Raw genomic sequence first — 57,671 nt, 5'->3', positions numbered from 1 at the left:
CGCCCGACATTTCCAGGGTTGCTACGTTGATCGGGATGAGTTGCTGTCTCGGATCTTGGTGCTACAGCGTTAGACCGTGTCATCGTTCATCGCGAGCAGGCTCGCTCCCACAGTGGTTTTGCGTCGTGCACACATCAACTGTAGGAGCGAGCCTGCTCGCGATGGCACCCGCCCGGACAACACAAAAACCAGGATTTACCGGCAAAAAAAAACCTCGATGCAAGCCGTGACAAGATCGAGGCAGAAGGTACTGTTGAGGAGCCGTCGCGCGAGGGTGACCAAACCTTCGTGAACCAGCTGAACCCAGTGTGCCCACTCCCCCGCTACGCAAGTTAGCCGAAAACGACCTGTTCATAGGTATTGCGGCCATTGCGACAAATCGTCCTTGCCGCCACTCCGCACCCCTACGAGAATCGAGCCACACGACACCGTTCCCTGAAGAAGGATTGCGTCATGATGCACGCCGATTTGATTGACCAGGAAGACCTGTTGGGCCAACTGAAGTCGTTGGGTTTCCAAGTGCCGAACGGCTCCACCGCCGAGCAGGCGTGCGAGTGCGCAGTGCGGGGCTTGAACGATGAACGGGCGATAGTGCTACGGACCATGGTCAAGCAGATGTACACCAGCAGCGCGACCATCCTGCCGGCCGTGCGCCAGGCCATTGACCGGCAATTGCTGCCGGCGTTGGCGGAGTATCAACAAAGCCGTAGCGCCTGACAGGACGCCATCGCGGGCAAGCCCGCTCCCACAGGGAGCCAGGGTGGATCACAATTTTGCAATCCAACCCAAAACCTGTGGGAGCGGGCTTGCCCGCGATAAAAGCGCCTCGGTCTAGAGCCGGACGCTGGCGAAAGTCGACTCGTTCCGCGCCTGACTCAACGCCGACAGCGGCCCGGACAACGGCGACAGCACCAGCGCTTGCGGCAGCGGCATCATTGCCACTTGCTGCGCGGTATTGGAGCCGACGCGTTCGTCGCGCGGCGGGATGCCGAAGTATTCGCGGTAGCACTTGGAGAAGTGTGGTGTGGACACGAACCCGCACACCGACGCCACTTCGATGATCGACATCGGCGTTTGCTTGAGCAGCTGTCGGGCGCGAATCAGGCGCAGCTTCAGGTAGTAACGCGACGGCGAGCAGTGCAGGTATTTCTGGAACAACCGCTCGAGCTGGCGACGGGACACGGCGACGTACACCGCCAGTTCATCGAGGTCGATCGGTTCTTCAAGGTTGGCTTCCATCAGCGCGACAATTTCCTGCAGCTTCGGCTGGTTGGTGCCGAGCATGTGCTTGAGCGGCACGCGCTGGTGATCCTGTTCGTTGCGGATGCGCTCGTAGACGAACATCTCGGAAATCGCGGCCGACAGTTCACGACCGTGATCACGGCTGATCAGGTGCAGCATCATGTCCAGCGGCGCGGTGCCGCCAGAGCTGGTGAAACGGTTACGGTCGAGGGTGAACAGGCGGGTGCTCATGGCGACGCGCGGAAACGCCTCTTGCATCGCCGCCAGGCATTCCCAGTGCACGCTGCAATCGAAGCCGTCCAGCAGGCCGGCGCAGGCCAGGGCCCAGCTGCCGGTGCACACCGCACCGAGACGCTTGGATTGCCGCGCCTGGCTTTGCAGCCACGAGACGTGTTCGCGGGTCACGGTGCGTTGAATGCCGATACCGCCGCAGACAATGATGGTGTCCATGGCCGGTGCTTTGTGCATGGAGGCGTCGGGAGTGATCTGCAAGCCGTCACTGGCCCAGACCTGACCGCCGTCGACGGTGAGCGTGGTCCAGCGATACAGCTCGCGACCGGACAACTGGTTGGCCATGCGCAGCGGTTCCACGGCGGAGGCCAGAGAAATGAGCGTGAAATTGTCCAGCAGCAGAAAGCCGATGGATTGAGGCGCACGGTTCTGGGGTTGAGCCCCGGAGTTGAACGTCGTCATCGCGGTATCTCCTCACACAAAGCGGGTGATGGCCTCAGGCGGAGGCTCTTGTTATTGCCATCGTTCTCGCGTGGGAGACGGGCTTTGTAATGACAGAGCAATTGCCATGCCTAAAATTGAATACGCGTTCAATAACTCCTGAAAACGACGTCGCGGCGCGTCTATATAAGCCGCGCACCGAGTGGGGGTTATAAGTGCCATTACCGGCGAAAACGCTCTGCCCCGTTGGGCTTGAGCAAATCGGTAGCACTTGTGGGAACAGGGCTACGGCGACTTGAGGGAGAGTGTCACCGCAAGCACAGGTGACAGGCGGTAATGGCCAGATTGAATGACTGGCCGGGAGCAGGCGCTTATCTGTAAGCGACGCGCCAAAAGGTGGCGCGTTTTAAATCGGATGTTCACTTAGCGCGCAGTTTTGACTGATCTGGCCCTATCGCCAGCAGGCTGGCTCCCACCTGTTTTGTGATCAATACGAATCTGCTGTGGGAGCCAGCCTGCTGGCGATAAGGGCGTCTCGGTCTCAGCACTCCACCGCGCTAACCGCCAACCCACCCCGCGATGTCTCCTTATATTTGTCATGCATGTCCGCCCCGGTATCGCGCATGGTGCGGATCACCCGATCCAGCGAGATGAAATGCTGGCCGTCGCCGCGCAATGCCATTTGCGCCGCGTTGATCGCTTTCACCGCAGCGATCGCGTTGCGCTCGATGCACGGCACCTGCACCAGCCCGCCCACCGGGTCGCAGGTCAGGCCAAGGTTGTGTTCCAGGCCGATTTCCGCCGCGTTGCACAACTGCTCCGGCGTGGCGCCAAGAATCTCCGCCAGGCCCGCCGCCGCCATGGCACAGGCCGAACCGACTTCACCCTGGCATCCGACTTCGGCGCCGGAGATCGACGCGTTCTTCTTGCACAGGATCCCCACGGCTGCGGCGCTGAGGAAATAGTCGACGACGTTGGCTTCCGTCACCACCTCGCTGAATTTCATGAAGTAATGCAACACCGCCGGAATGATCCCCGCCGCGCCATTGGTCGGTGCCGTGACCATGCGCCCGCCGGCGGCATTCTCTTCGTTGACCGCCAGGGCGAACAGGTTGACCCATTCCATGGCGCTCAAGGTCGAGCCGATCACATTGGGCTTGTTCAGCTCCTGCAGGCTGCGGTGCAATTTTGCCGCGCGCCGGCGCACGTTCAGGCCGCCGGGCAGGATGCCTTCGTGCTTGAGGCCGTGCTCCACGCAATCCTGCATGGCGCGCCAGAGCTTCATCAGCCCGGCGCGGATTTCTTCTTCGCTGCGCCAGACCTTCTCGTTGGCCAGCATCAATTCGGCCACGCGCAGGTTGTGCTGCTTGCACAGGCTGAGCAGCTCGACCGCGCTGGAAAAATCGTAGGGCAACTCGGTGCGATCCAGATCCACCACGCCGCTGGACGCCTGCGCTTGATCCACGACAAAACCGCCGCCGATGGAATAGTAGGTGTCACGATGCAGCTCACCGCCCTCGCCTTCGGCGACCAGGGTCATGGCGTTGGGGTGGAATGGCAGGTTTTCGTCGATCAGGCGCATGTCCCGGGCCCAGATGAACGGCACCGACCAACGGCCGTCGAGCAGCAGCGTGTCGGTTTCGCGCAGGGTCGCAATGTGCACGCCGATCAGCGATGGATCGATCGCGTCCGGCCACTCGCCCATCAGGCCCATGATCACCGCGTTGTCGCTGCCATGGCCGATGCCGGTGGCCGACAATGAACCATAGAGCTGAACTTCGACACGCCGCACCTGTTCCAGAAGACCCTGCTCGCGCAACCCCTGGACGAACAGCGCCGCGGCGCGCATCGGCCCCACGGTGTGCGAACTGGAAGGGCCGATGCCGATTTTGAACAGGTCGAAAACGCTGATAGCCATTACTGCCGAACTCCTGGATGTGCCTGCTCCAGGCGCAAAAGCGCCCGGTGACGGAGCTGCTACGCTCAAGCTGCAATCCGCCGATATGGGCGCATCATCAGGCTTTTACGGTGCCGTTCGACGTCTCGAACCGACGCACTCTTGTCCAACAGCGCCGCACAGGTTTTACGCAGCGTTTTCGCCGTTTTTTTGCGGTCCAGGTGGGCAAAAGGGGCTGAAAAAATCTGTAAACGACGTCACCGACACTGGATGCGACCATCCCTGTACTGGATACGACGCACCCTGTAGGCGTCAGATTTTCACTGGTACATGATCGTAGCGACTCGATTGCAAGGCGCGGTGGCAGAGCTGTCTCCCAAACGCCATCCAACCGCAACCTATAAGTGCGGTGGTCCAGTCGGAACACTGCCAAAAAAAACACCAAGGAGTCCATCCATGAAAGGTTCCCCGTCGTTGTTGTTGGCCGCCATGCTGAGTCTGCCGGTACTGGCTCAAGCCGCAGAACCCGCTCAGTGCAGTACCGTGAACTTCTCCGATGTCGGCTGGACCGACATCACCGCGACAACCGCCACCACCAGCGTCGTGCTCGATGCCCTGGGCTACAAGACCAAAACCACCATGATTTCCGTGCCGGTGACCTACAAGTCCCTGGCCGACGGCAAGAACATGGACGTTTTTCTCGGTAACTGGATGCCGACCATGGAAAACGACATCAAGGCCTACCGCGATGCCGGTACCGTCGATGTCGTGCGCACCAACCTCACCGGTGCCAAGTACACCCTCGCCGTGCCGCAGGCGCTGTACGACAAAGGGCTGCATGATTTCTCCGACATTGCCAAATTCAAGAAAGAACTCGACGGCAAGATTTACGGCATCGAGCCGGGTAACGACGGTAACCGTCTGATCCAGAGTATGATCGACAAGAACGCCTTCGGCTTGAAGGACGCCGGTTTCAAGATGGTCGAATCCAGCGAAGCCGGCATGCTGTCGCAGGTTGACCGCGCGCAGAAACGCGACACCGCCGTGGTCTTCCTCGGCTGGGCGCCGCATCCGATGAACAAGCGCTTCAAGATTCAATACTTGACCGGCGGAGACGACTTCTTCGGTCCGGACTTCGGCGCCGCCACCGTGGCGACCAACACCCGCAAAGGGTACGTCCAGGAATGCAGCAACGTCGGCACCTTGCTGAAAAACCTGGAGTTCACCGTCGACATGGAAAGCTCGCTGATGGGCAACATCCTGGACGACAAGATGAAGCCTGACGCGGCCGCCAAGGCCTGGCTGAAAAAGAATCCACAGGTCCTCGATACCTGGCTCGCTGGCGTGACCACCATTGACGGAAAACCAGGCCTGGAGGCCGTGAAAGCCAAGCTCGCGCAGCCTTGATTTAGAGAGCATCGCTTATGCCGGGCGGCGCAAGCCGTCCGGGCTGTTTATTTCCTTGCATGCGGACGTTCACTACCATGCTGATTGATCAGAAAATACCTTTAGGCCAGTACATCGCGGGCTTCGTTGAATGGTTGACGCAACACGGCGCCAACACCTTCGACGCAATCGCCGTGACACTGGAAACGATGATCCACGGCGTGACTTTTGCGCTGACCTGGTTCAACCCGCTGGCATTGATCGGCCTTATCGCACTCCTGGCCCACTTCATTCAACGAAAGTGGGGACTGACCGTTTTCGTCATCCTTTCCTTTCTGCTGATCCTCAATCTGGGGTACTGGCAGGAAACCATGGAAACCCTCGCCCAGGTGTTGTTCGCCACCCTGGTCTGCGTGGTCATCGGGGTGCCGCTGGGCATTGTTGCCGCGCACAAACCGATGTTCTACACCCTGATGCGTCCGGTGCTCGATCTGATGCAGACCGTACCGACCTTCGTTTACCTCATTCCTACCTTGACCCTCTTCGGGCTGGGTGTGGTCCCGGGTCTGATTTCCACGGTGGTGTTCGCGATTGCCGCGCCGATCCGCCTGACCTACCTGGGCATTCGCGATGTTCCACAGGAACTGATGGACGCCGGCAAGGCCTTCGGCTGCTCGCGCCGTCAACTGCTCTCACGGATTGAATTGCCCCACGCCATGCCAAGCATCGCGGCCGGCATCACCCAGTGCATCATGCTGTCGTTGTCGATGGTGGTGATCGCGGCACTGGTGGGCGCCGACGGCCTGGGCAAACCCGTGGTCAACGCACTGAACACTGCTGATATCGCCCTGGGCTTCGAAGCCGGCCTGGCGATCGTACTGCTGGCGATCATGCTCGACCGTATCTGCAAACAACCCGACGCTAAAATTGGGGGTGACGCATGAGCATTATTCGCTTCGAAGCCGTCGACGTGATCTTTTCCAAAGATCCGCGCGAGGCGCTCAAACTCCTTGACCAAGGCATGACCCGCGATCAGATCCTGAAAAAAACCGGGCAGATCGTCGGCGTTGAAAAGGCCAGCCTGGACATCGAAAAAGGCGAAATCTGCGTGCTGATGGGCCTGTCCGGCTCCGGCAAATCCAGCCTGCTGCGCTGCATCAACGGCCTCAACACCGTCAGCCGCGGCAAGCTGTTCGTCGAGCACGAAGGCAAGCAGATCGATATCGCGTCCTGCACCCCGGCAGAACTGAAAATGATGCGCACCAAGCGCATTGCGATGGTGTTCCAGAAGTTCGCCCTGATGCCTTGGCTGACGGTGCGCGAGAACATCAGCTTCGGCCTGGAAATGCAGGGTCGCCCCGAGAAAGAACGACGCAAGCTGGTGGATGAAAAGCTGGAACTGGTGGGCCTGACCCAGTGGCGCAACAAGAAGCCCGACGAGCTCTCCGGTGGCATGCAGCAGCGTGTTGGCCTGGCCCGCGCGCTGGCGATGGACGCTGACATTCTGCTGATGGACGAACCGTTCTCGGCCCTCGACCCGCTAATTCGCCAAGGTCTGCAGGACGAACTGCTGGAGCTGCAACGCAAGCTGAGCAAAACCATCGTTTTCGTTAGCCACGACCTCGACGAAGCCCTGAAACTCGGCAGCCGCATTGCGATCATGAAAGACGGCCGTATCATTCAGTACAGCAAGCCGGAAGAAATCGTGTTGAACCCGGCCGACGACTACGTGCGAACCTTCGTCGCCCACACCAACCCGTTGAACGTGCTGTGCGGTCGCAGCCTGATGCGCACCCTGGACAACTGCAAACGCATCAACGGTTCGGTGTGCCTCGATCCGGGCGGCGATTCGTGGCTGGACCTGGCCGAAGGCAACACCATCAAGGGCGCCCGCCAGAACGGCGCGAGCCTGGACCTGCAGAACTGGATTCCAGGGCAGGCGGTGGAAGGCCTGGGTCGCCGGCCAACGCTGGTGGACTCGAACATCGGCATGCGCGACGCGCTGCAGATCCGTTATCAGACCGGCAACAAGCTGGTGCTGCACGACAATAACAAAGTGGTCGGGATTCTCGGCGACAGCGAGTTGTATCACGCGCTGCTCGGCAAGAACCTGGGTTAAAGCAACAGACACAAAAACGCCGCGAGAAGATCGCGGCGTTTTTGTTTATGGGGACATCGGATGATGCAGTATCAAGGCTGATGCCCCCATCGCCAGCAGGCTGGCTCCCACATGTGAATGCATGCCCTGTGGGAGCCAGCCTGCTGGCGATGAAGCTGACGCGGTGCTTCTGGCTGAAACACCGCATCACCTCAACCCTCAGCTATAGACGCGGCCAAGGAGCTGCCGATGGCTTTCAAACTGATCGAGCACGTCACGGGTGATCTGATCCTGGGTGAAACCCATCAAGTCGTAGTCCTGGCTGCCGTTGTGCAGGTACACCTCGGCGCGGTAGTAACGGGCGCGAGGCTCGTCGGCACTTTCCGCCGACACCGTGTCGCTCGCCGCCGCCAGATAGCCATCCAGGCTCACCTCGTACACAAACGGATTGCCTTCTTCCATCTCGATCCGCAGACCCATGCACCGCTTGGCCTTGCCCAGCAGCGTTTGCACATCCAGGCCTTTGCCACGCAATTGCACCACCGCCTCTTCCAGCGCCGGGCTGACTTGCTTGTCCATGAACCGCTGAACGATCGACTGGTTCGGTTGCAGGTCCAGTTGCGTCAAACGCTCGCTGAAACCGCGACGGCCGCGCGCCGCCAGTTCCGCCTGCTCCTGTTCGATCTGCATGTCCTGGCGCATGGCCTTGTGCAAGCCGAACATGAAGCACACCAGCACCAGCGAGAACGGCAAACCGGCCAGCACCACCATGGTTTGCATGGCTTCGAAGTTGCCGGCGAACAGCAGGCCGATGGTCACCAGCGTGATCACCACGGACCAGAAGATCCGCAGCCAGTGCGGGGCATCTTCGTCGACGTTGCCGCCCTTGCACGACAGGTTGGCCATCATCACCGCGCCGGAATCCGCCGGGGTCAGGAACAGCACGAAACCGACGAAAATCGACACGCCGATCACCACTTTCGATGCCGGGTAGTGCTCCAGCAACTGATAGATCGCCATGGACGGTTGTTCCAGCGCGGTCTTCCCGAGTTCCACCGCGCCGTGGTTCATCACCAGGTCCAGCGCCGAGTTACCGAAGATCGACAGCCACGCCAGGGTGAAGCCCAGCGGGATCAGCAGCACGCCGGCCACCAGTTCACGCACGGTACGGCCACGGGAAATCCGCGCGATGAACATGCCCACGAATGGCGCCCAGGAAATCCACCAGGCCCAGTAGAACAGGGTCCACAGGCCCAACCAGCGGTCGGACTTGTCACTGTCGCCTTCGTAGACGTACAGGTCGAATGTCTTCAGCACCACACCGTTCAGGTAATCGCCGACGTTTTGCACGAAGCCATTGAGCAGGTGCAGGGTCGGGCCGAACAGCAGCACGAAAATCAACAGGCCGCTGAACAGCACGATGTTCAGGTTGGACAGGCGACGAATGCCGTTTTCCACCCCGGACACCGCCGCGATGGTCGCCACGGTGCTCATCACGATGATCACGATCAGCAGGTTGGTGTTGCTGTGTTCCATGCCGAACAGGTTTTCCAGCCCGGACGACACTTGCAGCGAACCGATCCCCAGGTTCGTCACCAGCCCCAGCAAGGTCACGAACATGCCGAAGCCGTCCACCGCATGACCGGCCGCGCCTTTGACCCAGCGCTCGCCCACCAGCGGATACAGCGCCGAACGCAACGCCAGCGGCTGGTTATGACGGTAGGCAAAGTACGCCACGGCCAGGCCGACCAGCGCGTAGATCGCCCAGCCATGCAGGCCCCAATGCAGGAACGTCAGCTGCACCGCCTGGCGCGCGGCCATGTTGCTGGCCGATACGCCTTCCGGCGGATTGAAGTAATGGTCGAGCGGCTCGGACGCACCGAAGTACAGCAGCGAAATGCCGATCCCCGACGAGAACAGCATCCCCGCCCAGGCGCCGTAGCTGAAGTCCGGGGTGTCGTCCTTGCTGCCCAGCTTGAGTTTGCCGTAGGAGGAAAACGCCAGGCCGACCACGAACACCAGGTAAGCGGCGATCACCACCATGTAGTACCAGCCGAAGCTGCGGGACAACCAGGCCTGGGCCATACCGAGCATTCTGCCGGCCTCTTGCGGGGCAATGATCAGAATGGCGGTCAACAGCAGAATCAGCGCGGTAGAGGTGTAGAACACCCAACCGTTGACCGTCACCTTCTCGGGCGGGGTCTTTATAAGAGAGGCAGAACTCATGGCACAGATGCTCCGGCAGTGCGAGAGAAGAACACAAGGCAACGCGGCACCCGACCAATCGGTTAGTTGGCAGCCGACCGGCGGGTGATATAAAGACACCCGGAAAAAAGCCCGAAGCCTGCAGACGCTGTCGCGTATAGGTTTCGAGCGTTTTCGGATGTCGGTTTATCGCCATTTACACGTAGGAAAAATCTGTAAGTAGCGACGATTTGTCGCAGATCTTATTCTTTGTTGATTGAACGTTCAATCAAAACAAAATAGACTGGCCCTCGATCCGGTAGACGTTCTGCGTCTGCCGGAAGGCCTAAGGAGATGTGCAAGATGCCCAAGGTCGGTATGCAACCCATCCGTCGCCAGCAGTTGATCGAAGCCACGCTGCAGGCCGTCGACCAGGTCGGGATGGGGGACGCCAGCATTGCGCTGATCGCCCGTTTGGCCGGTGTCTCGAATGGCATCATCAGTCACTATTTTCAGGACAAGAATGGCCTGATCGCTGCCACGGCGCAGTACCTGATGAGTGTCCTCAGCGAGAACGTCACCGCGCGCCGTCAGGCGCTGACAGATGACAGCCCGCGGGCGCATCTGCAGGTGATCATCGAAGGCAACTTCGACGCCAGCCAGGTCAATGGCCCGGCAATGAAAACCTGGCTGGCCTTCTGGGCCACCAGCATGCACCACCCGTCTTTGCACAGGTTGCAGCGGATCAACGACCACCGTCTGTATTCCAACCTGTGCTGCCAGTTCCGCCGCGTGTTGCCGCTCGATGAAGCGCGCAGTGCAGCCCGGGGCCTGGCAGCCCTCATTGACGGTTTGTGGTTGCGCGGCGCGCTGTCGGGAGATGCTTTCGACACCGAGCAGGCGCACCGGATCGCTTACGAATACATGGATTTCCAACTGGCCAAGCAGGTGAGTTAGAGCACACACAGAACGCTCAACCACCGGACCGCGCCAATCACTGATGCACTTGCGAGGACTTTATGGCCCGTTTCGAATTGCAAAAACTCTACATCGATGGCGCTTACTCCGACGCTGGCAGCGATGCCACCTTCGAAGCCATCAACCCGGCTAACGGTGAAGTCCTCGCAAACGTCCAACGCGCCACCAAAGAGGACGTCGAACGTGCCGTGGTCAGCGCCGAAAAGGGCCAGAAAATCTGGGCCGCGATGACCGCCATGGAGCGTTCGCGCATCCTGCGTCGCGCCGTCGACATCCTGCGCGAGCGCAACGATGAACTGGCCGCCCTGGAAACCCTGGACACTGGCAAGTCGTACTCCGAAACCCGCTACGTCGACATCGTCACCGGCGCCGACGTGCTGGAATACTACGCCGGCCTGGTCCCGGCCATCGAAGGCGAGCAGATCCCGCTGCGCACCACTTCGTTCGTCTACACCCGTCGCGAGCCGCTGGGCGTCGTGGCCGGTATCGGCGCATGGAACTACCCGATCCAGATCGCCCTGTGGAAATCCGCACCGGCCCTGGCCGCCGGCAACGCGATGATCTTCAAGCCAAGCGAAGTCACCTCCCTGACGACCCTGAAACTGGCCGAGATCTACACCGAAGCCGGCGTTCCGGCGGGCGTGTTCAACGTCCTGACCGGCAGCGGCCGTGAAGTCGGCACCTGGCTGACCGAGCACCCGCGCATCGAAAAAGTCTCCTTCACCGGCGGCACCGACACCGGCAAGAAGGTCATGGCCAGCGCCTCCAGCTCTTCGCTCAAAGACGTGACCATGGAACTGGGCGGCAAGTCCCCGCTGATCATTTTCGACGACGCCGACCTCGACCGCGCCGCCGACACCGCGATGATGGCCAACTTCTACAGCTCCGGCCAGGTATGCACCAACGGCACTCGCGTGTTCATCCCGACGCACCTGAAAGCCGCGTTCGAAGCCAAGATCGCCGAGCGCGTTGCGCGCATCCGCATCGGCAACCCGGAAGACGAAAACACCAACTTCGGCCCTCTGGTCAGCTTCGCCCACATGGAAAGCGTGCTGGGTTACATCGCCAAAGGTAAGGAAGAAGGCGCTCGCGTGCTGTGTGGCGGCAGCCGTCTGACCGAAGGCGACTTCGCCAAAGGCGCGTACGTGGCACCAACCGTGTTCACCGACTGCACCGACGACATGACCATCGTGCGCGAAGAAATCTTCGGCCCGGTCATGGCCATCCTGACCTACGACACCGAAGAAGAAGTGATCCGTCGTGCCAACGACACCGACTTCGGCCTGGCCGCTGGCATCGTCACCAAGGACCTGAACCGCGCTCACCGCGTGATTCATCAACTGGAAGCCGGTATCTGCTGGATCAACGCCTGGGGCGAGTCCGACGCGAAGATGCCGGTCGGCGGCTACAAGCAATCCGGTGTGGGCCGTGAGAACGGCATCAGCTCGCTGAACAACTTCACTCGCATCAAATCGGTACAGGTCGAGTTGGGCGATTACGCCTCGGTGTTCTAAGCCCCGAGTCTTGTATTGCCTGCGCGGGCCTCTTCGCGGGCAAGCCCGCTCCCACAGGAGTACGCGTTCCGATGTGGGAGCGAGCCTGCTCGCGAATCGAGTGCGCAGCACTCGCCTGACCTGACCACTTTCAAAGAGGGTGCATTCAATGTCCCAAGAATTCGATTACATCATCATCGGTGCCGGCTCGGCCGGTAACACCCTGGCGACCCGTCTGACTGAAGACGAGGGCGTCACCGTCCTGCTGCTCGAAGCCGGCGGTCCGGATTACCGTTTCGACTTCCGCACGCAAATGCCGGCTGCCCTGGCGTTCCCGCTGCAAGGCCGTCGCTACAACTGGGCCTACGAAACCGATCCGGAACCGCACATGGACGGTCGCCGGATGGAATGCGGTCGCGGCAAGGGCCTCGGCGGCTCTTCGCTGATCAACGGCATGTGCTACATCCGCGGCAACGCCATGGACTACGACAACTGGGCGAAACTGCCAGGTCTGGAAGACTGGGATTACCTGAACTGCCTGCCGTATTTCCGCAAGGCCGAAACCCGCGACATCGGCCCGAACGACTACCACGGCGGCGACGGTCCGGTCAGCGTGACCACGCCGAAAGCCGGCAACAACCCGCTGTTCCACGCCATGGTTGAAGCCGGCGTGCAGGCCGGTTACCCGCGCACCGAAGACCTCAACGGTTACCAGCAGGAAGGCTTCGGCCCGATGGACCGCACCGTGACGCCGAACGGCCGCCGCGCCAGCACCGCGCGCGGTTACCTGGACGTCGCCAAGAAGCGCTCGACCCTGACGATCGTCACCCACGCCCTGACCGACAAGATCCTCTTCGAAGGCAAGCGTGCGGTCGGCGTGCGTTACCTGGTCGGTGCCGCTGAAGAGCGCGTTGAAGCCCGCGCCCGCAAAGAAGTGCTGCTGTGCTCCGGCGCCATCGCGTCTCCGCAGATTCTGCAACGCTCCGGCGTCGGCCCGGCCGAACTGCTGAACAAGCTCGACATCCCGGTGGTCCACGACCTGCCCGGCGTCGGTGAAAACCTGCAGGATCACCTTGAGCTGTACCTGCAATACGCCTGCACCCAACCGGTCTCGCTGTACCCGTCGCTGCTCTGGTACAACCAACCGGCCATCGGTGCCGAATGGCTGTTCAACGGCACCGGCATCGGCGCCAGCAACCAGTTCGAAGCCGGCGGTTTCATCCGCACCCGTCCGGAATTCGATTGGCCGAACATCCAGTACCACTTCCTGCCGGTGGCGATTAACTACAACGGCAGCAACGGCGTGAAAGAGCACGGCTTCCAGGCGCACATGGGCTCCATGCGTTCGCCGAGCCGCGGTCGCATTCAGGCCAAGTCCAAGGACCCACGCCAGCACCCGAGCATCCTGTTCAACTACATGGCGACCGAACAGGACTGGCAGGAATTCCGCGACGGCATCCGCCTGACCCGTGAAATCATGCAGCAGCCGGCACTGGATGCGTTCCGTGGCCGCGAGATCAGCCCGGGCATCGACGTGCAAACCGATGAGCAGCTGGACAAGTTCATCCGCGAACACGCCGAAACCGCGTTCCACCCGTCGTGCTCGTGCAAGATGGGCACCGACGACATGGCGGTAGTCGATGGCGAAGGCCGCGTGCACGGCATGCAAGGCCTGCGCGTGGTCGATGCGTCGATCATGCCGATCATCACCACCGGCAACCTGAATGCGCCAACGATCATGATCGCCGAGAAAATTGCCGACAAGATCCGCGGTCGTCAGCCGCTGCCGCGCAGCCAGGCCGCTTACTTCGTGGCCGGCGATGCGCCGGTGCGGGGCAAGCCGTTGCGGGATGTGAGCCTGACTGCCCAGTAAGGCCCTTTCACCGCGGCGCTGCCTTCGCGAGCAAGCCCGCTCCCACAGGGGATCTTCAGTGAGCACACTATTTGTGCACACCGGAAATCGGATGTGGGAGCGGGCTTGCTCGCGAAAGGGCCCAGCCATCCAATACATCTCTTCCGACTTACCCGATAAAGCTTCCCCACCGCTCCGTCCTTGATCACACCCCCCTCGCAGGCCTAATCTAGCGCCACGCAAACGTTTCACCCCCCCTTCGCAACACCGCTACACCGCCACTCCCCACCAAGGAGGTTCACGAATGTTCGATTTCCACCCCCAGCTCAAGCAGCGCTTCGCTGCCTTGCGCACGGGCGCTGAATTCTTTTCGCTGCGTTATGTGCGCGAGTCCGGCCAGTACCTGTCGGTGCGCAAGAATGTCGCCGAACCTCCGAGCCTGAGGCGTGACGAAGGCGCGATGCTTACGGTTCGCGTCAACGGCGTCGAAGCCTATGCCGCGACCAATGACCTGTCGCCACAAGGCCTGCAATCGGCGCTCGAGCGGGCCGAACAACACGCCCGCCAACTCAAGCCCCACGCCCTGCTCGACCTGCGCGAACAAGCGGTTTCCAGCGACCGCGCCGATTATTTTTCACCGAACCTCGACCAGCCCTTCCCGTCCCTCAGCGATTGCTACCAACTGCTCGGCGCCGAATCCGCCGCCGTGCCCAAGGACGAGCGCCTGGTGAACTGGCAGGTGAGCATCGGCATTACCCACGTCGAGCAGATCTACCTCAACAGCGCCGGCGCCGAGCTGCGCCAGGCACAACGGTTCGTCTACCCGGGCCTCGATGTCACCGCCTACGACGGCAACGACAGCCAGACCCGCAGCCTCGGCCGCGAGAACTTCGGCCAGCAGGGTGGCGCGGACGTCATCAGCCGCTGCGGCCTGGTCGGTGCCGGGCCAAACGTCGCCGATCAGGCGCTGCAATTGCTACTGGCGCCGAACACCCCGCAAGGTCGCCGCGACCTGTTGCTGATGCCCGACCAGATGATGCTGCAGATCCACGAATCCATCGGCCACCCGCTGGAGCTGGACCGCATCCTCGGCGACGAGCGCAATTACGCCGGCACCAGTTTCGTCAAGGCAGAGGACTTCGGCCATCTTCAATACGGCTCGAAACTGCTCAACGTCACCTTCGACCCGGACATTCCCGAACAGCTCGCCAGTTACGGCCATGACGACGACGGCACGGCAGCGAGCAAGCAATTCCTGATCAAGGAAGGTTTGCTCCTGCGGCCATTAGGCGGCGCGTTATCGCAATTTCGTGCCGGCATGGACGGCGTCGCCAACAGCCGCGCCTGCGGCTGGAACCGGCCGCCCATCGACCGCATGGCCAACCTCAACATCGAACCCGGCGATCAGCCGCTGGAGCAACTGATCGGCAACATCGAACACGGCATTTTGATGAGCACCAACCGTTCGTGGTCGATCGACGATGCGCGCAACAAGTTCCAGTTCGGCTGCGAATGGGCGCAGTTGATCGAAAACGGCGAACTCAAGGGCGTGGTGAAGAACCCAAACTACCGGGCGATTTCCGCGCAGTTCTGGAAAAGCCTCAGCGCCGTCGGCGACGCCAGCACCTTCAAGGTGTTGGGCACGCCGAACTGTGGCAAGGGTGAACCGAACCAGGTCATCCGCGTCGGTCATGCGTCGCCGGCGTGCGTGTTCAGCAATGTCGATGTTTTCGGGGGTGACGCCTGATGAGTACACCAAACAATCAGGCCGAGTCATTCAAAGCCTTGGTCAACTGGCTGCGCGAAGCGATTCGCGAGCCGGAGCAATTCACCCTCAGCTACGCCGCCGAATCATCGGCGTTCGTGCGTTTCAACCATGGGAAAGTGCGCCAGGCCGGCCAGGTCCAGCAAGCGAGCGTCGGCTTCAAACTGATCAACGATGGCCGCCATGCCGACCTCGACATCACGCTGTCGGGCGACGCCGATGTCGACGTGCAACGTTTGGCCGAGGGCCTGCAACAGTTGCGCGAGACCTTGCCGCTGTTGCCGCAGGATCCTTACCTGCTGCTCAATCACAACGGCTGGCAGAGCAAGAACGTGCAGACACATCCGCTGCCAGACACTGAGCAGGTCGTCGCTGAAATCACCCGGGCCGCCGAAGGGCTGGACCTGGTGGGCTTCTATGCGGCCGGGCCGATCAGCCGCGGTTTCGCCAGTTCCTCCGGCGCATTCGGTTGGCATCAGGCCAACAGTTTCAATTTCGACTTCAGCCTGTTTCACGACAACGGTCAGGCGGTGAAAGCCAGTTACGCCGGGCACAATTGGAGCAGCGAAGGTTTTGCCCGGCGCTTTGCGTTGGCGCGGGAGCAACTGGCGTTTCTGGGGCGACCGTTACGCACTTTGGCTCCGGGTGATTACCGCGCTTATCTGGCACCGGCAGCGCTGGAAGAAATCATCGGGCTGCTGTCCTGGGGCGGGTTCTCCGCGCAGTCGGTGGCCAGCAAGAGCAGTCCCCTGCAAAAGCTCTATGCAGGCGATCATGCGTTCAGTCCGCTGGTTTCACTTGAGGAGAAAGTCAGCGGTTCGCTGAGCCCGGCGTTTTCCGGCGAAGGCTATCCGCGCAGCGATCTCGCGTTGATCGTCGAGGGCAAGGCCGGCGAGCAGATGGTCAGCTCGCGCAGCGCTGCCGAATACGGCCTGACCGCCAACGGCGCCGGCGGCGGTGAGATGCCCGATGCATTGAACATGGCCGCCGGAACGTTGCCTGATGCAGAGATACTCAAGCAACTGGGCACGGGGCTGTATATCAGCAACCTCTGGTACCTGAACTTCTCGGACCAACCGGCGGCACGCCTGACCGGCATGACGCGGTTTGCCACGTTCTGGGTCGAGAACGGCGAAATCCAGGCGCCGGTGGGCACCATGCGCTTTGACGACAGCGCCTACAGCCTGCTCGGTTCTCAACTGGAGGCGTTGACCGAAGAGCGCGAGCTGCTGCTGTCGGCGAGCACCTACAGTCAGCGGGCCACGGCGTCGGCGCTGTTGCCGGGGGCGCTGGTGAGCCGGTTGACCCTGACGCTGTAAACAGAACATCCCGGCGAACCGCAGACACTGTGGGAGTGGGCTTGCTCGCGAAAGCGGTGGTTCAGTCAACATTGATATTGAATGTGATGGCCTCTTCGCGAGCAAGCCCGCTCCCACAGGGATTGTGATCCGCCACGACATCGCATTAACACGTCTTCCACAAGAGGTCCCATGCCCAACCGCCAACCTCTCGACCCCATCACCGCCCGCTGGTTGCCGTGGGTCGTGGCCATCGCTTTCTTCATGCAGTCCCTCGACGGGACGATCCTCAACACCGCCCTGCCGGCCATGGCCCGCGACCTGGCGGAAGACCCGCTGCGCATGCAGGGCGTGATCATCGCCTACATGCTCACCGTCGCCTTGCTGATCCCTGCCTCAGGCTGGATCGCCGACCGTTTCGGCACCAAGAAAATCTTCTTTGGCGCGATCCTGCTGTTCAGCATCGGCTCATTGCTCTGCGCATTGTCGAGCAGCCTGAGCCTGCTGATTGGCGCCCGGGTGATTCAGGGCCTCGGCGGTGCACTGATGCTGCCGGTCGGGCGGCTCGTGGTGCTGCGCGCCTACCCGCGTTCGGAGCTGGTGCGGATCATGGGCTTCATCACCATCCCCGGACTGCTCGGGCCGTTGATCGGCCCGACGATGGGCGGCTGGATGGTGGAATACCTGACCTGGCACTGGATCTTCCTGATCAACTTGCCGGTCGGCGCCATCGGCTGCTACGCCGTGTGGAAATTCATCCCCGACCTGCGCGGCACGGAGCGCACGCGCTTCGACAGCCTCGGCTTTTTGCTGTTTGGCGCGGCGATGGTGCTGATCACCATTGCCATGGAAGGCCTTGGCGAATTGCACCTGCCGCATCTGCGCGTGATGTTGCTGCTGTTCGGCGGCATGGCGTGTCTCGCCGCGTACTGGCTGCGCGCCGGGCACATCGATAACCCGCTGTTTGCGCCATCGTTGTTCAGGACCCGGACCTTTGCCGTGGGCATCCTCGGCAACCTGTTCGCCCGCCTGGGCAGCGGCGCCCTGCCATTCCTCGTGCCTCTATTGCTGCAAGTGGCGCTGGGCTATTCGCCGTCCCAGGCCGGGATGAGCATGTTGCCGCTGGCCGCGGCGGCGATGTTCGCCAAGTGGTACGCCCGGCCGCTGATCGAACGTCTGGGTTATCGCATCGTGCTCACCGGCAACACACTGGCGCTGGGCGTCATGCTCGCGAGCATGGGACTGGTCAGCGAACAGACCCCGTACTGGCTGCTGCTGTGTCTGCTGGCCATTCTCGGCGCGATCAACTCGTTGCAGTTCACCGCGATGAACACCGTGACCCTGATCGACCTCGACGACGCCAGCGCCAGCAGCGGCAACAGTTTGCTGTCGGTGGTCGCGCAACTGTCCCTGAGCCTCGGCGTGGCCTGCGCCGGTGCGCTGCTCGGCGGATTCACGGCAGAAGTCGGCAATGACGGGGTCGAGACGGTGTTGGGCGCGTTCCAGTTGACCTTCGTGACCGTGGGCATCATGGCGATGCTGGCGGCCACCATCTTCTCGCAGCTGTCCAGGGAAGACGGACGGCGCGTCAAGCGTCCAGAGGAGCACATAGAGCCCTAGGTTCCAGACGATAGGTGCCTGCGCCCGGCGACTTCTCGTCCGGAAACTACGGGCGAATGGCCACGGGACTGATACACTGCGCGACATTTTGTTTTGCAGGCCAGTCCCGTGACCACCATCGCCACCGCTTTTAATACTTTGCCGCTGTCCGCCGCCATGCTGGCTAACCTCGAGTCCCTCGGTTATACCCAGATGACGCCGATCCAGGCGCAAAGCTTGCCGGTGATCCTCAAGGGGATGGACCTGATCGCCCAGGCCAAGACCGGCAGCGGCAAAACCGCGGCCTTCGGCATCGGCCTGCTGAACCCGATCAATCCGCGCTTCTTCGGTTGCCAGGCGCTGGTCATCTGCCCGACCCGCGAGCTGGCCGACCAGGTTGCCAAGGAAGTCCGGCGCCTGGCCCGTGCCGAAGACAACATCAAGGTCCTGACCTTGTGCGGCGGCGTCGCGTTTGGCCCGCAGATCGGTTCGCTGGAGCACGGCGCGCACATCATCGTCGGCACCCCGGGCCGCATCCAGCAGCACCTGCGCAAGGGTTCGCTGGTCCTGCACGGCCTGAACACGCTGATCCTCGACGAAGCCGACCGCATGCTCGACATGGGCTTCTATGATTCCATCGAAGAAATCATTGCCCAGTGCCCGGAGCGCCGCCAGACCCTGCTGTTCTCCGCCACCTACCCGGTGGGCATCAAGCAGCTGGCTTCGAAATTCATGCGTAACCCGCAGCAGGTCAAGGCTGAAGCGTTCCACGACGACACGCAGATCGAGCAGCGTTTCTACGAAATCTCTCCGGAAGAGCGGATGGACGCGGTGGTCAAAGTCCTCGCGCATCACCGTCCGGCATCCTGTGTCGCGTTCTGCTTCACCAAGCAGCAGGTGCAGGAAACCGTTGATCACCTGACCGCCAAAGGCATCTCCGCCGTCGGCCTGCACGGCGATCTGGAACAGCGTGACCGCGATCAGGTCCTGGCGATGTTCGCCAACCGCAGCACCTCGGTGCTGGTGGCCACCGACGTCGCTGCCCGCGGCCTGGACATCGATGCGCTGGACATGGTGATCAACGTCGAGCTGGCCCGTGATTCGGAAATCCACATTCACCGCGTGGGCCGTACCGGCCGCGCCGGTGAGAAAGGCATCGCCATCAGCCTGGTCGCTCCTTCCGAAGCGCACCGCGCCCAGGCCATCGAGCAATTGCAGAAGTCGCCGTTGAGCTGGGATCAGCTGGACAACCTCAAATCCCAGGGCGGCGCACCGCTGCTGCCGGCGATGAGCACGCTGGTGATCGGCGCGGGGCGCAAGGACAAAGTGCGTCCGGGCGACATTCTTGGCGCATTGACCGGCGACGCCGGCATTCCGGGCGCCCAGGTTGGCAAGATCGCGATTTTCGATTTCCAGGCGTACGTCGCCGTGGAACGCGGCATCGCCAAGCAAGCGTTGCAGCGCCTGAACGATGGCAAGATCAAAGGCCGTTCGTTGCGCGTGCGCATCCTGTAAGCGCTCGTCTGGCAGACAGAAATCAAATGTGGGAGCGGGCTTGCTCGCGAAAGCGCTTGATCAGTCGACATTGATGTTGAATGAGATGGCCTCTTCGCGAGCAAGCCCGCTCCCACAGTCAATTTTGTGGTGACACATCAAGAGGACACCGTTTTGCGCTCTACCGAAGTCGTGATCATTGGCGCTGGCGCCGCAGGGTTGATGTGTGCGCTGACCGCCGCCGGGCGCGGGCGCAAGGTGATGTTGCTCGACCATGCGAACAAGGCCGGCAAGAAAATCCTGATGTCGGGCGGTGGCCGCTGCAATTTCACCAACATGTACACCGAACCGGGCAATTTCCTCTCGCACAACGAGCATTTCTGCAAATCCGCCCTGGCGCGTTACACCCAGTGGGATTTCATTGGCCTGGTTGCCAAACACGGCGTGCCGTACCACGAAAAGAAACTCGGCCAGCTGTTTTGCGATAACAAGTCCAGCGACATCCTCGAGATGCTGCTCAACGAGTGCGATCAGGTTGGGGTAAGCGTGCACCTCGACACCTCGATCCAGACCATCGAGAAAGTGGAAAGCGGTTACCTGCTGGACACCACCCTCGGTCAGTTGACCTGCGAATCGCTGGTGATCGCCACCGGCGGCCTGTCCATCCCGACCTTGGGCGCGACCGGCTTCGGTTATCAAGTGGCCAGACAGTTCGGCCATGACTTGCTGCCCACTCGCGCCGGCCTGGTGCCGTTCACCATCACCGATCAACTCAAGGCGCTGTGCACCGAGCTGTCCGGCACTTCGGTGGATTGCCTGGTGAGCTGCAACGAGCAGAGCTTCCGCGAGAACATCCTGTTCACCCACCGCGGTCTCAGTGGCCCGGCGATCCTGCAGATTTCATCGTTCTGGGAATCCGGCGATACGGTCGAGATCAACCTGATGCCGGATCACGACGTGCCAGCCTGGCTGCAACAGCAGCAAGCCGAACGCCCGAACAGCGAGCTGAAAACCCTGCTCGGCGAGATATTCACCAAGAAAATGGCCAACCTGCTGGCGGACAGCTGGTTTGTTTCCAAACCGATGAAGCAGTACACCCACGGGGAAATTGCCGACATCGCCGAAAAACTGGCGAGCTGGACAGTCGTACCGGCCGGGACTGAGGGCTACCGCACGGCGGAAGTGACCCTGGGCGGCGTCGATACCCGCGAGGTTTCGTCGAAGACCATGGAATCGCTGAAAAGCCCCGGTTTGTATTTCATCGGTGAGGTACTCGATGTGACGGGGCACCTGGGCGGTTTCAACTTCCAGTGGGCCTGGGCCTCGGGTTACGCCGCTGCGCAGTTCGTCTGACTACACGCAAAACCCAATGTGGGAGCGGGCTTGCTCGCGAAAGCAGTTTGACAGGCAACACCGGCGTTGAATGTTACGGCCCCTTCGCGAGCGAGCCCGCTCCCACATTGGACTTGTGTTGATCTTTAAGGGAACAGATTTTGCTGTCAGATGTGATCGGCGCCATTGCGTCGACGTCATTACTGGCTCAATTTAGCGTCATTGCCTCGGAAGGCCCTCGCACTTCATGCCATCGACACCTTTTCGTCAGTCTCTGCGTCGCCTTTGGGCACTGGATAAATTCAGCTACAGCGTGCGGGTGTTCATCGCCCTGACCGGCAGCATGGCGCTGTGTTGGCACCAGGATGAAATGGGGCTGCTGATTCCGCTGTTCCTCGGGATCATCGCCAGTGCCCTGGCGGAGACCGACGACAGCTGGCAGGGCCGCCTCAATTCGCTGGCGGTGACACTGGTGTGTTTTGCCGTCGCCGCGCTTTCGGTCGAACTGCTCTTCCCCTACCCGATCCTTTTTATCATCGCCTTCGCCCTGGCCGCTTTCTGCCTGACCATGCTCGGCGCCCTCGGCGAGCGTTATGGCGCGATTGCCTCGGCGACGTTGATTCTGTCGGTCTACACCATGATCGGCGTGGACCAGCGCGGTGGCGCGGTCACCGATTTCTGGCACGAGCCGCTGCTGCTGGTGGCGGGTGCAGCGTGGTATGGCGTGCTGTCGGTGTTGTGGCAGGCGATGTTTTCCAACCAGCCGGTGCAGCAGAGCCTGGCGCGGTTGTTCCGTGAACTGGGTTTTTACCTGAAGCTGAAATCGTCGCTGTTCGAGCCGATCCGGCAAATGGACGTCGAAGCCCGGCGACTGGAACTGGCTCAGCAAAACGGCCGGGTGGTCGCGGCGCTGAACGCTGCCAAGGAAATTATCCTGCACCGGGTCGGCAACGGTCGACCCGGCTCGAAAGTCAGCCGTTACCTGAAACTCTACTTCCTCGCCCAGGACATCCACGAGCGCGCCAGCTCTTCGCACTATCCGTATAACGCGCTGGCCGAGGCATTTTTTCACAGCGACGTGCTGTTCCGCTGCCAGCGCCTGCTGCGCCAGCAAGGCAAGGCCTGCCGGGCGCTGGCGGAATCGATCCAGATGCGCCAGCCGTTCATCTACGACGCCGGTTTCGCCGAAGCCCTCAGCGACTTGCACGCCTCCCTCGAACACTTGCGCATCCAGAGCAATCCGGCCTGGCGTGGACTGCTGCGCTCCTTGCGCGCACTGGCCGCCAACCTCGGCACCCTCGACCGTTTGCTCAGCGACGCAAGCAACCCCGACGCGCTCGCCGACGCCACCGACAGCAGCCTGCTCGACCGCTCACCCCGCAACCTCAAGGACGTGTGGATTCGCTTGCGCACGCAGCTGACGCCGACGTCGCTGCTGTTCCGCCACGCTCTGCGTTTGCCCCTCGCCTTGAGCATCGGCTACGGCATGGTGCATTTGATTCACCCGTCCCAGGGTTACTGGATCATCCTCACCACGCTCTTCGTCTGCCAACCGAACTACGGGGCGACGCGGCGCAAACTCGGGCAGCGGATCATCGGCACTGCAATCGGCCTGACTCTGGCGTGGGCGCTGTTCGATCTGTTCCCCAATCCGCTGGTGCAATCGTGCTTCGCCATCGCCGCCGGGGTAGTGTTCTTTACCAACCGCACCACCCGCTACACCCTGGCCACAGCCGCGATCACCCTGATGGTGTTGTTCTGTTTCAATCAGGTCGGCGACGGCTACGGCCTGTTCCTGCCGCGACTGCTCGATACCTTGCTCGGCAGTCTGATCGCCGGGCTCGCGGTATTCCTGTTCCTGCCGGACTGGCAGGGCCGGCGCCTGAACAAAGTGCTGGCCAATACCCTGACCTGCAACAGCATTTACCTGCGTCAGATCATGCAGCAATACGCCGCCGGCAAGAGCGACGACCTGGCTTATCGCCTGGCCCGACGCAACGCGCACAACGCCGACGCGGCCCTGTCGACAACCCTGGCCAACATGCTGATGGAGCCGGGGCATTTCCGTAAGGAGGCGGACGTCGGGTTCCGCTTCCTGGTGCTGTCGCACACTTTGCTCAGTTATTTGTCAGGGCTGGGCGCGCACCGGGAAACCCAGCTACCGGCGGAAGTGCGGGAACAGTTGATCGAGGGCGCCGGGGTGAAACTGGCGGCCAGCATCGACGAGATCGCCCAAGGTCTGGCGAGTAAACGGCCGATTGCGATTCAGAGCGACGAGGAAGAGGCGCTGGCCAACGAGCTGGAGCAGATGCCGGACGAGATCGACGAAGGGCAGCGCCTGGTGCAGACGCAGTTGGGGCTGATCTGCCGGCAGTTGGGGCCGCTACGGACACTGGCGGCGCATCTCATCAAGGATACGAGCGAAGATTCGTAGCGTTTGAAGGCCCCATCGCGAGCAGGCTCGCTCCCACAGGAGAACGTATTTCAAGGTGGGAGCGAGCCTGCTCGCGATGGCGCCGGATGCCTTATCGCCGACTCACATCCCATGCTGCCTCATCAACCGTTCATAACTGCCATCCGCCTTCATTTTGGCAATCTCGCGATCAAACCTGGCGACGATCTGTTCATGCTGCGGATTTTTCAGGCTGACCAGGATATGCAGGCTGTTCTCGCTCAGCGGCTTGGGCAGGAACTCCACCGAGTTGCGCACTTTGATTGACTCCCGGGCCAGGTAATAACGGGCGACGTATTCATCCTCCAACGTCAGCTTGACCCGGTCGGCAGCGACCATGCGCACGGCCATGGCGAAACTGTGCACCGGGATTTTCTGCAGCGAGGTGTCCTCGTCGAACGCCGGTGAATAGGCATAACCCCGGACCACGGCGATCGGGTACGTATGCAGTTGCTGCAGGTTATTGAATTCGATGGGCGCGTCCTTTCGCTTGAGAAAGCGCACGCGGTTGAGCAGGTATTCACCAGAAAACTGGCCAAGCCGGGTGCGATCATCGGTGTACCAGGCGTTCACCAGCACGTCGTAGCGCCCTTCGCCGACGCCGAGCAGCGCCCGGGCCCAGGGCACCTGTTCAAACTCGCTGGCATAGCCGGCGCGGGCCAGCGCGGTACTGACGATGTCGGTGGCCAGGCCGCCGTTGACCAGCGTGGCGTCGGTAAAGGGCGGCCACAAGTCGGCGACCAGTCGCAACTTTTCCGCGGCAGCGTTCTGGGTCAGCAACAGCCATCCGATCAAGACTAAAGCTCGATGCAATCGCGGCATGCTCGAAAATCCTTAGCGGGCGGCTGCCCGGCGTGTTTTCAGCCAAAACTCCTAAGGCCCCTTACCGGCAAAACCCAGGTACTAACATTAGCTCATCGAAGCCACTGCACAGCGCTTCTTCCCAGATTACACAAAGAAGACAGCAGCGCGAGAAATGAATGATGGCATTTTGGCCTTTGTCACAGATTTCTCCGCCATCGAGACATCGTTCGTCCAGACGCTTAGTATCGACGCCACTGGGTCAAGGAATGTGAAGATGACAATTGATTGGGTCTGCAAACACCACAACGATCTTGGCAAGGAGCAGCTGTACGCCATTCTGCAGCTGCGGGCCGAGGTGTTCGTTGTCGAGCAGAAATGTGTGTATCAAGACGTGGATGGTCAGGATCTGGAGGGTGACACCTGCCATCTGATGGCCTGGGCGGGCGATCGGCTGGCAGCGTACCTGCGCTTGCTCGATCCGGAGTTGCAGGGCGGCGACGTGGTCATCGGGCGGGTGATCACCGCGCCGGATTATCGCGGCCAGGGGTTGGGCCATGAGCTGATTGCCCAGGCGTTGAAACAGGCGCAGAAGCGCTGGCCTGAAGTGCCGGTGTACCTCTCGGCCCAGGCACATTTGCAGGGGTATTACGGGCGATATGGATTTGTCGTGGCGGGTGAGGAATATGTCGAGGATGGCATTCCACACATAGGCATGCGCCGCGCCTGACGGCCTCTTCGCGAGCAAGCCCGCTCCCACCTTGGATCATGTGGGAGCGGGCTTGCTCGCGAAGGCGTCAGTCCAAACAACGCAGATGTCAGGGATACTCCAACACCCCCTTGATCTGCCGCAAATTACGCTCGATCCATCCCCGATCAATCGCCCCCCACTCGCGAATCCGATAGCGCCCGGCATGATTACGCGCGCCCTCTTCCTGCTCGAACTCACAAATGATGTCCAGATCCGCCAACGCCGCGATGGTGTCCTGGGCCGTGCGCCGGGGCATGCCGGTCACCTCAGTCAAGGCCGGGACGCTACTGGCCAGCCCGCTGTCGATCAGGTACGCCACGTACAGCCGGCGATAGAAGCTGCTCTTGGTTTTGCTTACGTCCATCCAACACTCCTGGGCTTACTGCAATTCCCGCCACGTCAGGTACACCCGCAAGTCGAACTCCACCTGGTGATACCCCGGCAACATGTGTTCGCACAGTTTGTAGAACGCCTTGTTGTGATCCGATTCCTTGAAGTGCGCGAGCTCGTGCACCACGATCATCTTCAGAAACTCGGCGGGCGCTTCCTTGAACAACGAGGCGACGCGGATTTCCTTCTTGGCCTTGAGCTTGCCGCCCTGCACCCGCGAGATCGTGGTGTGCAGGCCCAACGCACGGTGGGTCAGGTCCAGGCGGTTGTCGAACAACACCTTGTCGATGGCGGGGGCGTTGCGCAGGTATTCCTGCTTCAGGTCCAGGGCATAGCTGTACAGCGCCTTGTCGCTCTGCACATCGTGCTGTTGCGGGTAACGCTGACTCAGGTAATCGCCCAGCCGACCTTCGGCGATCAGCTGGCGCACCTGATCCTGCAACGCAACGGGATAGGCCTGGAGGAATTTCAAGGCAGTCATCGGGGCGGCAACGTCAATTACGGAAAGGTCGCCAGTGTAGCGAATTCATTCGGCCAGCGCGCTCCAGTCAAACGGCTGGACGAAGTCGCCAACCTCTTCGGCAACCATCGGGTGCGCCACCAGGAAACCTTGCACGTACTCGCAGCCATTGGCTTGCAGCCACTCATATTGCGCGATGGTTTCCACCCCTTCGGCGATCACCAGCATGCCGTATTGCTTGCACAGGTCGATCACGTTGCGCACCAGCGCCGCGTCCCGCGAGGAGGCGGGCAAACGGGCGATCACATGCCGGTCGAGCTTGAGCGTGTCCAGCTCCAGGTCGCGCAGATGGGACAGCGAGCACGGTCCGGAACCGAAATCATCCAGCGCCACCCGCACCCCCAGGTTACGCAGCAGACGCAGTTGTTTGCGGGTTTCCTCCGGGTTGTGCATCAAGGCCTCTTCCGTGACCTCGACTTCCAGATGCCGCGCCTCCAAGCCGTGACGCTCCAGCACTTGGCGCAACTCGGTGACCAGGTTGGGCATGCCGAACTGCGTGCTGCTCAAGCTGACGCCCAGCACCAGGTCCTCGGTGAACAGTGTTTCCCAGGCTTTGCGTTGCCCGGCGCTGCGGTGATAGATCCAACTGCCCAGACGGCTGATCAACCGCGCCTCTTCCAGCAACGGTAAAAACAACCCGGGCGGCACGTCGCCGACACTCGGGTGCTGCCAGCGCAGCAACGCTTCGAAGCCGCGAATCCGCCCGCCGTCGATCGCCACCTGCGGCTGATACACGAGGTTGAAATCACGGCTTTCGATGGCCGTGCGCACACTTTCTTCGAGCATCAACCGCGAACGCGCGCGACCGTTCATGTCGTGATCATAAAAGCGATATTGCTGGCGACCGGCACGCTTGGCTTCGTACATGGCGATGTCCGAAGCGCGCAGCAAACCGTCGAGATTGGCCCCGCATTCCGGGTAGGTGGCGATGCCGATGCTGGCACCCAGGGCGATGTCCAGACCGTCGATCTGCTGACAGATCGATACGCGTTCGATGAGCTTCTCGGCAATCTTCGCCGCTTGCTCGGGGAATTCCAGATCGAGCAACGCCGTAAACTCATCACCGCCCATGCGCGCCAGAATGTCGAAGGGCCGCAGGCAGGCCTTCAACTGCTCGGAAACCCAGCGCAACACCCGGTCGCCGGCATCGTGGCCGAGGGAATCGTTGACCCGTTTGAAGCCGTCGAGGTCGAGGTACAGCAACACCCACGCGCTGTCAGCGCGCTCGCCGCGCAGCAGCAGGTTTTCGACAGTTTGATAGAAGCCCCGGCGGTTGAGCAGCCCGGTCAACGGATCAGTGACGGCCTGAAACTCCAATTGCTGATGCAGGTGGCGCACCACCGACATGTCCAGCACCGTCACCACCATGGCATGTTGCTCGGCGGGCAGCGGCGCGCAGGACAGCGCCACCGGCACCTGCTGGCCGGGGGCGGTTCGCAGCAACGCGTCATGCAGGCGCGAGGTCTCCCCGCGCCGGTAACCGGCAAACAACTCGGAATCGGCCCACACCGGGATATGAGGTTTTTGCAGGTAATCGAGAAACTCTTTGCCTTGCAGTTCCTGCAGCGTGGCGTTGAGCAGCCGGGACATCGCCGGGTTGGCAAACCGGATCAGACCGTCTTCGCCGACCACCAGGATGCCTTCGGCCGCGTTGTCCAGCACCGACGCATTGAACGCGCGAGCGACCTCCAGATCGTGGCTCAGACGCTGCAACGCGCGACGATTGCGCTGGTGCTCGAGCAGCGCCTGGACTTTGGGCTTGAGAATCTGCGGGTCGAACGGTTTGAACAGGTAATCCACCGCACCGCTGGCGTAGCCCTTGATCACGGCGTCCTGGGACTGCTCGTTGGCGGTGAGGAAAATGATCGGCGTCAGACGAGTGCGCTGGCTGCCGCGCATCAGGCGCGCGACTTCAAAACCGTCCATGCCCGGCATCTGCACATCCAGCAGCACCAGGTCGATATCGTGTTCAAGCAGCAGACTGAGGGCTTCAAAACCGGACGCAGCCGTAATGACCTGCCAGTCCTGGCGCTGTAACAACGCGCGCATGCTGATCAGGTTTTCAGGGTAATCATCGACGATTAAAAGGGTTGAGCTGCCGTCGGCTGGCGTAGTTTGCGCGCATTCCATGCTGCTTCTCTTGTCGGGGCGTCAGGCCGGTTTCTCGTGAAAACCGGACAAATACTAAGCTTTCACTCTAGACCGGGACACGGTAAAGCAGAAGCTGTCAGTACGCCATCATTTAACCAATGGGTTCATTTACCGACTAACGGTCACCTCTACACGCCGCTAGAAACGGGAGAGATGGCCTTTTAACAGGATTTTGACGTCATCCATCTGTCAGACAGGCGTTAACAAAATAGCCTTCTACGCTTATAAAGACCGCCCTCCAAGGCGCGTGCTAGAGCTTCTGGTACGTGCGTGCTGCAAAATTCGTGGAAGCTTTTGCCTATGATCGATCTCGCAACCTGGAACCTTAGCGTTCCTGTCGGCAACCCGCCGTACACCGTCGAAACCGCCAAACTGGTGAAGGGCTTCAAGGATCAATACTTCCACTCCGACACCGGCACCTTGTTTTTCTGGTCGCCGGTGACCGGCACCCGCACCGAAAACGCCAAATACCCTCGTACCGAATTAAGGGAAACCTACAGCAACGGCACCCTGCGCAACTGGCTCTACCCCGACGCCGACAATTCCCTGCGCGCCACCCTGACAGTGAACCAGGTGCCGAGCTCGGGCAAGATCGTCATCGGCCAGATTCATGCCTATGAAAGCCAGAAGCCTCTGGTAAAGGTCGAGTATCAATACAAGACCAGCAGCAAGACCGGCAACATCGTCGCTAAAGTGCGCATGCACCCCGATGACGGCGAAGGCCGGGTGATCACGATCGCCACGGGCGTGAAACTGGACCAGCAATTTTCCTACCTCATCCACCTAAGCCCGGGGGGCGCACTCGGTATCAGCGCCGCGGGTTATCAGTGGGACACCGACATCAGCAAGACCTGGCGGGACAAACCCTTGTATTTCAAGGCCGGGGTGTATGTGCAGGACAATACCGGGTACACCAGTGAAGGCGGGAAAGTGACATTTCGCAAGCTGGATATCGATCACGATAAGTAACTCCGACCGCAAAACCGCCCATCGCACGCCCCCCCTGTAGGAGCGAGCTCGCTCGCGATGGTCGTTAACGATGACGCGTGCTGCCTGAATGAACGCGGCGCTCCAAAGCCCATCGCCAGCAAGCTGGCCCCTACAAGGGGATTCAAAGGATTGAAAAACAAAAAACCCGCATTTCTGCGGGTTTTTTTATGGCTGGACGCTGAAGGCTTAATTGACCTTGGCGTTCAATTCACCTTTCAGGTAACGCTGATACATCGCTTCCAGGGAGATCGGCTTGATCTTCGAAGCGTTGCCGGCGGTGCCGAAAGCTTCATAACGCGCGATACACACATCACGCATCGCAGTCACGGTGGCGCCGAAGAATTTACGCGGGTCGAACTCGCTCGGGTTGGTGGCCATCAGGCGACGCATGGCACCGGTGGACGCCAGGCGCAGGTCGGTGTCGATGTTGACCTTGCGCACGCCGTGCTTGATGCCTTCGACGATTTCTTCAACCGGTACGCCGTAGGTTTCCTTGATGTCGCCGCCGTACTGGTTGATGATCGCCAGCCACTCTTGCGGAACCGAAGACGAACCGTGCATCACCAGGTGAGTGTTTGGAATGCGCTTGTGGATTTCCTTGATGCGGTCGATCGCCAGCACGTCGCCGGTCGGCGGCTTGGTGAACTTGTACGCGCCGTGGCTGGTGCCGATGGCGATGGCCAGGGCATCGACCTGGGTGCGCTTGACGAAGTCAGCGGCTTCTTCCGGGTCGGTCAGCATCTGGCTGTGATCCAGAACGCCTTCGGCGCCGATGCCGTCTTCTTCACCGGCCATGCCGGTTTCCAGCGAACCCAGGCAACCCAGCTCGCCTTCGACCGAAACGCCGCAGGCGTGCGCCATGGCCACGGTTTGTTGAGTAACGCGCACGTTGTAGTCGTAGTCGGTCGGGGTCTTGCCGTCTTCGCCCAGGGAACCGTCCATCATTACCGAGCTGAAGCCCAGTTGAATGGAGCGCTGGCAGACGTCAGGGCTGGTGCCGTGGTCCTGGTGCATGCACACCGGGATGTGCGGGAATTCTTCGATGGCGGCCAGGATCAGGTGACGCAGGAACGGCGCGCCAGCGTATTTGCGAGCACCGGCCGAAGCCTGGACGATCACCGGGGAGTCAGTCTTGTCAGCGGCTTCCATGATGGCGCGCATCTGCTCAAGGTTGTTGACGTTGAAGGCTGGAACGCCGTAGCCGAACTCGGCTGCGTGGTCCAGCATCTGGCGCATGCTGATAAGTGCCATTGTGTAGGTCTCTCCCGGTTTGGGTCGTTAATCGTGCCAGCCTGCCGGAGCGGCGGCGGCTATTCAAGTTTTTGCAGATCGGGGGTCGAGGCCCGCTCTGGTGATTCGGTACAACAAAATCGTGAGAACTGCGCAGACTCCCTGTGGGAGCGAGCCTGCTCGCGAAAGCAATCTCGCCGTCGCTGGTGCAGTGCCTGTCAGAGCCCTTTCGCGAGCAGGCTCGCTCCTACAGATAGGGCGCAGTCCGTTTATTGCGCCTTGCAACCACGGCCAATCAAATCATTGGTGGCGACCCAGTAAACCAGGCCTTCCTCACCTTTTACGTGAAACGCCAGCATGTCATTGCTGTACAACGAACCTTCGGCGCCCGGTTCAAGCTTCAGGCGATATACCTGATCGGCCCCGCCGAGACGTACATCGACGGCCTTGCGACTGTCATCAGTGTAGCGCCAGAGCACTTTGGCCTGACTGTCGCAGGTCCAGGTGGTCCAGTTGTCCGTCGATTCGGCCGGCTTGAACAGGTTGAAATTCGAGCAACCCGCCAGCAGTGCCAGCGCCGTAATGGCGATAAAACCTTTCATCCGTGTTCCTCGGCTGACGGCACCCGCCATCAGCCCTGAGTAAGGAGTCAGACCCGTCAAGGGCAACCATGTTCCTTGGCGGGCGTCTGCGTTTCATATTTGTCCAGGCCATCAGGCCCGGAACGCTTGTTGAGCACCGGGTTGGTCTCCGCCTGCCAGTCGGCCTGGTAACAGCCTTTTTCCACTGACTGAGGCGCGGGCTCCGGCTTGGCCTTCGGGTTACTCCCGCAAGCTGCCAGCGACCCCGCAACGATCAACAGCGCGAGCATCTTGACCATGTGAACACTCCCTTGCCTGGCCAAATCAGCCTCAGGCCTTGGCCCGGGATTCCAGGACTTCGACGGCCGGCAGCACTTTGCCTTCGACGAACTCGAGAAATGCGCCACCACCGGTGGAGATGTAAGAGATCTGATCGGCCACGCCATACTTGTCGATGGCCGCCAGGGTGTCGCCGCCGCCCGCGATGGAAAACGCCGAGCTTTCCGCGATGGCCTGGGCCAGCACTTTGGTGCCGTTACCGAACTGGTCGAATTCGAACACGCCCACCGGGCCGTTCCACAGGATGGTCTTGGACGACTTCAACAGTTCGGCAAAATTCGCCGCGGTCTGTGGGCCGATGTCCAGGATCATGTCGTCCGCGGCCACGTCGGCAATCAGCTTGACGGTCGCGCTGGCGCTTTCAGCGAACTCCTTGGCAACAACCACGTCGACCGGCAGCGGCACGCTGACTTTGGCCGCGATGGCGCGAGCGGTGTCCAGCAAGTCCGGCTCATACAGGGATTTGCCAACCGGGTGACCGGCAGCGGCCAGGAAGGTGTTGGCAATGCCGCCGCCGACGATCAGCTGGTTGCAGATCTGGCTCAGGCTGTTCAGCACGTCGAGTTTGGTCGACACCTTGGAGCCGGCAACGATGGCCGCCATTGGCTGGGCCGGCGAGCCCAAGGCTTTGCCCAGTGCGTCCAGTTCAGCGGCCAGCAGCGGACCGGCCGCGGCGACTTTGGCGAACTTGGCCACGCCATGGGTCGACCCCTCGGCGCGGTGAGCGGTGCCGAAGGCGTCCATCACGAACACGTCGCACAGGGCGGCGTATTGCTGGGCCAGTTCATCGGCGTTCTTTTTCTCGCCCTTGTTGAAGCGCACGTTTTCGAACAGCACGATGTCGCCGGCCTTGACGTCCACGCCGCCCAGGTAGTCGGCGACCAGCGGCACTTCGCGGCCCAGGGCCTTGCTCAAGTAGTCAGCGACAGGCTTGAGGCTGTTCTCGCCGGAGAACTCGCCTTCGGTCGGACGGCCAAGGTGCGAGCAGACCATCACGGCCGCGCCTTTCTCCAGGGCCAGCTTGATGGTCGGCAGCGAAGCCAGGATTCGCGCATCGCTGGTGACCACACCGTCCTTGACTGGGACGTTGAGGTCTTCGCGGATCAGTACGCGCTTACCTTGCAGATCGAGGTCGGTCATCTTCAACACGGTCATGGGTCGCATTTCCTACTGTTTTTGAGAGGCAGCTGTTTGCAGATAATGTTCTGCAACGTCCAGCATTCGGTTGGCAAAACCCCATTCGTTGTCGAACCAGGCCAGGATGTTCACCAGCCGCGGGCCGGAAACTCGGGTCTGACTGGCATCGACAATGGCCGAATGTGGGTCATGGTTGAAATCACAACTGGCATGAGGCAACTCGGTGTAGGCCAGGAGGCCCTTGAGCGGACCGCTGGTGGCAGCCTCACGCAGTATCCGGTTGACCTCGGTAGCGTCGGTGTCACTGACGGTCTGCATCGTAATGTCGAGGCAGGACACGTTCACCGTCGGGACGCGTACGGCTTTGGCCTGGATTCGCCCGGCAAGTTCCGGCAGCAGGCGTTCGATGCCGCGCGCCAGACCGGTGGACACAGGGATCACCGACTGGAATGCCGAACGGGTGCGGCGCAGGTCTTCGTGATGATAGGCGTCGATCACCGGCTGGTCGTTCATTGCCGAGTGGATGGTGGTGATCGACACGTATTCCAGACCAATGGCCTGATCCAGCAGGCGCAGCAGCGGCACGCCGCAGTTGGTCGTGCAGGAGGCGTTGGACACCAGCAGTTCGTCGCCGGTCATGCAATCCTGGTTTACGCCGTAGACGATGGTGGCATCGACATCCGCCTCGCTGGCCATCGGCTGGGAAAACAGCACCCGCGGCGCACCGGCGTCGAGGAAGCGCTGGCCGTCTTCACGGGTGTGGTAAGCGCCGGAGCACTCCAGCACCAGGTCGACGCCCAGTGACGCCCAATCGATGCCTTCAGGGGTGGCACTGCGCAAGACTTTCACGCAGTCGCCATGAATATGCAGACAATCGCCCTCAACTCGCACTTCGCCGGGAAAACGCCCGTGCGTGGAGTCGAAGCGTGTCAGGTATTCGATGCTGGCCATGTCGGCCAGATCGTTGATCGCAACAATCTCAAACCCGGCCTTCTCGCCTCGCTCGAACAGCGCACGCAAGACGCAACGACCAATCCGGCCGTAGCCGTTGAGTGCAACTTTGTAGGGACGCGGTTGAGGCATGGGGGTTCTCGATTACCGGGGTATATCCGTCAGTTCTGCGCTGTTTGTACCACCGCTATCGCGAGCAGGCTCGCTCCCACAAGGGCAATACAGAACCCTGTGGGAGCGAGCCTGCTCGCGAAGGCGTCAGCCCAGACGATGCAGCTCTTTGGACTTAGTCTTCCAGCAGCTCTTCAGCCTGACCCAGGATGTTTTCCAGGGTGAAGCCAAACTCCTCGAACAACGCTGGCGCCGGCGCCGACTCACCGTAGGTGGTCATGCCGATGACGCGGCCTTCCAGGCCCACGTACTTGTACCAGTAGTCCGCGTGAGCGGCTTCGATGGCGATACGCGCGCTGACCTGCAACGGCAGGACCGATTGCTTGTAGCCGGCGTCCTGGGCATCGAACACGCTGGTGCACGGCATCGACACAACGCGCACGTTGCGACCCTGCGCAGTCAGCTTGTCGTAAGCCTGAACCGCCAGGCCCACTTCCGAACCGGTGGAGATCAGGATCAGCTCAGGCTCGCCGACGCAGTCCTTCAACACGTAACCGCCACGGGCGATGTCAGCGATCTGGCTGGCGTCACGCTCCTGATGCTGCAGGTTCTGGCGCGAGAAGATCAGCGCCGAAGGGCCGTCCTTGCGCTCGAGCGCCAGTTTCCAGCACACCGCCGATTCCACGGCATCGGCCGGGCGCCAGGTGTCGAGGTTCGGTGTGCTGCGCAGGCTGGTCAGTTGTTCGACCGGCTGGTGCGTCGGGCCGTCTTCGCCCAGACCGATGGAGTCGTGGGTGTAGACGAACACCACGCGCTTCTTCATCAGCGACGCCATGCGCACGGCGTTGCGCGCATATTCCATGAACATCAGGAAAGTCGCGCCGTAAGGCACCAGGCCGCCATGCAGGGACACGCCGTTCATGATCGCGCTCATGCCGAATTCGCGAACGCCGTAGTACATGTAGTTGCCGCTGGCGTCTTCGGCCGAAACACCTTTGCAACCTTTCCACAGGGTCAGGTTGGAGCCGGCCAGGTCAGCGGAACCGCCGAGCAGTTCAGGCAACAGCGGGCCATAGGCATTCAGGGCGTTCTGGCTGGCTTTACGGCTGGCGATGGTTTCGCCCTTGGCCGCGACTTCAGCAATGTAGGCCGAGGCTTTTTCCGCGAAGTCAGCCGGCAGTTCGCCGCTCAGGCGACGAACCAGCTCGTTGGCTTCGGTCGGGAACGCAGCGGAGTAGGCAGCGAAACGCTGGTCCCACTCGGCTTCAGCGGCTCGACCTTTTTCCTTGGCGTCCCACTCGGCATAGATGTCGGCCGGGATTTCGAACGGACCGTAATTCCAGTTCAGCGCCTTGCGGGTCAGGACGATTTCCGCGTCACCCAACGGGGCGCCGTGGCAATCTTCTTTACCCTGCTTGTTCGGCGAGCCAAAACCGATGGTGGTCTTGCAGCAGATCAGGGTCGGCTGCGCGCTTTTGCGGGCAGTTTCAATGGCGGTCTTGATCTCTTCAGGATCGTGGCCATCGACGTTGCGGATCACCTGCCAGTTGTAGGCTTCGAAACGCTTCGGCGTGTCGTCGGTGAACCAGCCTTCGACTTCGCCGTCGATGGAGATGCCGTTGTCATCGTAGAAGGCGATCAGCTTGCCCAGGCCCAAAGTACCGGCCAGGGAGCCGACTTCGTGGGAAATGCCTTCCATCATGCAGCCATCACCCAGGAAAACGTAGGTGTGATGGTCAACAATGTTGTGGCCTGGACGGTTGAACTGCGCCGCCAGGACTTTTTCTGCCAGGGCGAAACCCACGGCGTTGGCCAGGCCCTGACCCAACGGACCGGTGGTGGTTTCAACGCCAGGGGTGTAGCCGAATTCCGGGTGGCCCGGGGTGCGGCTGTGCAGCTGGCGGAAGTTTTTCAGGTCATCGATCGACAGGTCGTAGCCGGTCAGGTGCAGCAGCGAGTAGATCAGCATCGAGCCGTGGCCGTTGGACAGCACGAAGCGGTCACGGTCGGCGAACGATGGATTGCTCGGGTTGTGCTTCAGGTAGTCACGCCAAAGTACTTCGGCGATATCCGCCATACCCATCGGGGCACCGGGATGGCCGCTGTTGGCTTTTTGCACGGCATCCATGCTGAGGGCACGAATGGCGTTGGCACGCTCACGACGGCTGGGCATCGCTGATCTCCTAGGGTTTGAATAAAACGAAACGGAAAAAAGGCGAGCATTTTCCCTCACCGACCCGCCTCGGGGCAATGACAGATAGTCATCTGAAGGCGTTTTTCCGGTGGATAAATTCGCATTCGCCTGATGAAACCTTTCCGCTGACGAATTGTAGAGTGACCCTTTCCCCGAGAAGTGCCATCTATCGAGCAATATCAAAACTTTTTGATATTGCTCTTGCGATGCTTTCGGAGCGTCACTAGACTGCTGGCCCTATGAATTTACGCGTGCCTTCCATTCAACACGATGATTGCGACGAGCTGGCGGCCCTGTGCAAGGCCGGCGGTGACCCGCTGCGATTGAATGTATTGCGCGCACTGGCCAACGATTCGTTTGGTGTACTGGAACTGGCGCAGATTTTCGGCATCGGCCAGTCGGGCATGAGCCACCACCTCAAGGTCCTGGCCCAGGCCGACCTGGTGGCGACGCGCCGTGAAGGCAATGCGATTTTCTATCGCCGCGCCCTGCCCCACACCGAACTGCTGGGCGGCAAGCTGCACGCCGCGCTGCTCGATGAAGTGGATAACCTGACCCTGCCTGCCGATGTGCAGGCGCGGATCGGCCAGGTCCACGGGCAACGCGCCGCCGCCAGCCAGGATTTTTTCTCACGGGTCGCGGAGAAGTTTCGCGCCCAGCAGGATTTGATTGCCGGCCTGCCACAGTATCGCGACAGCGTGGTGGCCCTGCTCGACAAACTGAGCTTCAGTGAAACGGCGACGGCCATTGAAGTCGGCCCCGGCGACGGCGCTTTCCTGCCGGAACTGGCGCGCCGTTTCCGCCACGTTACGGCGCTGGACAACAGCCCGGCGATGCTCGAGCTGGCGCGCCAGGTCTGCGACCGTGAAGCGCTGGCTAACGTCAGCTTGCAACTGGCCGATGCACTGAAGGGTGCCAGCGTGCAGGCCGATTGCGTGGTACTGAACATGGTGCTGCACCACTTTGCCGCGCCGGCTGATGCGCTCAGGCAGATGGCTGATTTGCTGCAACCGGGCGGTAGCCTGCTCGTGACAGAGTTATGTAGCCACAACCAGAGTTGGGCCAGGGAGGCCTGCGGTGATCTGTGGTTGGGGTTTGAACAGGACGATTTGGCCCGTTGGGCCACCGCTGCGGGACTCGTTCCCGGGGAAAGCCTCTATGTAGGCTTACGTAATGGTTTCCAGATCCAGGTCCGCCATTTTCAGCGGCCGACTGGCGACACTCACCATCGGTAAATTCAGGAAAAAATCGAGATGAGCGAATACTCCCTCTTCACCTCCGAGTCCGTGTCCGAAGGGCACCCGGACAAAATCGCCGACCAGATTTCCGATGCGGTGCTGGACGCCATCATTGCTGAAGACAAGTTCGCCCGTGTGGCGTGCGAGACGTTGGTGAAAACCGGTGTGGCAATCATCGCGGGTGAGGTCACCACGTCGGCCTGGGTCGACCTGGAAGAAATCGTGCGTAACGTGATTCTCGACATCGGCTATAACAGCTCCGACGTCGGCTTCGACGGCGCGACGTGCGGCGTGATGAACATCATCGGCAAGCAGTCCCCTGACATCAACCAGGGTGTCGACCGCGCCAAGCCAGAAGATCAGGGCGCCGGCGACCAGGGCCTGATGTTCGGCTACGCCAGCAACGAAACCGACGTGCTGATGCCAGCACCGATCACCTTCTCGCACCAACTGGTTCAGCGCCAGGCCGAAGCCCGTAAATCCGGCCTGCTGCCTTGGCTGCGTCCGGACGCCAAGTCGCAAGTGACTTGCCGTTACGAAGGCGGCAAGGTGGTGGGGATCGACGCCGTTGTACTGTCGACCCAGCACAACCCTGACGTGTCCTACAAAGACCTGCGCGAAGGCGTGATGGAGCTGATCGTCAAGCACGTACTGCCTGCCGAACTGCTGACCAAAGACACCCAGTTCCACATCAACCCGACCGGCCAGTTCATCATCGGTGGCCCGGTAGGCGACTGCGGCCTGACCGGTCGCAAGATCATCGTCGACAGCTACGGCGGCATGGCCCGTCACGGCGGCGGCGCGTTCTCCGGCAAGGATCCATCGAAGGTTGACCGTTCGGCCGCCTACGCCGGTCGCTATGTAGCCAAGAACATCGTCGCAGCCGGCCTGGCCGAGCGTTGCGAGATCCAGGTGTCCTACGCAATCGGTGTGGCCCAGCCTACGTCGATTTCGTTGAACACCTTCGGCACCGGCAAAATCAGCGACGACAAAATCGTCAAGCTGGTTCGCGAAGTGTTCGACCTGCGTCCATACGCGATCACCACCATGCTCGACCTGCTGCACCCGATGTACCAGGAAACCGCAGCGTACGGCCACTTCGGCCGCACCCCGGCGACCAAGACCGTGGGCGAAGACACCTTCACCACGTTTACCTGGGAAAAAACCGACCGCGCTGAAGAGCTGCGTTCGGCGGCCGGCCTGTAAGACTTTTCCGGTAGCACCCAAAGCCCTGCACGGTTCGCCGTGCGGGGCTTTTTATTGGATTTCGTTCTACACCGGAAACACCAGGCAAAACACCCACCCTTCTTGCACACAAAACCTGACTAGCCTTCAAGCAATCCCATTGAGCAAGGACGCTCACAATGCTTCTGCGCCTGTTTTCAGTTTTCTTCCTGGCCTTGATCTGCTCCGTTTCACAGGCCGCCGACTGCCCCGACTGGCCACCCGCCAGGGCGCTCGAAGAAATCACCGCCCTGCAAAAACAAATCGACACCTGGGACGACAGCTATCACCGCCGTGGCCGCTCGCTGGTCGCCGACGAACTCTACGATCAATCCCGCGCGCGACTGACCGACTGGCGCGAGTGTTTTGGCCTCGGCCCGACACCCGAGCCTTTGCGCACCGCTGGCGGCAAGATTGCCCACCCGATTGCCCACACTGGCCTGGAAAAGCTGCGGGATGGCCGCGCGGTCGAGCACTGGCTGCACGACCGCAAGGACATCTGGATACAACCCAAGGTGGACGGCGTGGCGGTCACCCTGGTTTATCGCAACGGCTGGCTGCACCAGGCAATCAGTCGCGGCGACGGTATGAACGGACAGGACTGGACGATCCCGGCGCAGCAGATCCCTGCCATCCCCAACCAACTGACTCAACCCTTGGATGTGCTGGTGCAGGGCGAACTCTATTGGCGCCTGACCGACCATGTGCAAGCCAAGGCCGGCAGCCTCAATGCCCGCTCCACGGTGGCAGGATTGATGGCCCGCAAGGAACTCACCCCCGAGCACGCCGCCGGCATTGGCCTGTTTGTCTGGGATTGGCCGCGAGGCCCGGCCAGCCTGCCCTCGCGTGTTACCGAGCTGGAGGAACTGGGTTTGCCGAGCCCGGCGCCTTACAGCCACCCGATCCAGTCACTCGCCGAGGCCGAACACTGGCGCGATCACTGGTATCGCTCGCCCCTGCCGTTTGCCAGCGACGGTGTGGTCCTGCGCCAAAGCCAGCGTCCTGCGGCCGAACGTTGGCAGGCGAAAACGCCTTACTGGGCCGTCGCCTGGAAATACCCCTTTGCCCAGGCGCTGGCCGAGGTGCGAAAAGTCGAGTTCAAGGTCGGCCGTACCGGCCGGATCACACCGGTGCTGGAGCTGAAACCGGTAACGCTGGATGATCGGCAGATCAAACGCGTGAGTGTCAGTTCCCTGCGACGCTGGGAGGAACTGGATATCCGCCCCGGCGATCAGGTGTCCATCAGCCTCGCGGGGCTGACCATTCCCAGGCTCGATGGCGTGGTCCTGCGTGCCACCGAGCGCGCGCAATTAAAGGCACCGTTGGCCGCCGACTTTCATTCGTTGAGTTGCTGGCAGCCGACGCCCGGTTGCGAAAGCCAATTCCTCGCGCGACTGGCCTGGCTCAGCGGCAAACAGGGGCTGGCCTTGCCCCATGTTGGCCCCGGGACCTGGAGGAAACTTCTCGAAACAGGCCATCTCAACGGCCTGCTGGATTGGTTGACCCTCGATGCTCAAGAGCTTGCTAACATTGATGGCTTCGGCGAACGCAGTGCGGCTCGTCTTTCAAACAGCTTCAACAGCGCTCGCCAACGTCCTTTTGCCCGCTGGCTCAACGCGCTTGGTTTACCGCCGACTGGCCAGGCACGACTTGCCGATTCCTGGCAGGAACTGGCACAACGAGACACCGCACAATGGCAGGCCGAGGCCGGCATCGGCCCGGGACGCGCAGCGCAATTGAGCGCGTTTTTTCGCGACCCGCAGGTTCTGGCCTTGCGTGACACATTACGTGCGGCGGGGATCGACGGTTTTTAGTGACCGCGATGCCCGCCCACACGGGAACCCAACGTTGGCGACGGGCTCAAACACCCATCGCCACGATTGCACTTGCACATGGAGCTTTTATGAAATTTCTTTCACCGCTCGCCCTGCTGGCCCTTTGCGGCGTGATGGCCGCTCCGCTGATGGCCGCCGAAGAAGCCCCGGGCCTGACCGGTTGCGCCGCCAAGAAACAGGGCATCATCAACCAGATCGAACTGGCCAAGTCCCACGGCAACGCCGATCAGCAGGCGGGCCTTGAAACAGCCCTGAGCGAAGTCACCGCCCACTGCACCGACGCTTCGCTGAAGAAAGAGCGGGAAAACAAGGTCCTCGACGCCAAGCATGAAGTCAGCAAACGTCAGGCCGACCTCGACAAAGCCATGAAGAAAGGCGACCCCGAGAAGATCAACAAGCGCAAAGACAAGCTGGCCGAGTCCCGCAAGGAGCTGCAGGACGCACTCGACGAACTGGACAAATAACCGGCAGGAGCTGGCTCGCTGGCGATCAGGTCTTCACGATCGCCAACCGCTTCGCTGGCCGCACCGCGCATCCTGCAATCAATCAATGATCCCGAAACTCTTTATGGCAAGCACTGCAGGCATCCTCGACTTTCTGCACCGCCGGCCCGAGGTTACTGGCCTTGTAAGGCTGAACCTTGCTGGCAACCACCAGTTCACCGGTGGCGGCTTCGAGGTTGCGGGCCATTTCCTGAAAGCGTGCCTGCTTCTGCCAGACATCGTCCTTGGCGCTGGTGTGATCTTCCTCGCGCACCTGCGGAAAATGTTTCCACGGCTCATGGGACAGCGCATCGAGCTTCACCGCGCCGTCAGCGAATTTCGCCCCGTCGAAGGCAACGCGGCCGCGCAACATGCCGCCCAGGTCTTCGCCGGTCTTCAGCATCTGTTTGAAAATCGCCTTGCGCTGACCCAACGGCGAGTTCGGATCGACACCGCCGCAAGCGGACAACGTCAGGCAGGCCAGCAATACAACGGAAAGTCTTTTGAAAGTCATGGTGGCTTCAGGTCACGGGGAACGGCGGCCAGTATCCTCGCGTCACCGACAAACACCAATAGCCCTATTATCAATACGGGTTGTTCGAGGGCAGGGAGCACTCGGGCAACCGGCAAAGGAATTACTTCATGAACAGCCGTTTCAAGGCATGGCGCCAGCACCTCGTGTGGACGCTCCCGATGGTGGCCGTACTCGCGGGCTGCACCGGCGGTGACAACAACACACCAAAAACCCACGCGCTGGCGACCTACTCCAGTGCCAGTTGGGATGCACTGCCGACCGTCTCCGATAACGATCTGGTCGCCGGTTTTGCTTCGTGGCGCAGCGCCTGCACCCGACTCAAGGCCGATGCGGTCTGGGGCCCGACCTGCGCTGCTGCCGCCAACGTGCCGCCAACCGCCAACGCCATTCGCGGCTTCCTCAAACAGAACCTCGACGTCTACGGCCTGCGCGCCGCCAACGACAATCCCAACGGCCTGATCACCGGTTATTACGAACCGGTCTATCCCGGCAGCCTGACCCAGACCACCGCGGCGAATATTCCGGTGTATGGCGTCCCCGAGGACATGATCATCGTCTCCCTGGATAGCCTCTACCCGGAGCTCAAGGGCAAACGCCTGCGTGGACGGCTCGAAGGTCGCGTACTCAAGCCTTACGACGATGCGGCAACCATTGAAACCAAAGGGGTCAAGGCGCCCGTGGTGGCCTGGCTGACCGACCCGATGAACCTGCAATTCCTGCAGATCCAGGGCTCCGGTCGCATACAACTCGACGATGGGCGCCAGTTGCGGATTGCCTACGCCGACCAGAATGGCCATCCGTATCGACCGATCGGCCGCTGGCTGGTGGAGCAAGGCGAGCTGAAGAAAGAAGACGTGACCATGGGTGCGATCAGCAACTGGGCCAAGGCCAACCCGACGCGCATTCCAGAACTGCTCGGCAGCAACCCCAGCTACGTGTTCTTCACCCGCAACCCGGACGGCAATGAAGGGCCTCGCGGCTCGCTGAACGTTCCGCTGACGGCGGGCTATAGCGCCGCGGTGGACCGCAAGGTGATTCCACTGGGCAGCCTGATGTGGCTATCGACCACTAAACCGGACGGCACGCCACTGGTACGACCGGTGGCGGCCCAGGACACGGGCGGCGCGATTGCCGGCGAAGTCCGTGCGGACCTGTTCTGGGGCACCGGCGAAGCGGCCGGGCAACTGGCGGGCGACATGAAACAGCAGGGGCAAATCTGGATGCTGTGGCCCAAAGGCGCGGCGTTGCCGCAAGTGCCGCAGGTGGCTGATGCGGCTAAGACCAGCCCCTGAGTTCTGCTGCGCAGGATCGGCGGCTTTCGCGAGCAAGCCCCCGTCCCTACAGATGATTGCGGTCAACTGTGGGAGCGGGCTGGCTCGCGAAAGGGCCCGAAAACCCTACGAGGTTGTCTCAGACTGACACTACGAAGAAACTCACTATCAACCCCATCCCCACAAACCACACCAACGACCGAAAAATCGCCCAGTCGGCCAGGTAGCAAATGATGTAAAGCAGCCGGCTGGTGATGAACAAAACCGCCAGCACATTGACCGTCACCAGCTGTGCGGTGCCGACCAGGTGCGCGACGATCACCGCCGCAGCGAATGCCGGGGTGACCTCAAAACTGTTCAGTTGCGCCGCATGCGCGCGCCGACCGAGACCGTTCAGTGACTCAAGAAAATCCCGTGGATCATGGTTGTCACTCAGTGTGTACCGACCACTGGCTTTGGCCACCGCCGTGCACAGGTAAGGCAGGAAAATCGCGATCAAAATGCACCATAGAGCAACCGTCATAAGTCATCCCTTTTCCAGGTTGGAAGCGTCAGGCTTCGGTCAAAACTTCATCACCAGCATTCCGATCAACACCAGTCCACAGGCTAAGAGCCGTGGCCGGCCGAAAGGTTCTTTCAGGTAACGCATGCCGAACAGCACCACCAGAATCACGCTGATTTCGCGCAAGGCCGCCGCCTCGGCAATCGAACCCAGCTGCATCGCCCACAGCACCAGAGCGTAGCTGAACAACACGCAGAATCCGACCGCCAGGCCCAGCCGCCACTGCTCGCGCCAGAACAGCATGAACGCCGGTCGCTTGCGCACCAGCGCCAGCAGCGGAAACGGCCAGGCGCTGATCAACGTGACCCAGACCAGGTAATCCAGCGGATGCGACCAGCGCCGCAGCGCCTGGCCGTCGATAAAGGTGTAGCAGCCGATGCACAGCCCGATCAGTGCCACCACCGGCAGCATCGACCAGGGCAGACGCGCGCCACCACCGCCCTGCCACAACAGGCATAGCATGCCGAACGGAATCAGCAGGATGCCGAAGATCTGCTGATGGGTCAGCACTTCCCCGGCAAAGATCAGCGTCAGGGCCAGCACCACCAGCGGTGACAGTCCACGCATCAGCGGATAAACCAGCCCCAGGTCACCAACCCGATAAGCCTGGATCAGCAAGTAGCGATACAGCAACTCGAACGCCGCCGACGCCAGAATCCACGGCCAGATTTCAATCGGCGGCAACGCCAGGAATGGCAGCATCAGGGCGACAAACAACAGCGCCACGCTGTCCATGCAGGCCACGACCAACAACCGTTCTGCACTGAATTTAATCAGCGTATTCCACGCCGCGTGCAACAGCGCCGCCACTAACACCAAAGCCGTTGCAAGCACGGCACACTCCTTTTTTTGCTCCGCCCTCTGTAGGAGCGAGCTTGCTCCTACAGGTTCAGCGGAGAGAATTGATTCGCCATATGTCAGCAGCTGTTTATACTGCAAGCGACCACGCCGCACTCAGTTGCGCACAGACTAATTCCAATAATTCCTGCCTCGGTCCGCTCTTCTCAAGAACGGTCTTCGGCCTGCGTATGCCTGATCACAGCGTCAAGACTACCGACAGAGACCTTGCGCATGCCACTCCCCCTGCTTGCCCTCGCTGTTGCCGCGTTCGGCATCGGCACCACTGAATTCGTCATCATGGGCCTGCTGCCCGACGTCGCTCGCGACCTGGCCGTAAGCATTCCCGATGCCGGCCTGCTGATCACCGGCTACGCCCTGGGCGTGGTGTTCGGCGCGCCCGTCCTCGCCATCGGCACCGCCAACATGCCGCGCAAAGCCACGTTGCTGGGGATGACGCTGATGTTCATCTTCGGCAACATCCTCTGCGCCCTCGCCCCGAACTACGCCACACTGATGGCCGCACGCGTGATCACGGCGCTGTGTCATGGCGCGTTCTTCGGCATCGGTTCGGTGGTCGCGGCCGGCCTGGTGGCACCGAACAAACGGGCCCAGGCGATTGCCATGATGTTCACCGGCCTGACCCTGGCCAACGTACTCGGCGTGCCGCTGGGCACCGCGCTTGGGCAGTACGCCGGCTGGCGCTCGACGTTTTGGGCGGTGTCGGTGATCGGAGTGATTGCCGCCATCGCGCAGTGGGTGTGGCTGCCGAAGAACATCGCGATGGACAAGGCCAACCTGGCCAGCGAGTTCAAAGTGCTGGGCAAGGTCAACGTGCTGCTGGCCCTGGGCATGAGCGTCTTGGCCTCGACCAGCCTGTTCAGCGTGTTCACCTACATCGCGCCGATTCTGCAGGACGTCACCGGCGTGAGCCCCCATGGCGTGACGATCATGCTGCTGTTGTTCGGCGTGGGTTTGACGGCGGGCAGCATGCTCGGCGGCCGTCTGGCCGACAGTCGTTTGCTGCCCTCGCTGGTCGGCATGGCGCTGGCGGTAGTGGTGGTGCTGGCGGCGTTTACCCAGACCAGCCACTCGGTAATCCCGGCGGCGATCACGCTGGTGCTGTGGGGGATCTTCGCGTTCGCGCTGTGCCCGATCCTGCAGTTGCTGATTATCGATCAGGCCCACGAGGCGCCGAACCTGGGCTCGACGCTGAATCAAAGCGCATTCAACCTCGGCAACGCTGCCGGCGCATGGATGGGTGGCCTGGTCGTCGCCAGTGGCGCGGACCTCGCGGACTTGCCTTGGACGGGCGCGCTGGTCAGCGGGCTGACGGTGATGACCGCGCTGTTATTTATTGTCCTGCAACGCCGCCGCGTGGCCACGGTCAACGTGTCCGGCTAACCCGTCAGAAAATCGGTCCCAACCTTCGGGGCGTTCAGGACGCCCGTTGTCCGAATTGTCTCCGGGCCGTTTCCACGACGATCCGATGCCAACCTGAAAGGCCGATCCAGAGCCTTTCAGGCCATGAAAAAGTCCCACGGCAATCGCCTTCGGCCATCTGTTCCCAATTGCTACCCCGCGCTCTTGTGCGGCCTCGACTCTCCTAAAGTGCAGCCTCCCCAACGGCTCTCAAAGGAAGAGGCACATGATCAAATTTCCCAACACGGTTTTGCCCAGTACCGCGCATCTTCAGGGAAGTAGCGCTCAAGGATCACCGCCCGCGCAGAAAGAAAATGACTGGGGTGATTTCCTGAATGGAGGTATGCGAATCGCTCAAGGGCCGGGCGAAACGTTGGCACACGCACTGACCGATCGCGCGCTGACCATCCGCCGCTTTGAAAACGGCGTGGTTGAGCTGGACCTTAAGCGCCCCGACATCAAGACCCTGGTACTCAGCGGCGGTGGCGCGAAGGGCGTGGCGTTCGCCGGGATGGTAAAAGCGCTTGAAGCCAGCCAGGCCCTGGGCAAGATCGAAAGCATCTCAGGCTCGTCGGCCGGGGCCATTTCTGCGGCCTTTCTGGCCAGCGGCATGCGCCACGCCGACTTTGACCAAATGTCCGACGAAACCAACCTCGTTTCGCTGCTCGACAGTCAAAACATAATGCTGGAACAGTTACAGCACGCCAGCTCGACCATTGGCAAAGGTGTGGCGAAGATCCCGGGCAAAGTCGGCACCATCGGCCAGCTGCTATTCGACCTGGTGCCCCGCCTCCACTCCAGGGCCGCGCCGCTGGAGGCACTGATCCGGGAAAAAATGGTTGAGTCGATCCAGTCGCGTTTCAACGATGCCCTCAATGATCCGCAACGGCAGATTTCGCCAGCGAGCAAAGCCTGCGTAAAACAGATAAGCGCCAACGGCTACGTCACCTTCGGTGATCTGGCGACGCTGAGCAAAGAGCTGCCGGAAATCAAACAACTGCACATCACCGGCACCGCCATGTTCGACGGACGACCACAAATGGTGGTGTTCAACGCCAGCCTGACCCCGGACATGGATGTGGCGCGCGCCGCGCATATTTCAGGCTCGCTGCCCTTTGTCTTCCAACAGCCTTCGGAGCAGCAATTGCCCTTTCAGGCTGAAGGGGAGCGCACCCGGTTCCAGGACGGCGGAATCATGCTCAACACGCCGGTGCTCGACCTGTACGAGCCGCAATTCCGGATGAGCGCCATTCCTGACAGCGAGCAACTGATTCTCAAGTTCGAGAGCGAGAACGGCGGCGAAAAAAATGATCGCGGTACGCTGCTCTCAGCCATGACCGACTCGGTGATCCGCGTGCAATACCGCGCTCGGGACGTCCAGGAAGCCCATGGCATCCAGATTTTTGCCGATGAAACCGTACCGGTTCCCTTGAGGACCGAAAGGGGCGACTTCACCGGAACGTTCAAGGGCACCGTCAATTTCAGCATGCCCCTCGCGGATAAAAACCACCTGCAGGAAAAACTGCAAAAGAAAGTCGAGGAGCACTTAAGCCGCCACGAAAGCAGCAAAACGTACACGTTCGCCTCCATCGGCGGCGCACTGCTGGCGCTGGATGACACCCTCTTCGAAGCTACCGCGCATGAGCTGCAGAACGATCAGCAGTCCTTGACCGTCATCACCTTCCGGCAGGAAGCCCAACAGGCATTGAATGCTTTGAAGCACGCGTTGATGGAGGCAAAAACCAAGGCGAAGGATACGCTGGTGCTGACCTCGGCAATGCGTAACGCACTGGCGACCCTGGACCAGCTCGGCGACGCGCCAGGAAAAATCGACTGGCTGGCGAAAAAGCTCAACCACGGCAACGATCCGGATTACATGGAGCTGCTGCAAGCCGTCAAGCGCATGGATGCCGGTGCCCATGGGCCAAAGTCAGCAGTGATGACCGAAGCGATCAAGGAAATGGGCCTGCGCGACATCGTCACCAAGAGCGAAAACTTCATTCGCGAAGTGATCTACCCCTCGCTCTATCGCCCTCGTCAGCCGGATGCCAACGTCAGGTTGTTGAACCAGTCCATCGTTGATTTGCGAACCGCCAAGAGCGATGAAGAGTACAACGCTGTGCTCAATCGAATGATCGAACGGTACGTTTCGCGCACCGCCCTGACCTCGTCGCGTCCATCGCGCTCGACCACCATCGAGCAGGCCCGCGCCTGGCTGATTCCGGGCGGATAAACGCGAAGCCCCGGGCGAGCGCTGATGCCTCGCCCTGCTTCAGGGCTGGGCGTCTTCCTTGGCATTCGGCTCTGTGTCGTTGTCCTTGCCCTTTGGCACGCCGGATTCGCTGCGAATCTGCGCATGGCTGATCAGCGCGAAAATGAAACTGCCACCGATGATGTTGCCCGCCAGCGTCGGACCGGCGAACACCAGCCAGAAATCCTTCCACGGCAGCTCCCCGGCGAAGACCAGGTACGAGACCTCGGCAGAGCCGACCACGATGTGGGTGAAGTCGCCCAGCGCCATGAAGTAGGTGATGAGAATAATGATCCACATCTTCGCGCTCTCCATGGACGGGATCATCCAGACCATGGTGGCGATCATCCAGCCCGACACAATGCCTTTGGCGAACATCTGGCCGGTATCGTTTTCCATGACCTTGCGGCCAATGTCGAGGAAGGCCAGGTCGGTCTTGCTGTCGAAAATCGGCAGGTGCAGCATCACATAAGCCACGAGCAAGGTGCCGCAGAGATTGCCCACCAGCACCACCGTCCACAACCGCAGCAAGCGAACGCAGTTGGCCAGCGTCGGCTTGCTCATGATCGGCAGCACGGCCGTCAGGGTGTTTTCGGTGAACAGTTGCTGACGGGCGAGGATCACCGCGAGAAAACCGGCGCAATAGCCGAAACTGGCGATGACCTTGAAGCCGTCGCCGTCCGGCAACCGAGAATTGAGCAACCCCATGGCCATCAGCGACAGGCCCATGGTCAGGCCCGCGGCGAGGGCCGACCACCAAAGTGCGGCGATGCTGCGCTCCAGCTCCTGATCGCCCTGGGTGCGAATGATTTCATGCAGCACCGCCGCGCGCGGTGGCTGGTTCTTGTCGACCTCGTGCTGCTCTTTTGCCGAGAGATCCGGGGTCTTGCCGTCTTTGTGCGTATCCATAAAGCTCCTGAACCTGTGGCGTGTCATGTAGGTACGACACGTTGGGTTCGGCGCTGTTCAGTGGTCCGCTGAATCATCGTTGACGGGGAGACCGCTTTCGCGAGCAAGCCCGCTCCCACCTTAGATCGTTAACGTGTGCATGACGGGGATCAAGTGTGGGAGCGGGCTTGCTCGCGAAGGACGCTCCGCCGATCTCACTCGGAAATTGCATCATCCTGAAACTGGTCCTTGACGTACTTGATCTCGGTGCGACCATGGGGCGCGGGCAGACCGTCCTCCCCGAGGTTGACGAAGACCATCTTCTCCACCGTCAGGATGCTTTTGCGGGTGATCTTGTTGCGCACTTCGCAGGTCAGGGTGATCGAGGTGCGGCCGAATTCGGTGGCGGTGATGCCCAGCTCGATGATGTCGCCCTGACGCGAAGCACTGACGAAGTTGATTTCGGAAATGTACTTGGTGACCACGCGCTGGTTGCCCAGCTGGACGATGGCGTAGATCGCCGCTTCTTCGTCGATCCAGCGCAACAGGCTGCCGCCGAACAGCGTGCCGTTGGGGTTGAGGTCTTCGGGTTTTACCCATTTGCGGGTGTGGAAATTCATATTCACTCCTGACCGTCTTGCCGATTGATGCCGGCCATCATGGCAGAGCCCGGACCAGAGCTCTATTCAGCATCGACTATGGTCTCGATTACCGTTCGGGCATTGACCTGCAGAAAGGCTTTGGAAGATCAGCATAGCCCGCTATAATCGCCCCCGTTTCAAAACGGTCATCTTCATTGGATACCGTTTTCCCGCCACCTGTCCGAGGGGCGCTGCAGCAGGTTCGACCTGTCAGGCTCGGATGGGGCGTTGTCCGGCCACGGCCAGACACTAAACGCACAACGGCGCCCATTCGCATACATTACGAATGGAGGCTCTCATGAGCGCTGTTATCACGCCTGCCGATTTTAACGATTACAAAGTCGCCGACATGTCCCTGGCCGCCTGGGGTCGTCGCGAAACCATCATCGCCGAATCCGAAATGCCAGCCCTGATGGGTCTGCGCCGCAAGTATTCCGCCGAGCAACCGCTCAAAGGCGCGAAGATCCTCGGCTGCATCCACATGACCATCCAGACCGCCGTGCTGATCGAAACCCTGGTGGCCCTGGGTGCCGAAGTACGCTGGTCGTCCTGCAACATTTTCTCCACTCAGGACCAGGCCGCTGCCGCTATCGCCGCTGCCGGCATCCCGGTTTTCGCCTGGAAAGGCGAGACTGAAGAAGAGTACGAGTGGTGCCTGGAGCAAACCATCCTGAAAGATGGCGCGCCTTGGGATGCCAACATGATCCTCGACGACGGCGGCGACCTGACCGAGCTGCTGCACAAGAAATACCCGGCGATCCTGGACCGCGTCCACGGCGTCACCGAAGAAACCACCACCGGCGTTCACCGCCTGCTGGACATGCTGGCCAAGGGCGAGCTGAAAATCCCGGCCATCAACGTCAACGACTCGGTGACCAAGAGCAAGAACGACAACAAGTACGGCTGCCGTCACAGCTTGAACGACGCGATCAAGCGCGGTACCGACCACCTGCTGTCCGGCAAGCAAGCGCTGGTCATCGGCTACGGTGACGTGGGCAAGGGCTCCGCTCAGTCCCTGCGTCAGGAAGGCATGATCGTCAAGGTCTCCGAAGTCGACCCGATCTGCGCCATGCAAGCCTGCATGGACGGTTTCGAACTGGTTTCGCCGTTCATCGACGGCATCAACAACGGCACCGAAGCCAGCATCGACAAGGCCCTGCTGGGCAAGATCGACCTGATTGTGACCACCACCGGCAACGTCAATGTTTGCGACGCGAACATGCTCAAAGCCCTGAAGAAGCGCGCCGTTGTCTGCAACATCGGTCACTTCGACAACGAAATCGACACGGCTTTCATGCGCAAGAACTGGGCATGGGAAGAAGTGAAGCCGCAGGTTCACAAGATCCACCGTACCGGCCCTGGCGCATTCGATGCCCAGAACGACGACTACCTGATCCTGCTGGCCGAAGGCCGTCTGGTGAACCTGGGCAACGCCACCGGTCACCCGAGCCGCATCATGGACGGTTCGTTCGCCAACCAGGTGCTGGCACAGATCTTCCTGTTCGGCCAGAAGTACGCTGACCTGTCGCCGGCCCAGAAAGCCGAGCGCCTGACGGTTGAAGTCCTGCCGAAAAAACTCGACGAAGAAGTGGCCCTGGAAATGGTCCGCGGTTTCGGCGGCGTCGTCACTCAGCTGACCAAGACCCAGGCCGACTACATCGGCGTGACCGTCGAAGGTCCGTTCAAGCCGCACGCTTACCGTTACTGATCGGCTCCATTGCCTGCTCTCCCTGTGGGAGCGGGCTTGCTCGCGAAAGCGCTTTATCATTCAACATTAATGTTGTCTGACCCGCCGCCTTCGCGAGCAAGCCCGCTCCCACTTTGGGATGGGCAGGCTTCCAGGCTTTACGCGCTTTAAAGGATACGACCATGTCCCAAGACCGTCGCTACAGTTTCGAGTTCTTCCCTACGAAGACCGACGCTGGGCATGAAAAGCTGCTCGCCACTGCTCGTCAGCTGGCCACGTACAACCCCGATTTCTTCTCCTGCACTTACGGTGCTGGCGGTTCGACCCGTGATCGAACCCTCAACACCGTGTTGCAGCTCGAAAGCGAAGTCAAAGTCCCGGCCGCACCGCATCTGTCTTGCGTAGGCGACAGCAAGGACGACCTGCGCGGCCTGCTGGCTCAATACAAGACCGCCGGCATCAAGCGCATCGTTGCCCTGCGCGGCGACCTGCCGTCGGGCATGGGCATGGCCAGCGGTGAGATGCGCCACGCCAACGACCTGGTTGAATTCATTCGTGAAGAGACCGGCGATCATTTCCACATCGAAGTCGCCGCGTACCCGGAGATGCATCCGCAAGCGCGCAATTTCGAAGACGATCTGACCAACTTCGTGCGCAAGGCCAACGCTGGCGCCGACAGCGCGATCACCCAGTATTTCTTCAACGCCGACAGCTACTTCTACTTCGTCGAGCGTGTGCGGGCGATGGGCGTGAACATCCCGATCGTGCCGGGCATCATGCCGATCACCAACTACAGCAAGCTGGCGCGCTTCTCCGATGCCTGCGGTGCGGAAATCCCGCGCTGGATCCGCAAGCAACTGGAAGCCTACGGCGACGATACCCGGAGCATTCAAGGCTTCGGCGAACAAGTCATCACCGAGATGTGCGAACGCCTGTTGCAAGGTGGCGCTCCAGGCCTGCACTTCTACACATTGAACCAGGCTGAAGCGAGTCTGGCGGTGTGGAACAACCTGAAGTTGCCGCGCTGATACACGTTTAAAAGCAAGAGCAAAAGATCGCCACCTTCGGCAGCTTCTGCAGGGACTGATAGTCCAATGCAGGCGCTGCCGAAGGTGGCGATCTTTTGCTTTTGAAGCCCGAAACAGAGCTTCTGGATCCGGTTTCTGGCTCTTTCCCGTTTCTCGTCGTAATCTCAAGTCATGCCTTTGATTACCCAGTTACTGACCGTGGTGCTTTTCACTTGCCTGAGCTTCGCCGCTCGGGGCGAGAAACTGCGCATTGTCACTGAACCCTGGGCGCCTTACGTTTACGAGGAGAACGGCAAATCCCTCGGCCTCGACTACGAGACCACGGCCATTGTGTTCAAGCGCCTGGGGATTGAGGTCGAGTGGCAGTTCCTGCCGTGGAAGCGCTGCCTGTCGATGCTCGAGACTGGCCAGGCCGATGGCGCGCTGGACATTTTTCACAGCGATGAGCGTGACGCCACCCTGCTCTATCCCAGCGAACCCCTCTCGGAAGTCGAGTTCGTGCTGTTCTACGCCAATGAGCGACCTCATCCGTTTCACACCCTCGACGACCTCAAAGGCCTGACGATCGGCACCTCGCCGGGCTACCTGTACAGCCCGGACTTCAGCGAATCGACGTTGTTCACCCGCGAACCGGCGCCCACCCACGAAGCCAATTTCGGCAAGCTGGTGCGCGGGCGGATCGACCTGTTGATCACCGACCGCCGCGTCGGCCAGCATTTGCTCGACGAATTGAACATTCGCGACCAGATCAGCGAAAACCCGACCATCATCAGTCAGCAGAGCCAGTACCTGGCAGTGCGCCGCAACGCGGGCATGGATTTGCTGGTACAACGCTTCGGCGCCGAACTCAAGCGCTTCAAGCGCGAGCCTGGCTACGCCGAATTGAGCGCCCGTTATGGCGCGGATCCGACCGTCAGCACGAAATCCGCCGGCGCCACCGCCGCCCGTGAAAAAACCGTTGAGCAGCAGGAAAGCGGCGCGCAGTGATTGCTCTGTTATACTCCGGCCTTCCCGCCAGGCTCACGCCCGGACGCTCGGACTTGTTCAAGGCATCTCGACCCGCTACAGCGCAGCTTTCCAGCCCGCGCGAGCGCTCCAGACGAGCTTTCAAGGCCCAGCAGGACCGGACGGGATTGCGTTCCTCTTAAACGCCATTCGCGCCAGGCAAGACTCCCATTGGGCCAAGCCCTAACTAAAACAGGATTACTCATGTCCTTTGCTTCCCTCGGTCTCTCCGAGGCTTTAGTCCGCGCCATCGAGGCAGCGGGCTATACCGAGCCTACTCCGGTGCAACAGCGGGCCATCCCCGCCGTGTTGCAAGGTCGCGACCTCATGGTTGCGGCTCAGACAGGTACTGGTAAAACCGGCGGCTTCGCCCTTCCGATTCTGGAGCGGTTGTTCCCCAACGGTCACCCGGACAAATCCCAGCGTCACGGCCCGCGTCAACCGCGCGTACTGGTCCTGACCCCTACCCGCGAACTCGCGGCGCAAGTGCACGAGAGCTTCAAGGTCTATGCCCGTGACCTGAAGTTCGTCAGCGCCTGCATCTTCGGCGGCGTCGGCATGAACCCGCAGGTTCAGGCCATGTCCCGCGGTGTTGACGTGCTGGTCGCCTGCCCGGGGCGCCTGCTCGACCTCGCCGGCCAGGGCAGCGTCGATTTGTCCCACGTGGAAATCCTCGTGCTGGACGAAGCCGACCGCATGCTCGACATGGGCTTCGTCCATGACGTGAAGAAGGTCCTGGCCCGTCTGCCGAGCAAACGGCAGAACCTGCTGTTCTCGGCGACGTTCTCCAAGGACATCACCGACCTCGCCGGCAAGCTCCTGCACAACCCGGAACGCATCGAAGTCACGCCGCCGAACACCACGGTCGAGCGCATCGAACAGCGCGTATTCCGCCTGCCGGCCAACCACAAGCGTTCGTTGCTGGCGCATTTGATCACCGCGGGCGCCTGGGAACAGGTGCTGGTGTTCACCCGCACCAAGCACGGCGCCAACCGTCTCGCTGAATACCTGGACAAACACGGCCTCACCGCCGTCGCGATCCACGGTAACAAGAGCCAGAACGCGCGCACCAAAGCCCTGGCCGACTTCAAGGCCGGCGAAGTGCGCATCCTGGTTGCCACCGACATCGCCGCTCGCGGCCTCGACATCGATCAGTTGCCACACGTGGTCAACTTCGAACTGCCGAACGTCGATGAAGACTACGTGCACCGTATCGGCCGTACCGGTCGTGCCGGTCGTTCGGGCGAGGCGATCTCGCTGGTGGCTCCGGACGAAGAAAAGCTGCTGAAAAGCATCGAACGCATGACCAAGCAGAAAATCGCCGACGGCGACCTGATGGGCTTCGATTCCAGCGCTGTGGAAGCCGAGAAGCCTGAAGTCCGCGAGCGTCCGGATGTGCGTAACCCGCGCAACCCGCGTGGCCCGCGCGGCGACGGTCCGAATGGCGGTGGCGGTGGCGGCGGTCGCAAGGACAAAGGCAAGGACAAGGGCGGCAAGGAAAAACCGGCAGCCAGCGGCCGTGGCGAGCGCCCGGCCCGTGAGCAAAAACCACGCGAAGGCACCCCGGCGCGCGAGCAACAGCGCCCGGCGCCACGCGCTGCCGCTGATCGTGCCCCGGACGAGTTCCTGGACGACGACATCGATAACTTCGGTAACCGCGTCGACTACGTGCCTCAAGCCAAACCGGCCCAGAGCCGCGGCCGCCGTCCGGGTGCTCCGGCACAGGGCGCGGCAGCAGGCGCTGGCGCTCCACGCAGCGGCGGCAAGCCTCAGGGCCGTCAAAGCGGTCCGCGCGGCAGCGATGGCGCCAGCACTGGCACGCCGCCGGCCAAGCGCAGCGGCCCACGCAACGGTGCACCACGTGACGGTCAGGCCCGTCGCGAAGAAGGCCGCAACCGTCGCCCGGCTCGTGACGACCAGCCGCGTTCGGAACCCGCCGTGCAAAATCCGCGCGGCCCAGCGCCGAAGATCATTCACAAGGAGTCGAAAACCGATCGTTTCCCGACGCCTGAACAACTTGATCAACTGCCAGGCCGTCCCCGTGGCGAAAAACCGGCGTTGCTGACTCGCAATCGCTGATTTGGCACTGCACTGAAAAAATGCCCCGGCTCTCTAGACCCGGGGTATTTTTTTGTGCGTTCACAAATACCTGTAGGAGCCGGCTTGCTGGCGATAGCGGCTTAACATTCAACATCTCTATTGGCTGAACTACTGCCATCGCGAGCAGGCTCGCTCCCACAGGGGGATTTGCGTGGCAATGCCAATTTTGGCAGGCAATAAAAAACGCCCCCGACCGAAACGATCAGGGGCGTTTTTGTTGAAGCGACGAAAGTTACTTCGCTTTCACACCTTCAAACGTGATGTACAGGTCAACAGCATCCGACTGTGGACCCAGGTCCATCATCTTGCCGAAATCAGAACGCTTGATGCTGGTGGTGCCTTCAAAGCCGGCACGGTAGCCGCCCCATGGATCCTTGCCTTCACCCAGGAAAGTGGCTTTGACCACGATCGGCTTGGTCACGCCAAGAATTGTCAGGTCGCCAGCCACATCGGCAGTGTCCTTGCCAGCGGCGTTTTTACCGGTGGATTTGACGCTGGTGGACACAAACTTGGCTTTGCTGCCGTTCAGGAAGTCTTTGCTGGAGATGTGCTTGTCGCGCTCAGCGTTGTTGGTGAAAACGCTGGCCGTGTTCACGTTGAATTCGATCTTGCTGTCTTCCGGCTTAGCAGCGTCAAAGCTGAACTTGCCGTCGATGTCCTTGAAGGTACCGGTGATGTAGCTATAGCCCAGGTGGCTGATCTTGAAGTCAACGAAGGCGTGCTGGCCTTCCTTGTCAACGGTGTAGTCAGCTGCCATCGCGTTAGCGGACAACAGAGCGGAACCGATTGCCAGAGCCGCGAGCGTCTTTTTCAACATGCTTTCTATTCCTTTGGAGTCGAGGTTGAACATCATGCGTTGCGACCGAACATGCGTTTGAGGGTCACATCGCGATCGATAAAGTGGTGCTTCAATGCTGCCAACGCATGGAGGCCGGAAAAAATTACCAGCAGCCAGGCCAGATACAGATGAATCACACCGGCGTTATCTGCCTGGTCCGGTAGTCCGGACACCAGTGCAGGCACTTCAAACCAGCCAAACACCGGGATCCCGACACCTTCTGCGGTGGAAATCAGGTAGCCGGCAATCATCACAGCGAACAGGTTCAGATACAGAAAACCATGGCCGAACCTGGCGCCGAGGCGGGTCATGCGGCTATAGCTTTGCAGTGTTGGCGGTGGCGGGCTGATAAAGCGCCACAGCACCCGCAGCACCATGAACCCCAGCAACATCAAACCGATGCTCTTGTGCAGATCCGGGCCTGCCTTGCGCCATGGATCGTAGTAGCCGAGATCGACCATCCACAAACCCAGGGCGAACAAACCGTAAACCGCCAGCGCCACGCCCCAGTGCAGGAAGAGGCTGACCCAGCCGTAGCGAGAAGAAGAGTTACGTAATTGCATTGCCGAGTCCCTGTAAGTGCTGGCCCAAGACTATCGAGTTATCTATCGAATTAAAGCGGAAAATTTCGCTTTGAAATATCGAGAAATACGATCAAGAGTCTGAAATCGGTGAGTTAAGGAAAGATTAAAGACCAATTTGTCAGAAAAAATGACGTCCAACGGTAGAACACCTGGGCCATCAGCTTTATTCGAATCCTCACGCTGATTTTCTTCAGGCATAAAAAAACGCGGCATTTCTGCCGCGCTTCTTTGATCCCAACGCTTACTGCGCCTTGGTATCCGTTGCCGGCGTTGCAGCAGGCTTAACGACTGGCTTTTTCGCCGGTTCAGCTTTCTTCGCTGGCGCCTTGGCTGGAGCTTTTTTCGTCTCGGTTTTGGCGGCCGGTTTTTTCGCCGGTGCTTTTTTGGCCGGCTCGGCTTTCACCGGTGCCGCGGGTTTCGGTGCTTCGACCGGAGCCGGAGCCGGTGTCGGCGCAGGCGCGGGTGCAGGGGCTGGAGCGACGGGCGCTGCCGGCTCTGGTGCCTTGACCGGTTCCGGTTTTTTCTCGTCATCCGAGCCACCGAACAGGTTGGTAAAGAAGTTGCCCTTCTTCGCCGCTACCGCGCCGGCTGCCGCAGCGGTCGCCGCCGGGACCACCTTCGGCGGTTCGAACGACTTGCCGGCTGCCAGGTCTTCAACCTGACTGGCCGCACGCTGGCCAGTACGCAGCGCGCCTTCCAGGGTGCCCGGGTACAAGGTGTCGGTGTGTTCGCCGGCGAACGCGACGCGTTGCAGTGGGCGTTCCCACAGGCGCCAGTACTTGCTGATCTGGCCTGGACCGAAGGCCAGGTACGCGCCGCCCATGGACGGGTCGGTGCTGTAGCGACGGATTTCATAACCGGTGAACGAACCGCGCGCCTGTGGATAAAACGCGTGCAGACGGATCAGCACCTGATCGGCCATTTGCTTGTCGCCGAACGCCTGCATCACCCGTGCGTTGTCGCCGGACAGGTTGATCACCACGTTCGCGCCACCCTTCAGCGCAGGCTCGACCCACAACATCCCCAGGCCGGTGTTGCTGTAGATCTCGCCGGACATCCGCGCCTTGCTTTCCCACACTGGCGTCTTGAACTTCAGCATGATCTGGTCGCGCCAACCGTAGTTGGTGCCTTTGATGGCGGCCAGGTGCTGGGCGTCCAGCGCCGGGGTCATCACGATGTTGTTCAGGGCGCGCAATGGCACCGCGATGACAACGTAGTCAGCCTGATAGCCCACGCTGCCGATCTTGACGGTCACGCCGTCCTTGTCCTGGGTGATGGCCGAGACCGGGGAGCTGGTCTTGATGGTTTTCAGCTGTTTGACGAACGCCTGGGCCAGGACCGGGCTGCCGCCGAGC

At 61.0% G+C, this 57,671-nt stretch carries 48 protein-coding genes and 1 riboswitch (2 of these 49 running past the window's edge); of the genes, 27 read left to right on the top strand and 21 right to left on the bottom strand.

Annotated elements, in window-relative coordinates; genetic code table 11:
• Window positions 1-73, top strand: the end of a protein-coding gene (locus NTD84_RS23905; RefSeq protein ID WP_262170735.1) for a gamma-butyrobetaine dioxygenase. The gene continues 1,091 nt to the left of window position 1, outside the view; only the last 73 of its 1,164 coding nucleotides appear in the window; the start codon falls outside the window, past its left edge; it ends in the stop codon at window positions 71-73.
• A gap of 380 nt (window positions 74-453) precedes the next feature.
• Window positions 454-717: a hypothetical protein gene (locus NTD84_RS23900; protein WP_150765250.1), complete on the top strand. Its 264-nt coding sequence runs from the start codon at window positions 454-456 to the stop codon at window positions 715-717.
• A gap of 114 nt (window positions 718-831) precedes the next feature.
• Here NTD84_RS23900 and NTD84_RS23895 read toward each other — a convergent pair whose 3' ends face one another.
• Together NTD84_RS23895 and NTD84_RS23890 are read right to left on the bottom strand one after the other, a co-directional pair.
• Entirely contained in the window at window positions 832-1,935 is a 1,104-nt protein-coding gene (locus NTD84_RS23895) for a GlxA family transcriptional regulator (RefSeq protein ID WP_262170730.1), read from the bottom strand.
• A gap of 520 nt (window positions 1,936-2,455) precedes the next feature.
• The gene (locus NTD84_RS23890; protein WP_262170727.1) at window positions 2,456-3,832 is read right to left on the bottom strand and encodes an L-serine ammonia-lyase; all 1,377 of its coding nucleotides are present in this window, start codon (window positions 3,830-3,832) and stop codon (window positions 2,456-2,458) included.
• A 435-nt stretch (window positions 3,833-4,267) separates the two neighbouring features.
• Between NTD84_RS23890 and NTD84_RS23885 the strand changes: the two genes are divergently transcribed.
• From NTD84_RS23885 to choV, 3 genes are all read left to right on the top strand, one after another.
• A complete protein-coding gene (locus tag NTD84_RS23885; protein WP_262170725.1) occupies window positions 4,268-5,218 on the top strand; it encodes a choline ABC transporter substrate-binding protein in 951 nt (316 codons plus the stop codon).
• A 77-nt stretch (window positions 5,219-5,295) separates the two neighbouring features.
• Window positions 5,296-6,141, top strand: coding sequence for a choline ABC transporter permease subunit (gene choW / locus NTD84_RS23880; RefSeq protein ID WP_262170723.1), 846 nt, complete (start codon window positions 5,296-5,298; stop codon window positions 6,139-6,141).
• Window positions 6,138-7,316 carry a choline ABC transporter ATP-binding protein gene (choV, locus tag NTD84_RS23875; protein WP_262170721.1) on the top strand — a complete coding sequence of 393 codons (1,179 nt, stop codon included), beginning with the start codon at window positions 6,138-6,140 and terminating at the stop codon, window positions 7,314-7,316. The genes choW and choV overlap by 4 nt, the downstream gene beginning before the upstream one ends.
• A gap of 198 nt (window positions 7,317-7,514) precedes the next feature.
• Here the strand turns inward: choV and NTD84_RS23870 are convergent, their stop codons facing one another.
• Window positions 7,515-9,464, bottom strand: coding sequence for a BCCT family transporter (locus tag NTD84_RS23870; protein ID WP_262170775.1), 1,950 nt, complete (start codon window positions 9,462-9,464; stop codon window positions 7,515-7,517).
• A gap of 378 nt (window positions 9,465-9,842) precedes the next feature.
• On the opposite strand from NTD84_RS23870, the gene betI reads away from it, so the two are divergent.
• From betI to yccS, 9 genes are all read left to right on the top strand, one after another.
• The gene (betI, locus tag NTD84_RS23865; RefSeq protein ID WP_262170718.1) at window positions 9,843-10,436 is read left to right on the top strand and encodes a transcriptional regulator BetI; all 594 of its coding nucleotides are present in this window, start codon (window positions 9,843-9,845) and stop codon (window positions 10,434-10,436) included.
• A gap of 62 nt (window positions 10,437-10,498) precedes the next feature.
• On the top strand, window positions 10,499-11,971 hold the full coding sequence (gene betB / locus NTD84_RS23860) for a betaine-aldehyde dehydrogenase (protein ID WP_262170716.1): 1,473 nt from the start codon (window positions 10,499-10,501) through the stop codon (window positions 11,969-11,971).
• Between the two features lie 148 nt (window positions 11,972-12,119).
• Window positions 12,120-13,823, top strand: coding sequence for a choline dehydrogenase (gene betA / locus NTD84_RS23855; RefSeq protein WP_262170714.1), 1,704 nt, complete (start codon window positions 12,120-12,122; stop codon window positions 13,821-13,823).
• A gap of 283 nt (window positions 13,824-14,106) precedes the next feature.
• Window positions 14,107-15,549, top strand: a complete 1,443-nt coding sequence (locus NTD84_RS23850) for a TldD/PmbA family protein (RefSeq protein WP_262170713.1) — start codon at window positions 14,107-14,109, stop codon at window positions 15,547-15,549.
• On the top strand, window positions 15,549-16,886 hold the full coding sequence (locus NTD84_RS23845) for a TldD/PmbA family protein (RefSeq protein ID WP_262170712.1): 1,338 nt from the start codon (window positions 15,549-15,551) through the stop codon (window positions 16,884-16,886). Before NTD84_RS23850 ends, NTD84_RS23845 begins: the two co-directional genes overlap by 1 nt.
• 171 nt (window positions 16,887-17,057) lie before the next feature.
• On the top strand, window positions 17,058-18,485 hold the full coding sequence (gene mdtD / locus NTD84_RS23840) for a multidrug transporter subunit MdtD (RefSeq protein ID WP_262170711.1): 1,428 nt from the start codon (window positions 17,058-17,060) through the stop codon (window positions 18,483-18,485).
• Window positions 18,486-18,641: 156 nt separating this feature from the next.
• Window positions 18,642-19,979, top strand: coding sequence for an ATP-dependent RNA helicase DbpA (gene dbpA, locus NTD84_RS23835; RefSeq protein WP_262170773.1), 1,338 nt, complete (start codon window positions 18,642-18,644; stop codon window positions 19,977-19,979).
• A 153-nt stretch (window positions 19,980-20,132) separates the two neighbouring features.
• A complete protein-coding gene (locus tag NTD84_RS23830) occupies window positions 20,133-21,311 on the top strand; it encodes an NAD(P)/FAD-dependent oxidoreductase (RefSeq protein WP_262170710.1) in 1,179 nt (392 codons plus the stop codon).
• A gap of 226 nt (window positions 21,312-21,537) precedes the next feature.
• Window positions 21,538-23,724, top strand: a complete 2,187-nt coding sequence (gene yccS, locus NTD84_RS23825) for a YccS family putative transporter (protein WP_262170709.1) — start codon at window positions 21,538-21,540, stop codon at window positions 23,722-23,724.
• Window positions 23,725-23,826: 102 nt separating this feature from the next.
• Here yccS and NTD84_RS23820 read toward each other — a convergent pair whose 3' ends face one another.
• Window positions 23,827-24,564: a substrate-binding periplasmic protein gene (locus tag NTD84_RS23820; protein WP_262170706.1), complete on the bottom strand. Its 738-nt coding sequence runs from the start codon at window positions 24,562-24,564 to the stop codon at window positions 23,827-23,829.
• A gap of 256 nt (window positions 24,565-24,820) precedes the next feature.
• On the opposite strand from NTD84_RS23820, the gene NTD84_RS23815 reads away from it, so the two are divergent.
• Window positions 24,821-25,273, top strand: a complete 453-nt coding sequence (locus NTD84_RS23815; protein WP_262170703.1) for a GNAT family N-acetyltransferase — start codon at window positions 24,821-24,823, stop codon at window positions 25,271-25,273.
• Window positions 25,274-25,361: 88 nt separating this feature from the next.
• Here the strand turns inward: NTD84_RS23815 and NTD84_RS23810 are convergent, their stop codons facing one another.
• Genes NTD84_RS23810 through NTD84_RS23800 form a run of 3 tightly spaced genes read right to left on the bottom strand, consistent with a single transcriptional unit; the run spans window position 25,362 to window position 28,334 of the window.
• Window positions 25,362-25,658 carry a winged helix-turn-helix domain-containing protein gene (locus NTD84_RS23810; RefSeq protein ID WP_262170701.1) on the bottom strand — a complete coding sequence of 99 codons (297 nt, stop codon included), beginning with the start codon at window positions 25,656-25,658 and terminating at the stop codon, window positions 25,362-25,364.
• 15 nt (window positions 25,659-25,673) lie between these two features.
• Window positions 25,674-26,165, bottom strand: a complete 492-nt coding sequence (locus NTD84_RS23805) for a M48 family metallopeptidase (protein ID WP_262170698.1) — start codon at window positions 26,163-26,165, stop codon at window positions 25,674-25,676.
• A gap of 45 nt (window positions 26,166-26,210) precedes the next feature.
• On the bottom strand, window positions 26,211-28,334 hold the full coding sequence (locus tag NTD84_RS23800) for a putative bifunctional diguanylate cyclase/phosphodiesterase (RefSeq protein ID WP_262170695.1): 2,124 nt from the start codon (window positions 28,332-28,334) through the stop codon (window positions 26,211-26,213).
• A 321-nt stretch (window positions 28,335-28,655) separates the two neighbouring features.
• Between NTD84_RS23800 and NTD84_RS23795 the strand changes: the two genes are divergently transcribed.
• Window positions 28,656-29,324, top strand: a complete 669-nt coding sequence (locus NTD84_RS23795) for a polysaccharide lyase family 7 protein (protein ID WP_262170692.1) — start codon at window positions 28,656-28,658, stop codon at window positions 29,322-29,324.
• 207 nt (window positions 29,325-29,531) lie between these two features.
• On the opposite strand, the gene fba is transcribed toward NTD84_RS23795, so the two are convergent.
• From fba to tkt, 6 genes are all read right to left on the bottom strand, one after another.
• Window positions 29,532-30,596 (bottom strand): class II fructose-bisphosphate aldolase, encoded by a 1,065-nt coding sequence (gene fba, locus NTD84_RS23790; protein WP_008081027.1) that lies wholly within the window; start codon window positions 30,594-30,596, stop codon window positions 29,532-29,534.
• A gap of 248 nt (window positions 30,597-30,844) precedes the next feature.
• Complete coding sequence (locus tag NTD84_RS23785) at window positions 30,845-31,177, bottom strand: MliC family protein (protein WP_262170690.1); 333 nt, start codon at window positions 31,175-31,177, stop codon at window positions 30,845-30,847.
• A 56-nt stretch (window positions 31,178-31,233) separates the two neighbouring features.
• Window positions 31,234-31,455, bottom strand: a complete 222-nt coding sequence (locus tag NTD84_RS23780; protein ID WP_262170688.1) for a hypothetical protein — start codon at window positions 31,453-31,455, stop codon at window positions 31,234-31,236.
• Window positions 31,456-31,486: 31 nt separating this feature from the next.
• Entirely contained in the window at window positions 31,487-32,650 is a 1,164-nt protein-coding gene (locus NTD84_RS23775; protein WP_262170686.1) for a phosphoglycerate kinase, read from the bottom strand.
• A gap of 12 nt (window positions 32,651-32,662) precedes the next feature.
• A complete protein-coding gene (gene epd, locus NTD84_RS23770) occupies window positions 32,663-33,715 on the bottom strand; it encodes an erythrose-4-phosphate dehydrogenase (protein ID WP_262170684.1) in 1,053 nt (350 codons plus the stop codon).
• Window positions 33,716-33,869: 154 nt separating this feature from the next.
• A complete protein-coding gene (tkt, locus tag NTD84_RS23765) occupies window positions 33,870-35,867 on the bottom strand; it encodes a transketolase (protein WP_262170681.1) in 1,998 nt (665 codons plus the stop codon).
• 260 nt (window positions 35,868-36,127) lie between these two features.
• On the opposite strand from tkt, the gene NTD84_RS23760 reads away from it, so the two are divergent.
• The 4 genes from NTD84_RS23760 to NTD84_RS23745 all read left to right on the top strand — a co-directional run bounded on the left by NTD84_RS23760 (window position 36,128) and on the right by NTD84_RS23745 (window position 40,649).
• Window positions 36,128-37,123 carry an ArsR/SmtB family transcription factor gene (locus NTD84_RS23760; RefSeq protein WP_262170679.1) on the top strand — a complete coding sequence of 332 codons (996 nt, stop codon included), beginning with the start codon at window positions 36,128-36,130 and terminating at the stop codon, window positions 37,121-37,123.
• 18 nt (window positions 37,124-37,141) lie between these two features.
• Complete coding sequence (gene metK / locus NTD84_RS23755) at window positions 37,142-38,332, top strand: methionine adenosyltransferase (protein WP_262170677.1); 1,191 nt, start codon at window positions 37,142-37,144, stop codon at window positions 38,330-38,332.
• Window positions 38,333-38,490: 158 nt separating this feature from the next.
• Complete coding sequence (gene ligB, locus NTD84_RS23750) at window positions 38,491-40,164, top strand: NAD-dependent DNA ligase LigB (protein WP_262170674.1); 1,674 nt, start codon at window positions 38,491-38,493, stop codon at window positions 40,162-40,164.
• Between the two features lie 89 nt (window positions 40,165-40,253).
• The gene (locus tag NTD84_RS23745; protein WP_262170671.1) at window positions 40,254-40,649 is read left to right on the top strand and encodes a DUF1090 domain-containing protein; all 396 of its coding nucleotides are present in this window, start codon (window positions 40,254-40,256) and stop codon (window positions 40,647-40,649) included.
• A gap of 82 nt (window positions 40,650-40,731) precedes the next feature.
• On the opposite strand, the gene NTD84_RS23740 is transcribed toward NTD84_RS23745, so the two are convergent.
• A complete protein-coding gene (locus NTD84_RS23740; protein WP_262170668.1) occupies window positions 40,732-41,181 on the bottom strand; it encodes a c-type cytochrome in 450 nt (149 codons plus the stop codon).
• A 128-nt stretch (window positions 41,182-41,309) separates the two neighbouring features.
• Here NTD84_RS23740 and NTD84_RS23735 point away from each other — a divergent pair, with 128 nt between their 5' ends.
• Window positions 41,310-42,494, top strand: a complete 1,185-nt coding sequence (locus tag NTD84_RS23735; protein ID WP_262170665.1) for a murein transglycosylase A — start codon at window positions 41,310-41,312, stop codon at window positions 42,492-42,494.
• Between the two features lie 118 nt (window positions 42,495-42,612).
• On the opposite strand, the gene NTD84_RS23730 is transcribed toward NTD84_RS23735, so the two are convergent.
• Together NTD84_RS23730 and NTD84_RS23725 are read right to left on the bottom strand one after the other, a co-directional pair.
• The gene (locus NTD84_RS23730; protein WP_262170662.1) at window positions 42,613-42,996 is read right to left on the bottom strand and encodes an MAPEG family protein; all 384 of its coding nucleotides are present in this window, start codon (window positions 42,994-42,996) and stop codon (window positions 42,613-42,615) included.
• 39 nt (window positions 42,997-43,035) lie between these two features.
• On the bottom strand, window positions 43,036-43,869 hold the full coding sequence (locus NTD84_RS23725; RefSeq protein ID WP_262170660.1) for an EamA family transporter: 834 nt from the start codon (window positions 43,867-43,869) through the stop codon (window positions 43,036-43,038).
• Window positions 43,870-44,106: 237 nt separating this feature from the next.
• On the opposite strand from NTD84_RS23725, the gene NTD84_RS23720 reads away from it, so the two are divergent.
• Both NTD84_RS23720 and NTD84_RS23715 read left to right on the top strand, forming a co-directional pair.
• Window positions 44,107-45,276, top strand: a complete 1,170-nt coding sequence (locus NTD84_RS23720; protein ID WP_262170658.1) for an MFS transporter — start codon at window positions 44,107-44,109, stop codon at window positions 45,274-45,276.
• Between the two features lie 361 nt (window positions 45,277-45,637).
• Window positions 45,638-47,527, top strand: coding sequence for a patatin-like phospholipase family protein (locus NTD84_RS23715; RefSeq protein ID WP_262170656.1), 1,890 nt, complete (start codon window positions 45,638-45,640; stop codon window positions 47,525-47,527).
• Window positions 47,528-47,566: 39 nt separating this feature from the next.
• Here NTD84_RS23715 and NTD84_RS23710 read toward each other — a convergent pair whose 3' ends face one another.
• The gene (locus NTD84_RS23710) at window positions 47,567-48,454 is read right to left on the bottom strand and encodes a formate/nitrite transporter family protein (protein WP_262170653.1); all 888 of its coding nucleotides are present in this window, start codon (window positions 48,452-48,454) and stop codon (window positions 47,567-47,569) included.
• Window positions 48,455-48,648: 194 nt separating this feature from the next.
• Window positions 48,649-49,053 carry an acyl-CoA thioesterase gene (locus NTD84_RS23705; RefSeq protein WP_315975573.1) on the bottom strand — a complete coding sequence of 135 codons (405 nt, stop codon included), beginning with the start codon at window positions 49,051-49,053 and terminating at the stop codon, window positions 48,649-48,651.
• Between the two features lie 198 nt (window positions 49,054-49,251).
• Window positions 49,252-49,350: riboswitch (S-adenosyl-L-homocysteine riboswitch) on the top strand.
• A 22-nt stretch (window positions 49,351-49,372) separates the two neighbouring features.
• Between NTD84_RS23705 and ahcY the strand changes: the two genes are divergently transcribed.
• The 4 genes from ahcY (at window position 49,373) to NTD84_RS23685 (ending at window position 54,873) form a co-directional block, all read left to right on the top strand.
• Window positions 49,373-50,782: an adenosylhomocysteinase gene (gene ahcY / locus NTD84_RS23700; protein ID WP_253433143.1), complete on the top strand. Its 1,410-nt coding sequence runs from the start codon at window positions 49,373-49,375 to the stop codon at window positions 50,780-50,782.
• Window positions 50,783-50,943: 161 nt separating this feature from the next.
• Window positions 50,944-51,789, top strand: a complete 846-nt coding sequence (gene metF / locus NTD84_RS23695) for a methylenetetrahydrofolate reductase [NAD(P)H] (protein ID WP_262170646.1) — start codon at window positions 50,944-50,946, stop codon at window positions 51,787-51,789.
• Window positions 51,790-51,960: 171 nt separating this feature from the next.
• The gene (locus NTD84_RS23690) at window positions 51,961-52,776 is read left to right on the top strand and encodes a substrate-binding periplasmic protein (RefSeq protein WP_262170643.1); all 816 of its coding nucleotides are present in this window, start codon (window positions 51,961-51,963) and stop codon (window positions 52,774-52,776) included.
• A 222-nt stretch (window positions 52,777-52,998) separates the two neighbouring features.
• Window positions 52,999-54,873, top strand: a complete 1,875-nt coding sequence (locus tag NTD84_RS23685) for a DEAD/DEAH box helicase (protein ID WP_262170641.1) — start codon at window positions 52,999-53,001, stop codon at window positions 54,871-54,873.
• A 253-nt stretch (window positions 54,874-55,126) separates the two neighbouring features.
• Here NTD84_RS23685 and NTD84_RS23680 read toward each other — a convergent pair whose 3' ends face one another.
• The 3 genes from NTD84_RS23680 to NTD84_RS23670 all read right to left on the bottom strand — a co-directional run.
• The gene (locus NTD84_RS23680; RefSeq protein ID WP_262170638.1) at window positions 55,127-55,711 is read right to left on the bottom strand and encodes a YceI family protein; all 585 of its coding nucleotides are present in this window, start codon (window positions 55,709-55,711) and stop codon (window positions 55,127-55,129) included.
• A gap of 32 nt (window positions 55,712-55,743) precedes the next feature.
• Window positions 55,744-56,295, bottom strand: a complete 552-nt coding sequence (locus NTD84_RS23675) for a cytochrome b (RefSeq protein WP_262170635.1) — start codon at window positions 56,293-56,295, stop codon at window positions 55,744-55,746.
• 262 nt (window positions 56,296-56,557) lie between these two features.
• Window positions 56,558-57,671, bottom strand: partial view of a flavin monoamine oxidase family protein gene (locus NTD84_RS23670; protein WP_262170632.1) — the 3' portion only. 650 nt of this gene lie beyond the right edge of the window; 1,114 of the gene's 1,764 nt are visible here — the last part of the coding sequence; its start codon lies off the right edge, out of view; it ends in the stop codon at window positions 56,558-56,560.

This window comes from Pseudomonas sp. 14P_8.1_Bac3, assembly GCF_025466085.1.
In the GTDB taxonomy this organism is placed as follows: Bacteria; Pseudomonadota; Gammaproteobacteria; order Pseudomonadales; family Pseudomonadaceae; genus Aquipseudomonas.
The sequence above is the reverse complement of the archived record's forward strand: the minus strand, read 5'-3'. Positions and strand labels throughout refer to the sequence as shown.

What these genes read in the sequence shown, in the direction of transcription:
- NTD84_RS23785 (WP_262170690.1), bottom strand. Translation starts at nt 31,177, where the DNA reads ATGAAAGGTTTTATCGCCATTACGGCGCTGGCACTGCTGGCGGGTTGC.
- NTD84_RS23735 (WP_262170665.1), top strand. Translation starts at nt 41,310, where the DNA reads ATGAACAGCCGTTTCAAGGCATGGCGCCAGCACCTCGTGTGGACGCTC.
- NTD84_RS23805 (WP_262170698.1), bottom strand. Translation starts at nt 26,165, where the DNA reads ATGACTGCCTTGAAATTCCTCCAGGCCTATCCCGTTGCGTTGCAGGAT.
- fba (WP_008081027.1), bottom strand. Translation starts at nt 30,596, where the DNA reads ATGGCACTTATCAGCATGCGCCAGATGCTGGACCACGCAGCCGAGTTC.
- NTD84_RS23745 (WP_262170671.1), top strand. Translation starts at nt 40,254, where the DNA reads ATGAAATTTCTTTCACCGCTCGCCCTGCTGGCCCTTTGCGGCGTGATG.
- NTD84_RS23815 (WP_262170703.1), top strand. Translation starts at nt 24,821, where the DNA reads ATGACAATTGATTGGGTCTGCAAACACCACAACGATCTTGGCAAGGAG.
- NTD84_RS23685 (WP_262170641.1), top strand. Translation starts at nt 52,999, where the DNA reads ATGTCCTTTGCTTCCCTCGGTCTCTCCGAGGCTTTAGTCCGCGCCATC.
- choV (WP_262170721.1), top strand. Translation starts at nt 6,138, where the DNA reads ATGAGCATTATTCGCTTCGAAGCCGTCGACGTGATCTTTTCCAAAGAT.
- NTD84_RS23845 (WP_262170712.1), top strand. Translation starts at nt 15,549, where the DNA reads ATGAGTACACCAAACAATCAGGCCGAGTCATTCAAAGCCTTGGTCAAC.
- metF (WP_262170646.1), top strand. Translation starts at nt 50,944, where the DNA reads ATGTCCCAAGACCGTCGCTACAGTTTCGAGTTCTTCCCTACGAAGACC.
- NTD84_RS23675 (WP_262170635.1), bottom strand. Translation starts at nt 56,295, where the DNA reads ATGCAATTACGTAACTCTTCTTCTCGCTACGGCTGGGTCAGCCTCTTC.
- NTD84_RS23890 (WP_262170727.1), bottom strand. Translation starts at nt 3,832, where the DNA reads ATGGCTATCAGCGTTTTCGACCTGTTCAAAATCGGCATCGGCCCTTCC.
- NTD84_RS23775 (WP_262170686.1), bottom strand. Translation starts at nt 32,650, where the DNA reads ATGACCGTGTTGAAGATGACCGACCTCGATCTGCAAGGTAAGCGCGTA.
- epd (WP_262170684.1), bottom strand. Translation starts at nt 33,715, where the DNA reads ATGCCTCAACCGCGTCCCTACAAAGTTGCACTCAACGGCTACGGCCGG.
- yccS (WP_262170709.1), top strand. Translation starts at nt 21,538, where the DNA reads ATGCCATCGACACCTTTTCGTCAGTCTCTGCGTCGCCTTTGGGCACTG.
- NTD84_RS23895 (WP_262170730.1), bottom strand. Translation starts at nt 1,935, where the DNA reads ATGACGACGTTCAACTCCGGGGCTCAACCCCAGAACCGTGCGCCTCAA.
- metK (WP_262170677.1), top strand. Translation starts at nt 37,142, where the DNA reads ATGAGCGAATACTCCCTCTTCACCTCCGAGTCCGTGTCCGAAGGGCAC.
- NTD84_RS23690 (WP_262170643.1), top strand. Translation starts at nt 51,961, where the DNA reads ATGCCTTTGATTACCCAGTTACTGACCGTGGTGCTTTTCACTTGCCTG.
- NTD84_RS23850 (WP_262170713.1), top strand. Translation starts at nt 14,107, where the DNA reads ATGTTCGATTTCCACCCCCAGCTCAAGCAGCGCTTCGCTGCCTTGCGC.
- mdtD (WP_262170711.1), top strand. Translation starts at nt 17,058, where the DNA reads ATGCCCAACCGCCAACCTCTCGACCCCATCACCGCCCGCTGGTTGCCG.
- NTD84_RS23810 (WP_262170701.1), bottom strand. Translation starts at nt 25,658, where the DNA reads ATGGACGTAAGCAAAACCAAGAGCAGCTTCTATCGCCGGCTGTACGTG.
- betB (WP_262170716.1), top strand. Translation starts at nt 10,499, where the DNA reads ATGGCCCGTTTCGAATTGCAAAAACTCTACATCGATGGCGCTTACTCC.
- NTD84_RS23885 (WP_262170725.1), top strand. Translation starts at nt 4,268, where the DNA reads ATGAAAGGTTCCCCGTCGTTGTTGTTGGCCGCCATGCTGAGTCTGCCG.
- ligB (WP_262170674.1), top strand. Translation starts at nt 38,491, where the DNA reads ATGCTTCTGCGCCTGTTTTCAGTTTTCTTCCTGGCCTTGATCTGCTCC.
- dbpA (WP_262170773.1), top strand. Translation starts at nt 18,642, where the DNA reads ATGCTGGCTAACCTCGAGTCCCTCGGTTATACCCAGATGACGCCGATC.
- NTD84_RS23720 (WP_262170658.1), top strand. Translation starts at nt 44,107, where the DNA reads ATGCCACTCCCCCTGCTTGCCCTCGCTGTTGCCGCGTTCGGCATCGGC.
- NTD84_RS23820 (WP_262170706.1), bottom strand. Translation starts at nt 24,564, where the DNA reads ATGCCGCGATTGCATCGAGCTTTAGTCTTGATCGGATGGCTGTTGCTG.
- betA (WP_262170714.1), top strand. Translation starts at nt 12,120, where the DNA reads ATGTCCCAAGAATTCGATTACATCATCATCGGTGCCGGCTCGGCCGGT.
- NTD84_RS23800 (WP_262170695.1), bottom strand. Translation starts at nt 28,334, where the DNA reads ATGGAATGCGCGCAAACTACGCCAGCCGACGGCAGCTCAACCCTTTTA.
- NTD84_RS23900 (WP_150765250.1), top strand. Translation starts at nt 454, where the DNA reads ATGATGCACGCCGATTTGATTGACCAGGAAGACCTGTTGGGCCAACTG.
- NTD84_RS23760 (WP_262170679.1), top strand. Translation starts at nt 36,128, where the DNA reads ATGAATTTACGCGTGCCTTCCATTCAACACGATGATTGCGACGAGCTG.
- tkt (WP_262170681.1), bottom strand. Translation starts at nt 35,867, where the DNA reads ATGCCCAGCCGTCGTGAGCGTGCCAACGCCATTCGTGCCCTCAGCATG.
- NTD84_RS23730 (WP_262170662.1), bottom strand. Translation starts at nt 42,996, where the DNA reads ATGACGGTTGCTCTATGGTGCATTTTGATCGCGATTTTCCTGCCTTAC.
- NTD84_RS23710 (WP_262170653.1), bottom strand. Translation starts at nt 48,454, where the DNA reads ATGGATACGCACAAAGACGGCAAGACCCCGGATCTCTCGGCAAAAGAG.
- NTD84_RS23705 (WP_315975573.1), bottom strand. Translation starts at nt 49,053, where the DNA reads ATGAATTTCCACACCCGCAAATGGGTAAAACCCGAAGACCTCAACCCC.
- NTD84_RS23715 (WP_262170656.1), top strand. Translation starts at nt 45,638, where the DNA reads ATGCGAATCGCTCAAGGGCCGGGCGAAACGTTGGCACACGCACTGACC.
- NTD84_RS23795 (WP_262170692.1), top strand. Translation starts at nt 28,656, where the DNA reads ATGATCGATCTCGCAACCTGGAACCTTAGCGTTCCTGTCGGCAACCCG.
- NTD84_RS23680 (WP_262170638.1), bottom strand. Translation starts at nt 55,711, where the DNA reads ATGTTGAAAAAGACGCTCGCGGCTCTGGCAATCGGTTCCGCTCTGTTG.
- NTD84_RS23740 (WP_262170668.1), bottom strand. Translation starts at nt 41,181, where the DNA reads ATGACTTTCAAAAGACTTTCCGTTGTATTGCTGGCCTGCCTGACGTTG.
- ahcY (WP_253433143.1), top strand. Translation starts at nt 49,373, where the DNA reads ATGAGCGCTGTTATCACGCCTGCCGATTTTAACGATTACAAAGTCGCC.
- NTD84_RS23780 (WP_262170688.1), bottom strand. Translation starts at nt 31,455, where the DNA reads ATGGTCAAGATGCTCGCGCTGTTGATCGTTGCGGGGTCGCTGGCAGCT.
- betI (WP_262170718.1), top strand. Translation starts at nt 9,843, where the DNA reads ATGCCCAAGGTCGGTATGCAACCCATCCGTCGCCAGCAGTTGATCGAA.
- choW (WP_262170723.1), top strand. Translation starts at nt 5,296, where the DNA reads ATGCTGATTGATCAGAAAATACCTTTAGGCCAGTACATCGCGGGCTTC.